This is a genomic window from Rhodococcus sp. BE178, assembly GCF_050433545.1.
Lineage (GTDB): Bacteria > Actinomycetota > Actinomycetes > Mycobacteriales > Mycobacteriaceae > Prescottella.
In genome coordinates this window covers 230,687-286,687 of the sequence record NZ_JBNPXA010000002.1, presented here as the reverse complement: position 1 = coordinate 286,687, position 56,001 = coordinate 230,687, and the positions used below count along the sequence as shown (strand labels likewise).

57 protein-coding genes and 4 pseudogenes (1 of these 61 running past the window's edge) are annotated in these 56,001 nt (G+C 68.2%); 32 read left to right on the top strand and 29 right to left on the bottom strand.

What is annotated here, in order from left to right; genetic code table 11:
• Window positions 1-172 precede the first annotated feature (172 nt).
• The gene (locus tag J2X34_RS05370; protein ID WP_429516318.1) at window positions 173-502 is read right to left on the bottom strand and encodes a glycosyltransferase 87 family protein; all 330 of its coding nucleotides are present in this window, start codon (window positions 500-502) and stop codon (window positions 173-175) included.
• A gap of 241 nt (window positions 503-743) precedes the next feature.
• Here J2X34_RS05370 and J2X34_RS05365 point away from each other — a divergent pair, with 241 nt between their 5' ends.
• A complete protein-coding gene (locus J2X34_RS05365; protein WP_429516317.1) occupies window positions 744-908 on the top strand; it encodes a hypothetical protein in 165 nt (54 codons plus the stop codon).
• Window positions 909-1,010: 102 nt separating this feature from the next.
• Here J2X34_RS05365 and J2X34_RS05360 read toward each other — a convergent pair whose 3' ends face one another.
• Window positions 1,011-1,376 carry a hypothetical protein gene (locus J2X34_RS05360; RefSeq protein WP_174910189.1) on the bottom strand — a complete coding sequence of 122 codons (366 nt, stop codon included), beginning with the start codon at window positions 1,374-1,376 and terminating at the stop codon, window positions 1,011-1,013.
• A gap of 536 nt (window positions 1,377-1,912) precedes the next feature.
• On the opposite strand from J2X34_RS05360, the gene J2X34_RS05355 reads away from it, so the two are divergent.
• From J2X34_RS05355 to J2X34_RS05330, 6 genes are all read left to right on the top strand, one after another.
• A complete protein-coding gene (locus J2X34_RS05355; protein WP_429516316.1) occupies window positions 1,913-2,482 on the top strand; it encodes an RNA polymerase sigma factor in 570 nt (189 codons plus the stop codon).
• On the top strand, window positions 2,479-3,249 hold the full coding sequence (locus J2X34_RS05350) for a hypothetical protein (RefSeq protein ID WP_429516315.1): 771 nt from the start codon (window positions 2,479-2,481) through the stop codon (window positions 3,247-3,249). Before J2X34_RS05355 ends, J2X34_RS05350 begins: the two co-directional genes overlap by 4 nt.
• 308 nt (window positions 3,250-3,557) lie before the next feature.
• Window positions 3,558-3,890 carry a hypothetical protein gene (locus J2X34_RS05345; protein ID WP_174910195.1) on the top strand — a complete coding sequence of 111 codons (333 nt, stop codon included), beginning with the start codon at window positions 3,558-3,560 and terminating at the stop codon, window positions 3,888-3,890.
• Window positions 3,891-4,161: 271 nt separating this feature from the next.
• Window positions 4,162-4,701: an RNA polymerase sigma factor gene (locus J2X34_RS05340; protein ID WP_429516314.1), complete on the top strand. Its 540-nt coding sequence runs from the start codon at window positions 4,162-4,164 to the stop codon at window positions 4,699-4,701.
• A 1,269-nt stretch (window positions 4,702-5,970) separates the two neighbouring features.
• On the top strand, window positions 5,971-6,660 hold the full coding sequence (locus J2X34_RS05335) for a hypothetical protein (protein WP_147283548.1): 690 nt from the start codon (window positions 5,971-5,973) through the stop codon (window positions 6,658-6,660).
• On the top strand, window positions 6,657-6,977 hold the full coding sequence (locus J2X34_RS05330; RefSeq protein WP_174910200.1) for a winged helix-turn-helix domain-containing protein: 321 nt from the start codon (window positions 6,657-6,659) through the stop codon (window positions 6,975-6,977). The genes J2X34_RS05335 and J2X34_RS05330 overlap by 4 nt, the downstream gene beginning before the upstream one ends.
• A gap of 209 nt (window positions 6,978-7,186) precedes the next feature.
• On the opposite strand, the gene J2X34_RS05325 is transcribed toward J2X34_RS05330, so the two are convergent.
• From J2X34_RS05325 to lepB, 4 genes and pseudogenes are all read right to left on the bottom strand, one after another.
• Entirely contained in the window at window positions 7,187-7,873 is a 687-nt protein-coding gene (locus tag J2X34_RS05325) for a hypothetical protein (RefSeq protein WP_174910201.1), read from the bottom strand.
• On the bottom strand, window positions 7,870-8,187 hold the full coding sequence (locus J2X34_RS05320; RefSeq protein WP_220181939.1) for a PadR family transcriptional regulator: 318 nt from the start codon (window positions 8,185-8,187) through the stop codon (window positions 7,870-7,872). Before J2X34_RS05320 ends, J2X34_RS05325 begins: the two co-directional genes overlap by 4 nt.
• Window positions 8,188-8,498: 311 nt before the next feature.
• Window positions 8,499-8,801, bottom strand: a complete 303-nt coding sequence (locus J2X34_RS05315) for a hypothetical protein (protein WP_429516313.1) — start codon at window positions 8,799-8,801, stop codon at window positions 8,499-8,501.
• 110 nt (window positions 8,802-8,911) lie between these two features.
• Window positions 8,912-9,598: pseudogene (lepB, locus tag J2X34_RS05310) on the bottom strand (signal peptidase I); the annotation flags it as partial.
• A 224-nt stretch (window positions 9,599-9,822) separates the two neighbouring features.
• On the opposite strand from lepB, the pseudogene J2X34_RS05305 reads away from it, so the two are divergent.
• The 5 genes and pseudogenes from J2X34_RS05305 to J2X34_RS05285 all read left to right on the top strand — a co-directional run.
• Window positions 9,823-10,353 (top strand): annotated as a pseudogene (locus J2X34_RS05305) (helix-turn-helix domain-containing protein); the annotation flags it as partial.
• Between the two features lie 247 nt (window positions 10,354-10,600).
• Window positions 10,601-11,149, top strand: coding sequence for an IS30 family transposase (locus J2X34_RS05300; protein WP_429516312.1), 549 nt, complete (start codon window positions 10,601-10,603; stop codon window positions 11,147-11,149).
• A 391-nt stretch (window positions 11,150-11,540) separates the two neighbouring features.
• Window positions 11,541-12,026 (top strand): MarR family winged helix-turn-helix transcriptional regulator, encoded by a 486-nt coding sequence (locus J2X34_RS05295; RefSeq protein WP_114722327.1) that lies wholly within the window; start codon window positions 11,541-11,543, stop codon window positions 12,024-12,026.
• Entirely contained in the window at window positions 12,023-12,784 is a 762-nt protein-coding gene (locus J2X34_RS05290; protein ID WP_114722328.1) for a HEAT repeat domain-containing protein, read from the top strand. Before J2X34_RS05295 ends, J2X34_RS05290 begins: the two co-directional genes overlap by 4 nt.
• Before the next feature lie 30 nt (window positions 12,785-12,814).
• The gene (locus J2X34_RS05285) at window positions 12,815-13,111 is read left to right on the top strand and encodes a hypothetical protein (protein WP_114722329.1); all 297 of its coding nucleotides are present in this window, start codon (window positions 12,815-12,817) and stop codon (window positions 13,109-13,111) included.
• Between the two features lie 109 nt (window positions 13,112-13,220).
• Here the strand turns inward: J2X34_RS05285 and J2X34_RS05280 are convergent, their stop codons facing one another.
• Entirely contained in the window at window positions 13,221-14,324 is a 1,104-nt protein-coding gene (locus tag J2X34_RS05280; RefSeq protein WP_429516311.1) for a DNA alkylation repair protein, read from the bottom strand.
• A gap of 32 nt (window positions 14,325-14,356) precedes the next feature.
• Window positions 14,357-14,650: a hypothetical protein gene (locus tag J2X34_RS05275; RefSeq protein ID WP_114722451.1), complete on the bottom strand. Its 294-nt coding sequence runs from the start codon at window positions 14,648-14,650 to the stop codon at window positions 14,357-14,359.
• Between the two features lie 116 nt (window positions 14,651-14,766).
• Here J2X34_RS05275 and J2X34_RS05270 point away from each other — a divergent pair, with 116 nt between their 5' ends.
• Window positions 14,767-15,300, top strand: coding sequence for an ABATE domain-containing protein (locus J2X34_RS05270; protein WP_429516427.1), 534 nt, complete (start codon window positions 14,767-14,769; stop codon window positions 15,298-15,300).
• Here J2X34_RS05270 and J2X34_RS05265 read toward each other — a convergent pair.
• The 5 genes and pseudogenes from J2X34_RS05265 to J2X34_RS05245 all read right to left on the bottom strand — a co-directional run.
• Window positions 15,253-15,603, bottom strand: a pseudogene (locus J2X34_RS05265) (integrase core domain-containing protein); the annotation flags it as partial. The gene J2X34_RS05270 and the pseudogene J2X34_RS05265 overlap by 48 nt on opposite strands.
• A gap of 237 nt (window positions 15,604-15,840) precedes the next feature.
• Window positions 15,841-16,671 carry a CPBP family intramembrane glutamic endopeptidase gene (locus tag J2X34_RS05260; protein WP_429516310.1) on the bottom strand — a complete coding sequence of 277 codons (831 nt, stop codon included), beginning with the start codon at window positions 16,669-16,671 and terminating at the stop codon, window positions 15,841-15,843.
• 58 nt (window positions 16,672-16,729) lie between these two features.
• On the bottom strand, window positions 16,730-17,416 hold the full coding sequence (locus tag J2X34_RS05255) for a sterol desaturase family protein (protein WP_429516309.1): 687 nt from the start codon (window positions 17,414-17,416) through the stop codon (window positions 16,730-16,732).
• Window positions 17,413-18,147 (bottom strand): FadR/GntR family transcriptional regulator, encoded by a 735-nt coding sequence (locus J2X34_RS05250; RefSeq protein WP_429516308.1) that lies wholly within the window; start codon window positions 18,145-18,147, stop codon window positions 17,413-17,415. The genes J2X34_RS05255 and J2X34_RS05250 overlap by 4 nt, the downstream gene beginning before the upstream one ends.
• Window positions 18,148-18,187: 40 nt before the next feature.
• The gene (locus tag J2X34_RS05245; protein ID WP_429516307.1) at window positions 18,188-18,772 is read right to left on the bottom strand and encodes an HD domain-containing protein; all 585 of its coding nucleotides are present in this window, start codon (window positions 18,770-18,772) and stop codon (window positions 18,188-18,190) included.
• Window positions 18,773-18,908: 136 nt separating this feature from the next.
• Here J2X34_RS05245 and J2X34_RS05240 point away from each other — a divergent pair.
• Together J2X34_RS05240 and J2X34_RS05235 are read left to right on the top strand one after the other, a co-directional pair.
• Window positions 18,909-19,403, top strand: a pseudogene (locus J2X34_RS05240) (DJ-1/PfpI family protein); the annotation flags it as partial.
• The gene (locus J2X34_RS05235; RefSeq protein WP_429516426.1) at window positions 19,372-19,848 is read left to right on the top strand and encodes a helix-turn-helix domain-containing protein; all 477 of its coding nucleotides are present in this window, start codon (window positions 19,372-19,374) and stop codon (window positions 19,846-19,848) included. The pseudogene J2X34_RS05240 and the gene J2X34_RS05235, both read left to right, overlap by 32 nt.
• Window positions 19,849-19,893: 45 nt before the next feature.
• On the opposite strand, the gene cobJ is transcribed toward J2X34_RS05235, so the two are convergent.
• From cobJ to cobG, 3 genes are read right to left on the bottom strand one after another with little or no spacing between them, the layout of a single operon-like run.
• Complete coding sequence (gene cobJ, locus J2X34_RS05230) at window positions 19,894-21,384, bottom strand: precorrin-3B C(17)-methyltransferase (RefSeq protein ID WP_114722336.1); 1,491 nt, start codon at window positions 21,382-21,384, stop codon at window positions 19,894-19,896.
• An 8-nt stretch (window positions 21,385-21,392) separates the two neighbouring features.
• Window positions 21,393-22,019, bottom strand: a complete 627-nt coding sequence (locus J2X34_RS05225; RefSeq protein WP_114722337.1) for a precorrin-8X methylmutase — start codon at window positions 22,017-22,019, stop codon at window positions 21,393-21,395.
• Between the two features lie 19 nt (window positions 22,020-22,038).
• Window positions 22,039-23,175 (bottom strand): precorrin-3B synthase, encoded by a 1,137-nt coding sequence (gene cobG / locus J2X34_RS05220; protein ID WP_429516306.1) that lies wholly within the window; start codon window positions 23,173-23,175, stop codon window positions 22,039-22,041.
• A gap of 210 nt (window positions 23,176-23,385) precedes the next feature.
• Here cobG and J2X34_RS05215 point away from each other — a divergent pair, with 210 nt between their 5' ends.
• Together J2X34_RS05215 and J2X34_RS05210 are read left to right on the top strand one after the other, a co-directional pair.
• Window positions 23,386-26,982, top strand: coding sequence for a cobaltochelatase subunit CobN (locus J2X34_RS05215; RefSeq protein WP_429516305.1), 3,597 nt, complete (start codon window positions 23,386-23,388; stop codon window positions 26,980-26,982).
• Between the two features lie 51 nt (window positions 26,983-27,033).
• A complete protein-coding gene (locus J2X34_RS05210; protein ID WP_429516304.1) occupies window positions 27,034-27,498 on the top strand; it encodes a hypothetical protein in 465 nt (154 codons plus the stop codon).
• 109 nt (window positions 27,499-27,607) lie between these two features.
• Here J2X34_RS05210 and J2X34_RS05205 read toward each other — a convergent pair whose 3' ends face one another.
• Window positions 27,608-28,684 carry a metallophosphoesterase gene (locus J2X34_RS05205; protein ID WP_429516303.1) on the bottom strand — a complete coding sequence of 359 codons (1,077 nt, stop codon included), beginning with the start codon at window positions 28,682-28,684 and terminating at the stop codon, window positions 27,608-27,610.
• Window positions 28,685-28,794: 110 nt separating this feature from the next.
• Between J2X34_RS05205 and J2X34_RS05200 the strand changes: the two genes are divergently transcribed.
• Both J2X34_RS05200 and J2X34_RS05195 read left to right on the top strand, forming a co-directional pair.
• Window positions 28,795-29,172 carry a PPOX class F420-dependent oxidoreductase gene (locus tag J2X34_RS05200; RefSeq protein ID WP_429516302.1) on the top strand — a complete coding sequence of 126 codons (378 nt, stop codon included), beginning with the start codon at window positions 28,795-28,797 and terminating at the stop codon, window positions 29,170-29,172.
• Between the two features lie 61 nt (window positions 29,173-29,233).
• Window positions 29,234-29,368 carry a hypothetical protein gene (locus J2X34_RS05195; protein ID WP_258557936.1) on the top strand — a complete coding sequence of 45 codons (135 nt, stop codon included), beginning with the start codon at window positions 29,234-29,236 and terminating at the stop codon, window positions 29,366-29,368.
• Between the two features lie 61 nt (window positions 29,369-29,429).
• Here the strand turns inward: J2X34_RS05195 and J2X34_RS05190 are convergent, their stop codons facing one another.
• From J2X34_RS05190 to J2X34_RS05160, 7 genes are all read right to left on the bottom strand, one after another.
• On the bottom strand, window positions 29,430-30,548 hold the full coding sequence (locus J2X34_RS05190) for a site-specific integrase (protein WP_174914699.1): 1,119 nt from the start codon (window positions 30,546-30,548) through the stop codon (window positions 29,430-29,432).
• 386 nt (window positions 30,549-30,934) lie between these two features.
• Window positions 30,935-32,368 (bottom strand): lipase maturation factor family protein, encoded by a 1,434-nt coding sequence (locus J2X34_RS05185; protein ID WP_429516301.1) that lies wholly within the window; start codon window positions 32,366-32,368, stop codon window positions 30,935-30,937.
• A gap of 31 nt (window positions 32,369-32,399) precedes the next feature.
• Window positions 32,400-33,386 carry an LLM class F420-dependent oxidoreductase gene (locus J2X34_RS05180; RefSeq protein ID WP_429516300.1) on the bottom strand — a complete coding sequence of 329 codons (987 nt, stop codon included), beginning with the start codon at window positions 33,384-33,386 and terminating at the stop codon, window positions 32,400-32,402.
• Window positions 33,387-33,427: 41 nt separating this feature from the next.
• Window positions 33,428-33,817: a YchJ family protein gene (locus J2X34_RS05175; RefSeq protein ID WP_114722345.1), complete on the bottom strand. Its 390-nt coding sequence runs from the start codon at window positions 33,815-33,817 to the stop codon at window positions 33,428-33,430.
• An 8-nt stretch (window positions 33,818-33,825) separates the two neighbouring features.
• Window positions 33,826-35,190, bottom strand: a complete 1,365-nt coding sequence (locus tag J2X34_RS05170; protein WP_429516425.1) for a metallopeptidase TldD-related protein — start codon at window positions 35,188-35,190, stop codon at window positions 33,826-33,828.
• Between the two features lie 17 nt (window positions 35,191-35,207).
• Window positions 35,208-36,764 (bottom strand): TldD/PmbA family protein, encoded by a 1,557-nt coding sequence (locus tag J2X34_RS05165; RefSeq protein WP_429516299.1) that lies wholly within the window; start codon window positions 36,762-36,764, stop codon window positions 35,208-35,210.
• 55 nt (window positions 36,765-36,819) lie between these two features.
• Complete coding sequence (locus J2X34_RS05160; RefSeq protein ID WP_429516298.1) at window positions 36,820-37,458, bottom strand: HD domain-containing protein; 639 nt, start codon at window positions 37,456-37,458, stop codon at window positions 36,820-36,822.
• Window positions 37,459-37,735: 277 nt separating this feature from the next.
• Here J2X34_RS05160 and J2X34_RS05155 point away from each other — a divergent pair, with 277 nt between their 5' ends.
• A complete protein-coding gene (locus J2X34_RS05155; RefSeq protein ID WP_429516297.1) occupies window positions 37,736-38,920 on the top strand; it encodes a sensor histidine kinase in 1,185 nt (394 codons plus the stop codon).
• Window positions 38,921-38,958: 38 nt separating this feature from the next.
• Window positions 38,959-39,618 carry a response regulator gene (locus tag J2X34_RS05150; RefSeq protein WP_114722347.1) on the top strand — a complete coding sequence of 220 codons (660 nt, stop codon included), beginning with the start codon at window positions 38,959-38,961 and terminating at the stop codon, window positions 39,616-39,618.
• Here J2X34_RS05150 and J2X34_RS05145 read toward each other — a convergent pair.
• Window positions 39,585-39,920, bottom strand: coding sequence for a hypothetical protein (locus J2X34_RS05145; RefSeq protein WP_114722348.1), 336 nt, complete (start codon window positions 39,918-39,920; stop codon window positions 39,585-39,587). The genes J2X34_RS05150 and J2X34_RS05145 overlap by 34 nt on opposite strands.
• 198 nt (window positions 39,921-40,118) lie before the next feature.
• On the opposite strand from J2X34_RS05145, the gene J2X34_RS05140 reads away from it, so the two are divergent.
• From J2X34_RS05140 to J2X34_RS05120, 5 genes are all read left to right on the top strand, one after another.
• Window positions 40,119-41,492, top strand: coding sequence for a hypothetical protein (locus J2X34_RS05140; protein WP_429516296.1), 1,374 nt, complete (start codon window positions 40,119-40,121; stop codon window positions 41,490-41,492).
• A gap of 84 nt (window positions 41,493-41,576) precedes the next feature.
• The gene (locus J2X34_RS05135; RefSeq protein ID WP_174910246.1) at window positions 41,577-42,815 is read left to right on the top strand and encodes an AAA family ATPase; all 1,239 of its coding nucleotides are present in this window, start codon (window positions 41,577-41,579) and stop codon (window positions 42,813-42,815) included.
• Window positions 42,812-44,050, top strand: coding sequence for a vWA domain-containing protein (locus J2X34_RS05130; protein WP_429516295.1), 1,239 nt, complete (start codon window positions 42,812-42,814; stop codon window positions 44,048-44,050). The genes J2X34_RS05135 and J2X34_RS05130 overlap by 4 nt, the downstream gene beginning before the upstream one ends.
• A 187-nt stretch (window positions 44,051-44,237) precedes the next feature.
• Window positions 44,238-45,578, top strand: coding sequence for a putative lipid II flippase FtsW (gene ftsW / locus J2X34_RS05125; protein ID WP_429516294.1), 1,341 nt, complete (start codon window positions 44,238-44,240; stop codon window positions 45,576-45,578).
• Between the two features lie 92 nt (window positions 45,579-45,670).
• A complete protein-coding gene (locus tag J2X34_RS05120) occupies window positions 45,671-46,345 on the top strand; it encodes a hypothetical protein (protein WP_429516293.1) in 675 nt (224 codons plus the stop codon).
• A gap of 56 nt (window positions 46,346-46,401) precedes the next feature.
• On the opposite strand, the gene J2X34_RS05115 is transcribed toward J2X34_RS05120, so the two are convergent.
• Window positions 46,402-46,683, bottom strand: a complete 282-nt coding sequence (locus J2X34_RS05115; protein WP_429516292.1) for a hypothetical protein — start codon at window positions 46,681-46,683, stop codon at window positions 46,402-46,404.
• Window positions 46,684-46,906: 223 nt separating this feature from the next.
• On the opposite strand from J2X34_RS05115, the gene J2X34_RS05110 reads away from it, so the two are divergent.
• Both J2X34_RS05110 and J2X34_RS05105 read left to right on the top strand, forming a co-directional pair.
• On the top strand, window positions 46,907-47,140 hold the full coding sequence (locus tag J2X34_RS05110) for a hypothetical protein (protein WP_429516291.1): 234 nt from the start codon (window positions 46,907-46,909) through the stop codon (window positions 47,138-47,140).
• A gap of 70 nt (window positions 47,141-47,210) precedes the next feature.
• Window positions 47,211-47,882 carry a DNA alkylation repair protein gene (locus J2X34_RS05105; RefSeq protein WP_429516290.1) on the top strand — a complete coding sequence of 224 codons (672 nt, stop codon included), beginning with the start codon at window positions 47,211-47,213 and terminating at the stop codon, window positions 47,880-47,882.
• Between the two features lie 45 nt (window positions 47,883-47,927).
• On the opposite strand, the gene J2X34_RS05100 is transcribed toward J2X34_RS05105, so the two are convergent.
• Window positions 47,928-49,751, bottom strand: coding sequence for a vWA domain-containing protein (locus tag J2X34_RS05100; RefSeq protein ID WP_429516289.1), 1,824 nt, complete (start codon window positions 49,749-49,751; stop codon window positions 47,928-47,930).
• 534 nt (window positions 49,752-50,285) lie between these two features.
• On the opposite strand from J2X34_RS05100, the gene J2X34_RS05095 reads away from it, so the two are divergent.
• The gene (locus tag J2X34_RS05095) at window positions 50,286-50,831 is read left to right on the top strand and encodes a hypothetical protein (protein WP_114722458.1); all 546 of its coding nucleotides are present in this window, start codon (window positions 50,286-50,288) and stop codon (window positions 50,829-50,831) included.
• Here J2X34_RS05095 and rox read toward each other — a convergent pair.
• Complete coding sequence (gene rox / locus J2X34_RS05090; protein ID WP_429516288.1) at window positions 50,808-52,289, bottom strand: rifampin monooxygenase; 1,482 nt, start codon at window positions 52,287-52,289, stop codon at window positions 50,808-50,810. The genes J2X34_RS05095 and rox overlap by 24 nt on opposite strands.
• A gap of 280 nt (window positions 52,290-52,569) precedes the next feature.
• Between rox and J2X34_RS05085 the strand changes: the two genes are divergently transcribed.
• Window positions 52,570-53,190: a hypothetical protein gene (locus J2X34_RS05085; RefSeq protein WP_258557942.1), complete on the top strand. Its 621-nt coding sequence runs from the start codon at window positions 52,570-52,572 to the stop codon at window positions 53,188-53,190.
• A 72-nt stretch (window positions 53,191-53,262) separates the two neighbouring features.
• On the opposite strand, the gene J2X34_RS05080 is transcribed toward J2X34_RS05085, so the two are convergent.
• Window positions 53,263-53,916 carry a hypothetical protein gene (locus J2X34_RS05080; RefSeq protein ID WP_429516287.1) on the bottom strand — a complete coding sequence of 218 codons (654 nt, stop codon included), beginning with the start codon at window positions 53,914-53,916 and terminating at the stop codon, window positions 53,263-53,265.
• A 201-nt stretch (window positions 53,917-54,117) separates the two neighbouring features.
• On the opposite strand from J2X34_RS05080, the gene J2X34_RS05075 reads away from it, so the two are divergent.
• A complete protein-coding gene (locus J2X34_RS05075; protein ID WP_429516286.1) occupies window positions 54,118-54,618 on the top strand; it encodes an FxsA family protein in 501 nt (166 codons plus the stop codon).
• 12 nt (window positions 54,619-54,630) lie between these two features.
• Window positions 54,631-56,001, top strand: the 5' portion of a protein-coding gene (locus tag J2X34_RS05070) for an amidohydrolase (protein WP_114722359.1). It continues 243 nt past the right edge of the window; the window shows 1,371 of its 1,614 coding nt (coding positions 1-1,371); it begins with the start codon at window positions 54,631-54,633; the stop codon falls past the right edge of the window.

The following is a 56,001-nucleotide window of genomic DNA, read 5'->3' as shown; positions in this document are numbered from 1 at the left end:
GCGCGTCAGTTCTCAGCATCATCGGCGACGACGGAGACGGACGCTTTCTGATCGAATCCGTCGAAGATGCGCCAGGGAAGTACCCCTTCCCGATGAAGCCTGAGGAACTGATCCCAGCGGAGTAGTCAATCACGCCCGGCCCGCGAAGCCGAGGAACAGCGCAGCGGAGTAGTCAATCACGCCCGGCCCGCGAAGCCGAGGAACAGCGCAGCGCCCACCACCGGACCGTCGTGGCCACGAGCGCGACCACGCCAAGCCCGGCCACGACCAGGCCGACACGGTTCGCATCGTCGCATCCCGACACGTAGACGAAGTCAACGACACCACCGTCGGGTAGTGACGCGTCAGGAGAATCCGAATAGCTACCGAAAGTGGTCATGGTCCCGTCCATGCACTCCGAATAGGCCCGCGTCTCCTGACGATCGAATACGAGTGCGCCGACAACCACGACGACAGCCACCGCCGCGAGGCCTGCGAGCAGGTTGCGCGTATTCGGAGTCACTGGGCGATTCTCACACGAGGTCAGTTCGCTGCTCGGCGCGCGGCTTCGTGGCGATGCCGGCGGCGCTAGTCTTCTCACCGTGATGGGGGAGAGGTCGACAGGAAATTGGTCATCGATGCTGGTCGGTATCACGACCGGGTCACTGACGGCGCTGCTGCTCAACCTGCTCGCCATCAGGGCGCTACGCGACGTGTGGGAGGTCGACCCGCACCCGTCGGCGGGCGCGATGTACTAGGTGTGCTTGTTCCTCCCACTCGTCTCGGGCATCGCGGTTGCCGCAGCGATCGGGCTTCTTCATCGGCCCGCTCGCCCCGCGGCCATGGCCTTCCTCACCACCTACGTGGTGGTCGGGGCAGGAATGGTCGCACTGCAGAACTTCCTGGACACCTTCGCTGACCACATGTGAGCCGGCCCCGCTGTCACGCCGTCGATCACCACCCGCATGTCCGCACGTGCGAGACGGAGAACCGTAACCCCGCATCCCACCCCTGACTGCGAAGAGTGCACGTCACGGGTGGGATGCAGGCAAGTCCACTTCGGATTCTTTGGCGCGGTAGCCGAGCCAGATCCACAGCGATGATGCGGCGACGATCAGGCCGGCGATGGCCAGTGCTGATGGGCCCCATTCGATGATGAGGTCGGAGGTGTGGGTGCCTGTGGCTGGGTAGGTCTGTTCACAGCGGGAAGCGACGAGGACGACCCAGGCTTTGCTGGAGATCGCGGGAGTTGCCACCACGCTGTCAGCGCCGGGCGGGATTGCTGACGGGGGGATCGGCTGCGAGATGCACACTTCGATCGGGGCGTTGATGAAGAACGCAGCAATATAGACGACGAGGCCGGCGGCGATGCCGAGCAGTGCGAGCGCCTTACGCATGTGATGACTCCCCCTTGGTGGTTCGTGCCGCGGTCCGACACGCTGCTGCTGACCGACGTGGTAGGTCGCTCCGTCACCCCGAGTTGTAGACACGACGTGTCCGGGCGCAGGGTGTGTCTAGTTGATGCGCAGGTTGATGTAGAACATCACGGCCACGAAGGTAAGGATGGGAACGCTCCAGGCCAGGCGCGCTCGCTGATAGCGGATCCAGGTTCGGATGGTCTCCGTGAAAGTCATTCCCCGCCAAGTCGGTTGCTGCATGTTTCCCCCTCGAGTGCGCCCGCTCGTCACCGTATCAAGCGCCGGGCGAACGATGTTCTGCCGTCAACCTCTGTGCCAGCTCCCGGATCGATCGACGTCGTCGTTGACATGTCGATTGTCTTCTCGGGCGGCGCGGGACTTGCCCGCGCGGACCACCCTTCGCCAAGTATCCGGACCTGTGGTCTTTGACCAATCGCCGAGTGTTGGTGAGCGCAGCCGGCAGCCGATGTCGGCGGCGGCCGTAAGAATCGGCACGCGGCCGGACACTACTTGGTATGGGAGAGGAACAGCCGGGTTCACCGGCACCGGGGGATGTCGTGCGGTTCACCGCACTGTGGGGCGACTATGTCGGGCGGGTGTCCGCGTATGCCTGCCGACACGTGGACCACCACACCGCACAGGAGGTGGTGTCCGAGACGTTCATGGTCGCGTGGCGACGGCTACCGGAGGTCCCTGAAAAGGCGCTGCCCTGGCTGCTAGGGGTCGCACGCAACATAGTGTCCAATCACCGCCGCGGTGACCGCCGACGCGACGCGTTGACCGAGAAGGTGGCCCGCATGGAACACGTCGCGATGTCGACGCCGGGCGCCGACATCGCCGTCACCGACCGAGCCGAAGTACTCGAGGCCCTGGCAACCCTGACCTCGACGGAGCGTGAGGCCCTGCTCCTGACCGCGTGGGACGGATTGAGCGCCACCGAGGCCGCCCACGTCATGGGCTGTTCCGTCCCGGCCATGCACGTGCGGCTGTTTCGCGCCCGACGACGTTTGCAGACCGGACCCGGCACCGAATCTGTCGCCCCGATCCCTCTGCGGGCCACCACCGAACCGAGGAGCATCCGATGACGAAGGACCTGTTGAAGACCCTCGAAGCCATGCGACCCGACACCGGAGCCGACCGACTGTGGCCGCAGCGTGTGCAGGCCGCCGAACAGGCCCGCATCATGGCGACCACCTCCGCGCCGACGGCTCCCGCGGTGCGGTCCAGGCGGGTCGGTGCGGTGGCTCTGACGGCGGCGCTGTTCGCGGTGGGCGCCCTCGGCGCGTGCGCGGCCGCCGCCACCGGGCTGATGCCGAAGGCGTTCACCGACCACTACTACTTCTGGAAAGAAGCGGCACCGGAGCCGGGGGCGACCGCGGTGGACCCGGCCACCGCCGAGCGGATCGCCTCCATCCCCGGACCGGACGGCACCGTATTCAGCGTTTTCGAGGCCCGCGGTGCCGGCAGCCAGCGGTGCGTGACCTCGGTGTTCGAGAGCGCCGCCGGGGCCGCGGACCCCGGACCGTCGGAGTTCACCGACCTCGGCAGCCGATGCAGGCACGACGGTGACGGCGCATTCGGCGACGGTGCCGGCACGATGGTCGCGTCATTCGGCGACGGTGCCGGCGGCGAGGTGCGTCCGAAGGAACTCGTCTACGACGCAGTAGCAGGAACTGCGGTGCGTGCCGAATTGCACACGAGCACCGGGCAAGTGCTGCCCACGATCCTCGCGGACGGCAGCTTCTTCGGCTGGTTCCCGATGCCGTCGCCCGGCAGCCCCCGCCCGGTCCTCACCGGATACGCGGCGGACGGGACCGTCGTCGGCAGCATCGAGATCGGACCGAACTTCTAGACCCGTACCGACGTGCGCCGCCATTAGCGATCGAGAACGATCTTCCGTCGTGAGGTCGAGGCGTTTCGCGTCGCCCCGAACTTCCCACCCAACCACCTGCGGTGGTCGATCCCAACTGGAGGCCACCACCGAAGCTACCCAGAGGATCACCGAGCCTGAAGACGGTCACGGACTACTGGTGTGACGCGCAGGCTGGCGCCCCCGCCTAGCGGACCGAAGCGTCCTCGACCGGCAAACGGGCTGGCCGGTAGGTACGGTGCGTGGGATTCACCAATCCATTGCAGCAGAGGGGAAGTTCTGTGATGTCAATGAAGAAGTCTCTCGGGGTGGTGGCTGCGGCCGCGATGCTGGCCATCGGGTTCGCTCCGGCGAACGCCGCATCGAGCGAGTCGGCGCCGGCCGCACCGGACACGAGTGCGGCCGCCATCGAGAAGGCGATGGCGAAGGCCAACGACCCGAACTCGGTTCTGCTGGAAAGGCTTTCGAATGAAGACCGCGAACTCTTGAAGTCGTCGAAAGTGAAGTCGGTGCTTATCGATGCGAACACTGGTGCGGTGCTCAGTGTTGGTGAGGGCGACTTCGTGCCTGAGGGAGCGGCGCCTGGATCGCTTGAAGCGAGGTCTGTGGTCCCGGGAGCGTGATGGGGACTGCCGCCGCGGCCAACTGAATGGCACAGATAGGTGAACCAGCCACGGCCAGGCACGGTTGTTCGCAGCCGCGGCCGGCACACCACAGCTTTGACCCAGGAAACGACTTGACCACCCGCGCCCGCCACGGAGACCGCGTCGTGCAGTCTGGCACGAGGGGCGAACGCTGCCAGATCAGGGTTGTTTTGATGAGTTTCGCCATGCTCGGTAATTTCCGCCGTTCCCGCGCCGTTACCTGGTGACGAGTGTCGGTGGAGGGGAATGGATGGGCACAGATGAGGCGCGATTCACTGAGTTATACAGGCAGTTGTATCGCCGGGTGTGGGCGTACGCCGCCAGGCGTGCGCCGGACCAGATTGCGCAGGAAGCGACCGACGAAGCATTCCTGATCGCGTGGAAGAAGCTGGACCAGCTTCCGACCGACCCCCTACCTTGGCTGTTGGTAGCCACCCGGCATGCGCTCTCCGAACATCGGCGGCGAGAAGACAAACAGCTCACGCTGATCGAATGGGCGGCTTCAGGGTCACTGTTGTCGCCACCGACCGCGCCCGGCGCCGATGATGCGGCGTTGGAACGTCTGAGTGTGCTCGCAGCACTTCAGACTCTGTCCGAGCAAGACCGCGAAACGTTGATGTTGACGGTATGGGACGGCCTGAGTTACCGGCAGTCCGCCGAAGCGGTTAGGTGCAGCACAACAGCGTTCGCCGTCCGTCACCACCGCGCACGCCGCCGCCTCTCTGCGGCGCTGGCAATTCAGGATTCTTCCGGCACACCTTCGATCCAGATGGAAAGGGATGCGACATGAGCGACAAACGATCAGCGATCGACAGAATGGAACGCCAGAATCCTGTTCCCCCAAGCTCGAATCTCGAGCCTCCGGTGGGTGGCGTGGAGCAGATACTCGCCCACAGCCGGGACCGATCGGAGTCGAATCATGATGCCCGACGGCTGTACCGCCCGATCCTGGCCGCGGCCAGCGTTGTCCTGGTTGTCGGGGCGATAGTAGGCGGAGTCCTGGTTGTCGGAGATCGGCCGGGAACAACCGCTCCGGGATCGCCGCCGGCTGCATCGTTCGCGCTTCCCCCCACCGACCCCGACCTGGCCGTGTTGCCCCCTCCGACCGCTCCGGAGAGGGCAACACCCACGGCGCCGTTGTTGCACTTCGTTGCCTACACCCAGCCGGTCTCAGCCAAGGACCTTCTACTTCATCTGGCCGACCAAGCACGTCAACAGCCACCTGCCAGAGGCACCGGACCCTACGAGTTCATACAGACTCGAACGTGGTTTCTGTCGAGCGATCAGACAACGGACGGAACCGTCCTCGGTTGGGGCACCGCGGTCATCGACCGCGAACAATGGGGTGCCGAAGATGGGTCGGGGCAGATCGTCGACACCGAGAACGGTGTAGCTCGATCCGCCAACATCGGTCCCGCCCGTTTGCCCGGTGATCAGATCGGCTCCGACGAATCCTCGGCCCAGGTGCTTCGAGAGCGACTTCTCCACGAGGGGGCCGGCCGAAGCGCGCCGCAGTGGTTCAACGCGTTCACCGACACCTGGACAACACGCATCGTTCCTCCGAACCTGCAAGCGGCCTTCCTCAGCATCCTTGCCGAGCAGCAGGACATCGCGGTACTCGGTGCGGTCACTGATCGCGTCGGCCGCCATGGCGTAGCCGTCAGCACCGAAACCCACGAACGTCGACTGGTCCTCGTCTTCGATGAGACGACCGGGGCATTGCTGGACTACGAGCAGATCGCACTGACTGCCACCACAGTGGACGTCCCGATCGCACTGCCCTCCACGGTGGGCTACACCGTCTGGCTCGACCACGGGTATGTCGACTCTGTGGGAAATCGTCCCTGACAATCCGCCCGGCGAACAGTTGCTCGACTCGACAACAAGATCATGTTTCCGCAGCAAATTTATTCTCATTCGTCTCGCTGCGCCAACCACGAGTGAGGAGGGCGCCCGCTCGCGCGTGCGATTACCGACGCCGCCGATTGACTTCCATGGTTTGTGATGCAAACCTAAACCGGGGTTTGCATCACAAACCGAAAGGAATCCGGGGATCGCCATGGACCGCTCAGCTGAGACGTCGCGTGAGGTATTAGCCGAGGTCAAGGCGGTTGGGCGTCGAACCAGAGCGGCTCGCCCGCACAACTGGGTGGCGCTGGCGGTCTTGGCGGTGGTCGTGGTCGCGGCGATGCCGCTCTACATACAGCGCCCCTTCGGCGCGCAGTGGTCGGGCTCCTCGCAGCTCAGCAGGCTCTCCGGGTTCGGGCAGCTGGAGCACCCCACCGCCGCTGCGGCCTATTGGCTGGTCGTACTACCGGTGGCGTATGCGGTGATCGCCGTCTACCTGGTCCGGCGCGGATCGTCTTCCGGAGTTCGGGTGCGGGCGTCATACGTCACCGTCTGCGGACTGGTCCTGTTCTTGGTGTTGGTGGCGGTAGTAGTGGTGGTGCCGCAGTTGCAGCTCCCATTGGGGAATCTGACGATCCGCGGGCTCACCCCGCTACTGGCGATCGCGGTGGGAGTCATGGTGTGGGGTGTACTCGGCCGGGATCTCACGATTCTCGGAATCGGCGCCCTCGCACTCGTCGTCAGCCTGGTGGCAAACCTGTACAACGTCGAGAACATGATCTTGGCACAGGGTGTCGACTTCGACTACCGGTACAACCTCCTGCTCAACCTGGCCTTGCCTGCCCTGGTTCTGTCGATCGGCGCAGTCGTTGTGGCCGTGCGGGATCGGGGCCCGCGATGACCCACCCCACCAACGACCTCGACGATGTTGTCCACCAACGAACCCGACTGGGTATTCTCGCCGTTCTCTCAGAAGCGGACTCGGTCGATTTCGTGTTCATTCGCCAGACCCTTGGACTGACTGCCGGCAATCTCTCTCGCCACCTCGCAGTCCTGTGCGATGCGCAGCTGATCGCGATCGACAAGAAGGAATCGTCAGGTAGGGCGCGGACGTGGGTGTCGATCACCAAACGTGGTCGGTCCGCATTCAAAGCTGAACTGGCGATCCTCAGGGGCCTTGTCGAGGCAGCGCAGCGGGGCACTACCGGAACTGCCTGACCCGACGTCGGCAGACCGATCGTGCGGAGGCCCTGGGGGGTTACGCCTCACCACCGGTTCGCGTCGCCACGACACATCTACTGTGACAGGCGCAGCCGTACCCGCCCTGAATCCGTCAACATGCCTTGGCGAGGCGCCTGTCGTCCTGCCCGACTCGACTGTGCACATGCCGTGCGCCCGATTGGATCGTCGCCGGTGTTGAGATGCAACTAGAGCGATTCAGGACCAGTGTCATTCATCGCTCGTACAGCTAGGTACCGGGCGAGCCCGACGGTGAGCACAAGTCCGACGATGACCAGTCCGGTAACCGCGACGAATACCGGGGTAGAGGTATTGAAGTCCCTCCACCAAGCGACAGCAACGCCTGCACCCGTACTGAGCGCGGCGCCGATTGGCAGGAGAGCAGCGAGCCAGCGCACGGTCGATGCAGCGCACGGGTCGCCGAAGTATCGAAGAGCGCCCCACACGCACAACAGCGCGCACAGAAAAGCCAGGGCAGCACCGGAGGCGTAGAAGGACAAGACGAAGCGCAAACGCCCCGGATCGAACGAGCCCGACCAGCCGCGGAAACTAGCAACGAGGACGAGTAGAACGGCGGCGAGGCCGACGACGATTCCTGCAAGGGCGGAGGGGACAACAAGCCCCAAACGCAGAGCGCGGCCGCACATTCCGCGCTCGTGCGCCCACGATCGGAGCATCTGGTCACTGTCTTCACCCAGGATCGAGGTCGGGCTGTGGCCATCTTGGTACGCGCCTCTGAGTTCGGTCTCGAGTTCGGTGAGCAGTAGCTGTCGATCGGTCCGGTGGACGCCGGCGCGTCGCCAGAGGCGGTTGGCCTGCCGGATGACGTCCGATCGTTCGGTGCTGTCGGCGCGCGCGGCGGTTGCGGAGGTCATGCGATTTCCGTTCTGTTGTCGGCCTGGGTCTCGGACTGTAAAAGGGAAGTGACACTGGAGGAGACGGCGAGCCACTCTGTGGTACCGCTGGCGAGCACATCGACACCGTCGTCACTGAGCGCGTAGTACTTTCGTGGCGGTCCGGACGCCGAGGGGCGCATCTTCGAGACGACGAGGCCGGCCTTCTCGAGTCGCGCCAGCAACGGATACGTGGAGCCGCCCGAGACAAGAAGATCCTGCTCGGCCAACCGCTCGGTGAGTTCGTATCCGTACACCGGCCGCTCTCGCAGCAATGCCAGCAGGCAGAGGTCCAAGACTCCTCGAAGTACCAGGCTTCGTCGTTCCACACTCATGTTGAGCACGGTAGCGGTAAGTATCTTGCTTAGCAAGGCTGCTGGGGTAGAGCTTGGCGATGGCGGTGTCGTGATCCGAGTCGATACCGAAGTGGTTGGCTTTCCGTTGCTTCGGGCGCTCTAGAAAGGTGTTACTCGACGGCGTGGCAACCGGCGTCAGGTGGGTCGTCCGGCTGCGGGGTCCCAGCCGCGGGCGCGGCGTCGGCGATCAGGGTGCATTCGGTGTCAGAGCTGATCCGGATGGAGGCCCGGCCCGAAGTCGCCGTGCCGGGCTAGTGCTCCTCGGGTGTTGTCGGTGTGAGGTCGGATTCGGTGGCGGGGGCTGCCGTGATGTCGAGGATGGGGCCGCGTAGCTCCGGGGGATTGCTCTTGGTGATCAGGTCTTCCCCGAGCATCCTGGCCCAGCGCTCCGTTTTGCTCGGGACGAAGAGGCGGACGCGGGTCCGGCCTTCCGGCCCCTCGGTGACGGAGGGCCGGAATCCGTCGTGCACGCCCTCCATGTAGTCGAGGTGGCCGGCGGTGACGCCGGTGTACGGGTAGGAGAGGTCAGCAGTGACCTTGTAGACGGGCGGCATGGGTCCCTCCGGGGATTCGTCGTGTTCGGGGTGATGAGCGTGTGCCCACTGAACTGGGGTGTTGGCATGTCCCGTGGGGGAAACGTCCAAGTTCCTGGCATTCGCAACTGCTACTGCGGGTCGACCGCGTGGACCACACCCCACCGGGACGGCGGCAGAACGATGAGGCGGACTTTGCCGATGATGTCGGAAAGCGGAATCGTTCCTTGCAGTTCGTCGTCCAGATGGAATCGTGAGTCCTTGGAGTTCGCACGGTTGTCGCCCATCACCCACACGTTTCCTTCCGGAACAGTGATGGGGCCGAAGAACTTTCCCTGGCATGCGCTGTTGTTGCCGGGCATTGCGCGGTCGATGTAGGGCTCGGTCAACGGTTTTCCGTCGACCATCACGGCCGAATCGTCGGGTAGGCACTGCACTGTCTGCCCGCCCACTGCGATCACGCGCTTGACCAGATCGTTCTCGTCGGGAGGGACCAGTCCGACTAAGGAGCCCAGGTTCTCCGCGCCGCGAAGAAGGACGTTGCTCGAGCGTGTCGATTGGTAGTCCTCGCTCCATGACGGCGGGCCTTTGAACACCACGACGTCACCGGACTCGGGATCACCGAACCGATAGGACACCTTGTCCACCACGATTCGGTCGCCCGTGCACCCGGTGCAGCCGTGCAGCGCTGGTTCCATCGACTCCGACGGAATCAGATACACCCTGGCGAGGAAAGTCTGGAGCAGAAAGCTCAGGACCAGTGCGACAACCAGGAGAATCGGTAGTTCCCGCAGGAAGGACCCTGCTTCTTCGGTGGGCGGTCCGGACCGGTCGAGGAGTTCGGGTCGGCCTGTGTGTCATCGAAATCCGAGATTCCCCCTCCGAGCGCCCCGTGTTCACGGTTCGACTCGGAATCATCGTTTCCTGTCATGGTCGGCCAGGCTATAGGAGATGTACTCGTCAGCCGTCCTGATCGGTCGCTTGCTCCCACTCGAAGTGGACGGTGTCACCTGCTGTCAGGGACAGGAATCCCGTGCCGGCGATGGCGTTGAAGAACACCCAGCACCCGCTCGATGAGTCGATGACTCCTCAGCCTTCCAGGTCGTTCCATCCTGCACCGTTCCTGTCGTGTTGCTCATGGATCCGAAGTTGTCATCTCGGCTCGCAGTCTGGCCATGGGGATCGACGTCCGGCCGGTCGTGGATGGTGCGTCGGCTCTGAGGTTCGATCCGGTCTGGGGTGGGGGAGGCCCGGCCCGATGGACCCGGGCCGGGCCTCCGATCGCGTTCGCGCGGTACCGCTCGGCCCTGCGCACCTCTCTGACCGAGGAGCGGCAGGTCTACTTCAGCTCATGCGGCAGGGTGTGAGCAACGCAGAGGCCTGCCGGATCGTCGGCATCAACCGCCGGACAGGTAAACGGTGGCGCAACGGGCGCGCGCCGTCAGGCAGGGCCAACGGGGCGCCACCGGTGACTGCGGTGGCGCCTCCACCCGGTCCTTCCCGCTACCTGTGTGAAGCCGACCGCATCCATATCGCGGATCGGTTGCGGGAGAAGGCCACTATCCGAGACATCGCGGCCGAGCTGGGGCGCAGCCCGTCGACGATCAGTCGGGAGATCCGCCGCAACAGGCATCCGATCAGCGGCCAGTACCGGCCGCACGCAGCCCAGGCCCGCGCTGATGCCCGCCGGCCCCGTCCCAAGATCGGCCGAACCCCCGAGCTGCGGAAGTTCATTCAAACCCATTTGGACCAGCGGTGGAGTCCGGGGCAGATCTGCCAAGCTCTCCAGGCAGCCTTCCCCCCGGCAACCGGAGATGCACGTGGTCCACGAGACGATCTACCAGGCCTTGTATGTCCAGGGGTGCGGCGAGCTACGCCGCGAACTGGACCAGGTTCTGCGTACTGGAGGCGCTCGCCGCAAACCTCGCCGCAAACCTCGCCGCCAGGCTCAGCAGCGTCAGCCTCGTTTCGCCACCCCGATGGTGATGATCAGCGACCGCCCCGCCGAGGTCGACGACCGGGCCGTGCCCGGCCATTGGGAAAGCGATTTGATCATCGGTAAGGACGGCGCGTCGGCCATCGGCACGCTGGCCGAACGGGCCACCCGCTACGTGATGCTGGTGCATCTTCCCCCACGGACGCAGCGCCGATCTCATGCGGGATGCCTTGGTGGAGAACGTCACAACTCTGCCCCGCATCTGACTCGGTCGCTGACCTGGGATCAGGGCAGCGAGATGGGCGCCCACCACTCGTTCACGATCGCCACCGACATCCCCGTCTACTTCTGTGATCCCGCCAGCCCCTGGCAGCGAGGATCGAACGAGAACACAAACGGCCTACTGCGGCAATACTTCCCGAAAGGGCACTGACCTGTCCGTCCACGGTCGAGAACACCTCGATACTATCGCCGCCGAACTCAACGACCGCCCCCGCAAAACGCTCGGCTGGGACACACCGGCTGAGCGCCTGCGCAGACTGCTCGTCGTGTGATTCAACCGACCCGGGTTGCGCCGACCGCTGGAATCCACCAGCCGGTTCGTGGGCGGCATGGCGGCGGGTTCCTTTCGGTCGAGGGGCCTCTCTCGACGAGTGGTCGATTTCCGAGACCCCCCAGCGTCCGTCGAGTGCCCGGCATGCGAATAGTCCTCCGAGGGGTGGTGATAGCCACCCTTCTTAACCAGTCGGAGCCGTGCGACGCCGCCAGCGAGCTGCCACGCCAGCTACAGGGGGGAAGTAAGCCACCTGATAGTATGGCGGCTAATGAATACTTGGGTGGGCGTGAAGGAAGAGCTGTTGCTGTCTCGGATCGGCGCGGACGAGTTGGCGCGGCTGGTGATGACGCTGCTGACGACGGCGCGTCGGATCGATGCGGCGTGCGCCGAGCTCCTCGCCGGCCATGATCTGTCGGAGGGGCGACTGGCCGCGCTGCTGGCGGTCGGCGCGGAGCCGGGGATCACCCCTGGCTTGCTCGCTGATCGTCTTGATGTCACACGGGCAACGGTCACCGGACTGCTCGACGGCCTTGAACGCCGAGGGCTGGTCGCGAGGGACGGAAAGGCGGGTGATCGGCGCTCGCTCGCGCTCCATGTCACCGCACCGGGCGAACAGCTCGTCGCCACCCTCACCCCGATCTATGCGGACTGGTTACGTCAGCTCGGCGGAGGGATCAGCGCCGAGAATCGTGAGGTTGCGGCCCGCACGATGATCGCGATCCAACGCAACCTCCGCAGCGGTGACGAAGGATGAACGGGCGCGGGGCGCGACGGCGCGCCGGTATCGACGCTGACCACCTGACTGCGCTGAGCCAGGGGCGGGTGGCATCGCGCACGCTCGCCGAGGCCTTGGCCGTCGATCATGTAACCCTGCTCCACAGCGTCATCCCCGACGCGGACGTTGAGCTGCGTGCCGCCGTCGCAGAGGCGCAGTCGTTGGGCATCCTCAAACGGATGCAGCGCATCGGTGCCGCGCTCGGCCACTACTTGGACGTCGAAGGCTGGGTAGTGCTCGCCACACACCAGTCGGACACGGTCCGCTGCTGGGTGTGCTTCATGATCGCCGGCACAACCGGTCCCGACGTCGAGGGTCTCTTGGCGGCGGTACGTCCGTTGGCCGACGACCCTCATTTCGCGGTACGCGAGTGGGCGTGGATGGCCGTGCGCCCGGCGCTGGCCGCCGAATTGAACACGAGCATTCAGCTCCTCTCCGGATGGGCCGGCGACGGGTCCGAGCGCATACGACGGTTCGCGAGCGAAGCGCTACGGCCTCGCGGGGTTTGGGCTACGCACATCCCCGAGCTGAAAGAAGATCCCGGCCGGGGCCTGCCCATCCTCGAGCGGCTCCGCGCCGACCCCTCCCGGTACGTGCAGGACTCGGTAGCGAACTGGATCAACGACGCCGCGAAGACCAACCCGGACTGGGCCCGGGCTCTCTGCGAGCAATGGCTCCACGCCGGAACGGGGGCCGCCACTGAACGCATCGCCACTCGAGCACTCCGATCCATCTAGATCCATACAAACGATTCAGAAAGGACGCTCATGTCCGTTATCGAGATCATCGAGTTCACCACCCACCCGAACGTCGAACGCCGGGACCTCGAGCACGCGCTGGAGGCGCTCGATCACGAGCTGCGCGCTATCGGCGGATTCCAGTCGCGCGACCTATACCGCGCGGCAGATGTCGATGACGGATGGATTCTCGACTACCGGTGGGACACGCTCACCACCGCGCAGACCTCGATGGGTATGGTCGCCGGCACAGATGCGTTCACCCATCTGATGACCCTCATCAACAAGCCCGAGACGATGAGAATGACCTACGGCACTCCCGAATAGATCACCGCCACAGCTTTCACAGATCAGATCAACTGAACCCGGGGCAGTCCCGGCAGTCGGTCCATCCGGTCCGCGTCGGCTGTTGTGTCACGTCGAGGCGGACCGCCGATCAGGTACGACGCGGCGAATCGGCGGCGGTGAGCTCGAACTGGGTCGCCGGGTGCGGCACACCGTTGACCTGCATCTGAAGGTAGTGCGTTCCTGGGTAGTAGCGCCTCGTCGTGATCGGCGCGAAGTTGTGGCGCCGGACGATCGACCACTCGGCTCCGGCCTCGAGGGTGCGCGACGAGAGTTTGAACACTTTCGCCACATGGGATCCGTTGGCCCGAAGGAGATGTACGGAATAGTCCACGAGGTACGCCGCCGGTCCGGGCCCTGTGTTCGTGATGGTGCAGCCGAACTCGAGGCTGTCGCCGATGGCCACGAACTCTGTGCGCACCACGGGTCCTGCGACGTGTACCGGTGTGTCGGCGGAGTACCCCAACAGCCCCAGAGCTCCTGGGTGCCCCTTCTTGACGAGCGTGCGCAGTCCGTGGCGGAGGACCCACGCGGTGGACGCGTCGGGAACGTGTGCCCATCGAGTGGCGACAGCGACGGCCAGGTCCGGGTGATCGTGGCTGATGTCGTTGAGGTGGTTGGCCACCGATCGCCGCACGTACTCGGAGTCGTCGCGATACAGGGCGTCGAGGATCGGCAGCGTCGGCCGGGGATCGGCGGTCAGGCCGGGAACCCGAACAGCCCACGGCAACCGGGGTCGAGTGGACTCGCTCGCGAGCCGTCGCACATGGGCATCTGGATGGCGGGTCCAGGATTCGACCACGGAGAGTGTGCGATCCTGGGCGACCCGCAGGAAGGGGCGAACGGCCGTCTCCGCGGTCAGTCGCGGCGTCAGGTCAGCCAGGAGCCCGAGTGCGGGTTCGACGAACTCGATGCCTCGCACAGCGACCGCCTCGGTAACCGGGAAGATCATCCAACCTTCGAATTCCTCGCCGTCGAGCGCCGTACGCAGTAGCGCAGCGAAAGAGCCGAAGTCCGCGGGTAGGTCGGCAAGAAGAGCGTCACGGATTGACTCGACACGCTCCGAGAATCGTCGACCGGACAGTTCGGTGCCGCACCCGCGCAGCCGCGGAACAGGACCCGCGTGCGCTCGTGTCAGACAGTCGGCCAGCTGCTCGACCGTCCGCGCGTTCAACAATTCGTCCGCTGTAGGCACGGCACCGAACTCCCCTCTTTCGTCTCCTGGACCTATGCGGTGTGCAGAACGGTCGCGTGCCGCATCTCGTGGACGTCACCGATCTCGCGGAAGAACTCCTGTGCGCGACCCTCCTCGGGCATCTCCCGCGCCGCGCGCTCGGCAGCTTCCGGCGAGGCCCAGATCAGAAAGTCCATCAGCGATCCGTCGTCGAATCGGGCGAGGTGGGCACCCAGGAAGTCGCTGCCGTAGCGCTCCTCGAGAACTGTCACCATCCGTCCGCGAGCCGCTACCAGGGCATCCGGGTCGGCGGCCTCGAATCGCACGTACTCGATTGTGTTGCTCACGCTCATCCTCCAAGCAGATTGTCACGGTTTTAGTGTCTCAAGACCGTGACAAAGTATCACGGTTTTGTAGAGCTGAATCCGTTAGGATTGGACGGGTGATTCGTGACGTGGATGAGATGCCGTGGATCGGGGAAGGTTGCGCGCTCGACCTGGCGAACACCGTGATCGTGGGGGCGAGCCGCGGCGAGGACCTCGACTTCTTCACCGATCCCGCGCTGACTGCCCGGTGGCGGCAGCAGGTGTCGGATGATCGACTGGCCCGAATGCCACTGGACCGACTGGTCGAGCTCCGCGCTGTCGTGCGAGAGGCTCTCGATGCTGCGCACAAATCGGAGCCGTTGTCGCCCCACCTGCGCGCACGGATCAATGGGCTAGCCGCCGATGCGCCGTTGGTGCTCGAGCTCGACGAGGCCGGCCTCCTCCGGCAAGTCGGACGTGGGGGCCCGGTCGACGCGGAAGTCGCGAGAGAGACGTTGCAGCTCATAGCCGCGCCCGATACGTTCACCATCCGCCGTTGCCCCGCACCCAGTTGCGGCATGTTCTTCGTTCCGCGCAGAAGGAACCAGGGCTGGTGCACCGAGCGATGCGGGTCCCGTGCCCGATCAACCCGTCGACATCACAGAGGCGGGCGTGCGTCCAATGTGACCTAGGTGTAGTTCCCAGGGACGTTGTGCGATGGGCGACTTGCCGTCGATCCCGGTGTGGGGTCGGCGGTGATTAGAGTGATGCACTCACTGTCGATAGGTCGCTGTGCGAGCAGCTTCGGAGGTGTAGGCGTCGCCGTAGGCCCATTCCGCGGCGAGGGTGCGGTTGAACCGTTCGACCTTGCCGTTGGTCTGCGGCCGGTACCGGCTGGTGCGCTTGTGGACGACTGGACCGAGCGCGACGGCGAAGTCCTTTGACCGGTAGCAGGATCTGTTGTCGGTGAGGACACGTTTGACGGTGATCTGGTGGGCGGCGGGCAGAAAGTGCTGGCGCGGTTCCCACCCGTTCGGGTGTGGGGGCTTTATGCGGGTTGAGCTGGGGTGATGGCATGCCCGGGTGGGGGCCGGCGTGTGGGGGTGGGCGTGGTGCTCGAGCTCGGTGGGGTGTGTGGTCCTGGGGTGGTTCGGGGCCGTCTGAGGTGGTTTTGAATTATGTTGTGGCACAACAATGGCCGGCCGCGGGGATTGACGCGGCCGGCCGGGAGGTCAAGCTGCGGGCGCAGACTGGGCTGCTTCGACCTTGCCTCGGACGAGGAGCGCTGCGACGAAACCGAACACGACGAGCACGATCGTGATCAGTGCCGCGATCGCACTGCCGCTGTTGGAGGTGCCGACGGTGGTGTCCACGCCACCCGAGGACAGGAACGTCGTCGGATCGGTGAGGGCGTGAAGAACGATCGCAGCCCAGATGGTGCCGGTCACGCGCATCGTGAGGTACATGCACATGCCGAAGGCGAAGGTGTAGATCACGGTGGCACCGACGGTGGTCAGTTCCATCCCGGAGATGAGGTTCACCGAGTGCATTAGCGCGAACATCAACGACGAGATCGCCGCGACGAACTTCTCGCTGTGGCGGGCGTCCCGCAGGATCTGGACCACCAGTCCTCGGGTGGCGAGCTCCTCGGCAATGCCGACGCAGCCTCCCAACACGAACATTGCCGCGATCTGGCCGCCGGTCCACGAACTCCAGTCCGTCCCCGTCAGGTGTGCGATGATCGCGGCCACAACCAGCACGGGGCCGATCCACATCCAGCCGCGTCCGCGAATGGGTTGGGGCCCGAAGATCTTCCCGAGCAGGCCGAGCCGGACAGTGACGATCAACAGCGCGATGGCGCCGATCGCGATCGGCAAGGCCATAGCGAACAGGATGCTGGGCGCCGAACTCAGGACGTTGTCCGTGTCGATCTCGCCGGCGAAGATCGTCGTGATCAGCCACCCAACCAACAGGTAGAACACGAGGTAGGCCACGATCAGCCCGATTGCCATCCACGCACTGGGGCGTCGCCAGCCGACTGCTTCAACACGCTGTTGCGTCACTGGCTGATCGTAGACACCGCGGCCACGGCGCGCCGACCGCGCCGCACCTCACACCTGGCTAGGAGCCCGCGCTGAATTCGATACCGTGCAGGTGCTTCGCGGTGGGCGATTTGGCGATGGAGTCGGGATCGGGTTCGGTGCCGAGCAGGCGGTCGGCGGTACCCGACGTGGTGACCGTGAACCAGTAGTGCTCGTTGCGGTAGTGGTGGTTGCGGTGGTGGCGCCATGTCGATTTGTACAGCGCTGTTTTCGGCCGGTAGTCGGTGTGGATGAGGAAGTGCGTCCACTCGTAGATCATTCCGAGTGCCGTGATGACGGTGAGGAACGTCAGCCCGAGCTCGATCCGGGACGCGACGAACACCGTGACCGCGAGCAGCAGCGGCACCAGCCACACGAACACCGGCGCGGGAATGAAGTCCAGCGGGACGTCGCGCGGATCGGTGTGGTGGGCCCGATGCTTGCGGGCGAGCAGCGGATCGACCGTGAGTCCGACGACACGACGTGGACGCCAGTGCAGTACGAAGACGTGGATGATCCACTCCAGCAACGGGAACAGCGCGAGCATCACCGCGGGTACGAGGGCGTCCGCCCAACTCCAGGCGCCGACGATCAGGCGGGCGGTGAGCGCACCGACAAACAGGACGCCGATGATCCACGGGCTCGGGTGGCGGACGAACTCACGGAAGGCGCCCCCGAGGGCGACGTTTCGCCCGAAGGCCGGCGAGTTCGTGCGGGTTGTGGTCACGAGTTCTCCTCGAAGTTGTCGCCGGCAAAGCCGAGAGCGCCAGCGATCAGCGCGGTGGCGGGTTCGAGCAGAGCGTGCGCGGCCGCGAAGGCCACGTCCGGTTCACGGCGACGGATCGCGTCGACGATGGCCCGGTAACGGTCGACCTCGTTCACCTCGGCCGCCATCACCACCGCGAGGGCGTCGAGCATCGGTTCGTACGACATGCGCAGTGTGTTGAACATCAGCCGGAAGGTGATCGAATCCGCGCCGTCGACCACCAGATCCCAGAAGTCCAGCGCCAGCCGCTGACGTCGCACCGGATCGGCGTCGGCCTCGAGCTCGTCGAGGACGGCGCCCAGCGAGGTCGCGAGATTGTCGCCGGCGCGTGTGGCCGCCAGCTCCGCGACCTTGGGGCCGTTCCACAACCGGGCCTCGAGGATGCTGCGCGCGACGGCGAGGTCGATCTCGCCGCCGCGGACCAGGAGCCGGGGGAGCAGATCCAGCCCGGCCCGTCGGCGCAGATCGGTGACGACGGTGGCCCCGCCCTGCCGGACGTCGACCAGTCCCATCGCGGCGATCCGGCTCACCGCCTCGCGGACCGCGGGACGCGAGACACCGAGCGCCTCCGCCATCCGCCGCTCGCTGAGCAGTTCCTCCCCGGGCGCCAACCGGCCGCCGACGACGCCGTCCAGCAACTGCTCGAAGACGTCGTCGGGGATCGACCGACGACGCACCGGGGTGAGATCCATGTCACAGACGCTAGGCGTCGGACATCAGGTGGTCAAGTGGTCAGACCAGCTCTTCGAGGTCGATCGGGTTGGTGGACAAGCGCTCGGAGAGTGTGACGGTGTTTTCCAGCTGTGCGAACACGCCGGCGGGGTGCCGGTGTGCCTCGTCGAGGAAGACCGTGCGCATTCGCGGTACGAAGTCGAGCCGCGGGTAGTGCTTCAGGACCGCCACGAGGTTCTCTCGATCGATGGATTCGGCACCGAATCCGGCCACGTCGATCTGCGCCCCCACCTGGACGACTCGGTGGGTCGGATCGTCCTCGGGAATCAGATTGGTGTGCCGCAGGATCGCCTGCTCGACGAGGAGGATGCGGTCCAGCTCCCATCCGTGCTCGGTCAGGATCTTTGCGGCGAGGTCGGCGCCGACGACAGCGAACTCGTCGGTGCCGCGATGGCGATCGGTGAGTCCGAGGTCGTGGATCATCGCCGCCACGAACGCGGCCTCCCGGTCGACGTCGTCGGTGACCGCCGACATCCCGAAGAGGTAGGTGCGGTAGCTGTGGTTGAGCAGGAACTGCGGCGCCGCGACGCGCGCGAAGTCGGCTGCGGCGAGCGCGGTGGGCGAGTCGGGAATGGTGACGGCCATGGGGTCTCCGTTTCGTTCGGGTACCCCACGATCGTCATCGCCCCACCTCGCGTCTGCAATGACTCCTTCATTGCATATACGGACATGAACGGTCGGGCTTGTTGTCCTGACGCGGAGGACTGCCAGACTCGCTGACATGAGTGAGCGGAAGGAAGCCGGTCCCGGCCTCCCACATCTGGTGGCGATCGCGGTGTTCGACGGTGTCGAGATGCTCGACGTCGCCGGCCCCATGCAGGTCTTCGGTACCGCCGAGCGGGTCGGTCGCGGTAGTGCCGACTACGAGGTGGTGCTCGTCGCGGCGCGGCGGGGTTTCGTGCGCACTTCCGTGGGTGTTCCGCTGGTCGCCGAACGCTCGTGGCACGATCTCGGGCCGGAGGTCGGCACCCTCCTCGTTCCCGGCGGACTCGTCGTCGGTGCCGGCGGCGTCCGTCCGCTGATCGATCCGGAGCTGGTGGAGTCCGGTGGCGTGGCCCGGAGAATCGCCTCGGTCTGCACCGGTGCGCACATCGCCGCTGCCGCAGGGCTGTTCGACGGACGCCGGGCGACGACGCACTGGTCCACCGCTGACGTTCTCGCGTCCGAGCATCCCGAGGTGGAGGTTGTCGCCGACGCGATCTTCGTCGAGGACGGCCCGGTGTGGAGCTCAGCGGGAGTATCTGCCGGAATCGACCTCGCGCTGGCCCTCGTGGCGGCCGATCACGGCGACGACCTCGCCCGGCGCGTCGCCCAGTGGATGGTCGTCTACCTGCGCCGCCCCGGCGGCCAGCAGCAGTTCAGCGCCTACCTGGGCCCGCCGCGTCAACGTCTCCCCACGTCACCTCGCCCGGCTGTTCCGCGACGAGGCGGGAAGCACACCGGGGGCCGTGGTCGAACGTATGCGCATCCAGGCCGCGGTCGAACAGCTGGTTCACACCGACGCTCCGCTGCCGACGGTGGCGGCGAGGTCGGGTTTCGGATCCGTGGCGGGGCTCCACCGCAGCTTCGTCCGCCATCACGGTCTGAGTCCGGGCGAGTACCGCCGTCGGTTCACGGTCCGCCCGCTCGGTCCGGGCGGCACAACGGATCGCAGCGCGTGAGCGGGACGGGTACCTACCGCGGTGGGCACCCGTCCCGACGTGGGCTCAGCCCGGGTAGTGCCGCGGCGTGAACACCGTTGTGCCGTGCGGGTTCTCCACGACCGTCGTCTGGGACGACCCGACGATCAGGAGGCACCGCATGTCGACGTCCGCGGGATCGAGATCGGCGAGTCGCACGATCTTGATCGACTCCTGCGGCCCGGCGATGTCCCGGCCGATGATCACCGGGGTGTCGGGGGAGCGGTGCTCGAGCACCAGATCGCGCATCGCCGCGACCTGCCACGTGCGACTCTTCGACGCCGGGTTGTAGACCGCGAACGCCATGTCGGCGCCCGCGACGGCGGAGATCCGCTTGGCGACCACGTCCCACGGCTTGAGTCGATCCGACAGCGAGAGCATCGCGTAGTCGTGGCCCAGCGGGGCGCCGACACGGCTGGCGACAGCGTTGGCGGCGGTCATGCCGGGCAGGATCCGGACCGGGACGTCCCTCCACTGGTCCTCGGCCGCCACCTCGAGCACTGCGGCGGCCATCGCGAACACGCCGGGATCGCCGGACGACACGACGACGACGCGTCCGCCGCGCTTGGCCATGTCCAGGGCCATCGCCGCGCGCTCGGCCTCGACTCGGTTGTCGCTCGCGTGCCGGCGCTGACCCGGGCGGACCGGGACCCGGTCGATGTAGGTGGTGTAGCCGACCAGGTCGGTGGCGCGGGCGAGTTCGCGGCGGACCTCCGGCGTCGTCCACTCCTGGTCGCCCGGGCCGAGTCCGACGACGACCACCTCGCCGGGCACCGGTGCGGTCTCTGCGCGGTTGTTCGACGGGCTCGGGACGATCGCGATCGAGAAGTAGGGGACGTCCGCGTCGGCGACCTCGTCGGCGGCGGCGACGCGCTGACGGTCGGTGCTCGCCCGCTCGACGTAGCGGGCCTCGTCGATCCGGCCGGAGTCCTTCAGTGCTTGGCGCACAGCGGGATATGTGCGGCCGAGCTTCATGATGGCGGCGGCGTCGGTCTCGCGGAGGCGTCGGGTCAGCTCCTCCTGCGGCAGCGTGCCGGGCAGGACGGTGAACACCTCCTCGCCCTCGACGAGCGGCTCGGCCAGGGCTGCGGACGCGGCGCTGAACGCGGTGACGCCCGGGATCACCTCGGCCTCGAACCGGTCGGCCAGACGCTTGTGCATGTGCATGTACGAGCTGTAGAACAGCGGGTCGCCGGCCGCGAGCAACGCAACGGTGCGTCCCGCCTCGAGGTGCCCGGCCAGGCGTGCGGCGGCCTGTTCGTAGAACTCGTCCATCGCACCCTGGTATCCGCCCGGGTGGTCGATCGTCTCGGTGGTGACCGGGTAGACGAGGTGCTCCTCGATCTGGCCGTCCCGCATGTACGGCGCCGCGACGCCGCGGGAGATGCTGCGGCCGTGCCGGGCGCTGTGGAACGCGATGACGTCGGCCTCACCGATCACCCGGGCGGCCTTGACCGTCACCAGTTCGGGGTCGCCGGGCCCGATGCCGACGCCCCACAGCTTGCCTGCCGCGCTCATGCTGTCCGTCACTCGATTTCGCTCGCAATCGCATTCAGCGCCGCGGCGGTGATCGCGCTGCCGCCGCGACGCCCGCGTACCACCAGGTACTCGAGGCCGGCGGGGTGCTCGATCAGCGCCTCCTTGGACTCGGCGGCCCCGATGAAGCCGACCGGTCCACCGACGATCGCGGCGGGACGCGGGGCGCCGGCCTCGATCATGTTCAGCAGGTGGAACAGCGCGGTCGGGGCGTTGCCGATCGCGACGACCGCACCTTCGAGCTTGGGTCCCCACAGTTCGAGCGCGGCGGCCGAGCGGGTGTTGTCGATTGCCTTGGCCAGCACCGGGACCCGCGGATCGTCGAGCATGCACAGCACGTCGTTGTCACGCGGCAGGCGCTTGCGGGTGACTCCGGCCGCGACCATCTTCGCGTCGCACAGGATCGGGGCGCCGCGGCGCAGGGCCTCGCGGGCGTCGGCGACCACGTTCGGGGTGAAGGCGACGTCGTCGACCAGATCGACCTGACCGCTCGCGTGGATCATCCGGACGACTGCCTGCGAGACGTCGGCGGGGAATCTGCCGAGGTCGGCTTCGGCCCGGATGGTGGCGAAGGACTGGCGGTAGATCTCCGCGCCGTCGCGAATGTAGTCGATCATGCGCCACACGATAGAGGCATCAGGAACACTCGTTTTCCACCCGGTAACCGTCGGGGCCGGAGACCACGTCTGTTACCTCGCCGCGCGGCCGCCCGCACTTGCGATCGCACCCGGACCAGTGCTGACGCCCGTCGGCGGGCAGGTCGTCGTTCTCGATCGCGGTGCGCGCGTCGGCCCGCACATCGGTGTGCGACTTGGCGCAGCCCGGCTGTCCCGCGCAGGCGCTGACCTGCAGATACGGCGAGTGCTCGTCGAAGATCAGGCCCATCGGCGCGAGCACCCGGACGACCTGTTCGGCGGCCCACTCGTCGAGGTCGGGCACCAGCAGCGAGCGCCACGGGGTGACGATGATCGGGCGCTCGACGGCCGCGAGGAACTCGGCGAGACGCGCGGGCAGCGTGCCGAACGCGAGACCGCCGCCGAGGGTGACGCGTCCGTCGGGCTGGTCGAGCCAGCCGATCGGCCCGCGCTCGACGGCTGCGGGCAGTTCGACCGGGTCGCCGTAACCCAGTCCGAGACGCTCCAGGATGCGCTCGGTGCCGCCGGGCACCTCGTTCAGCCGCCACGCGGAGTCGCGGATGTCGGCGAAGGTTCGTGCCGCCGCCAGCAGCACGCCGACCGCGTCGTCGCCCACCCGGGCGCCGGTGTCCTCGCCGGCCAGGATCAGCGCGAACCGTGCGTCGGGCAGTGCGTGGAGACCGAAGTCGCCGCGCAGGCTCGACACGTCGCCGCGGCCGTCGTCGATCGTGAACAGCGTCCGTCCCGGCAGGTCGGCCAGTGCCGGGTCGTCGCACAGCCCGCGGTCGAGGTCGGTGACCAGCCCGCGCACGTCGGCGAATCCGCCGATCCGCCCCGACAGCGGCGACGCGAGGATGTTGCGCACCCGCTCGTGCGTCGTGGACGGCAGCAGCCCGGCGTCGGCGATGCGCCGCGCGAACTCGTCCGGGTCGGTGACCGCGCGCAGCTGGACATTTCCGCGCGAGGTGAGCTCGATCTCGCCGTTGCCGATCTCCTGCGCGGCCGCGGCCAGGGCTTGGAGCTGCGGTGATGTGACGACGCCGCCGGGCAGCCGGACGCGGGCGAGGGCGCCGTCGGCGGCTTCGTGGACCTGCAGGGCGCCGGGGCAGCGGTCCGGGCCGGATCGTGGAGATGACACACGTCCAGGCTAGTGAAGTGCGGGCGGCGATCGGCAAACGCTCGACCGGTAGCATCAGGCCCGACCGCGGCAGGAGAGGAAACCGGTGAGAATCCGGTGCGGTCGCGCCACTGTGAAAGCCAGACCCTCTCCCGCCGCCCGAACCGCTTCCCGAGACCTCGTCTCGCCGGAACCCTGCCGTGGGGCGCGAAACCCCAGAAAGGCTGCACAGTGATCCTGCTGCTGTCGACCTCCGATACCGACCTGCTCAGCGCCCGCGCGAGCGGCGCCGACTACCGCTGGGCCAACCCGGCGCGTCTGCTCGTCTCGGAGGACCTGCCCGCGCTGCTCGACGGCGTCGACCTCGTCGTGGTCCGCATCCTCGGTGGCCGGCGCGCGTGGGAGGACGGCATCGACGCGGTACTCGCGTCCGGGCTGCCCGCCGTCGTGCTCGGCGGTGAGCAGGCCGCGGACGCCGAGCTGATGGAGTGCTCGACAGTTCCCGCCGGCATCGCCGCCGAGGCGCACACCTATCTCGCGGAGGGCGGCGCCGACAACCTGCGTCAGCTGCACAACTTCCTGTCCGACACGGTGCTGCTGACCGGTCACGGGTTCGCGCCGGCGGTGCATCTGCCGAACTGGGGCGTGCTCGAGCGCGAGGCCCGCTCGGTGGACGGTCCCACCGTCGCGGTGCTCTACTACCGCGCCCAGCACCTCGCCGGGAACATCACGTACGTCGAGGCGCTGTGCCGCGCGATCGAGGACGCCGGCGCGAATCCGCTGCCGATCTTCTGCGCATCGCTGCGCACCGCGCCCGCCGACCTGCTCGAGACGCTGGGTGGGGCCGACGCGATGGTCGTGACCGTCCTCGCGGCCGGCGGTACCAAGCCCGCGAACGCGCAGGCCGGTGGCGACGACGAGGCGTGGGACGTCGCCGAACTCGCCGCCCTCGACGTGCCGATCCTGCAGGGCCTGTGCCTGACCAGCAGCCGCGAGGCGTGGGAGGCCAATGACGACGGGATGTCCCCGCTGGACGTCGCCACCCAGGTCGCCGTCCCCGAGTTCGACGGCCGCCTCATCACCGTGCCGTTCTCGTTCAAGGAGATCGACGCCGACGGCCTCACCGCGTACGTGCCCGACGCCGAACGCGCCGCCCGGGTCGCGGGGATCGCCGTCCGGCACGCGAAGCTGCGCCGGATTCCGAACCCGGACAAGAAGATCGCGCTGATGCTCTCGGCGTACCCGACCAAGCACGCGCGCATCGGCAACGCCGTGGGCCTCGACACCCCCGCCAGCGCGATCGACCTGCTCACCGAGATGCGTGCGGCGGGTTACGACCTCGGACCGCTCGACGGCGACGACGCGCTGCCCGGCCTCGCGGCGAAGGACGGCGATGCGCTCATCCACGCGCTCATCGCCGCGGGCGGTCAGGATCCGGACTGGCTCACCGCCGAGCAGCTCGAGGGCAACCCGATCCGCATCTCCGCGGCCCGCTACCGCGAGTGGTTCGCGACGCTGCCGCAGGACTTCCGCGACGGCGTCGAGGAGCACTGGGGCTCCGCACCCGGCGAGCTGTACGTGGACCGGTCGTCCGACCCGGACGGTGAGATCGTCATCGCCGCGATCCGCGCCGGCAACGTCGTGCTGATGGTGCAGCCACCCCGCGGTTTCGGGGAGAACCCGGTCGCGATCTACCACGACCCTGACCTGCCGCCGAGCCACCACTACCTGGCGGCCTACCGCTGGATTTCAGCGGAGGTGGCTGCTGGAGGGTTTGGAGCGGACGCCGTCGTGCACCTCGGCAAGCACGGCAACCTGGAGTGGCTGCCCGGCAAGACGCTCGGTATGTCGGCGTCGTGCGGCACCGACGCCGCGCTCGGCGACCTGCCGCTGATCTACCCGTTCCTGGTGAACGATCCGGGCGAGGGCACGCAGGCCAAGCGCCGCGCGCACGCCACCCTGGTCGATCACCTGATCCCGCCGATGGCGCGCGCCGAGTCCTACGGCGACATCTCCCGCCTCGAGCAGCTCCTCGACGAACACTCCAACATCTCGGCGCTGGACCCGGCGAAGCTGCCCGCGATCCGCCAGCAGATCTGGACGCTGATGCGCGCGGCGAAGATGGACCACGACCTGGGCCTGACCGAGCGTCCCGACGAGGACGTGTTCGACGACATGCTCATGCACGTCGACGGCTGGCTGTGCGAGATCAAGGACGTCCAGATCCGCGACGGCCTGCACATTCTCGGTCGGGCGCCGGAGGGCGACGCCGAGGTGGAGCTGGTGCTCGCGATGCTGCGGGCCCGGCAGATGTGGGGCGGCGAGCAGTCGGTGCCCGGTCTGAGGGAGGCGTTGGGCCTGAGCGAGTCCGGCGACGAGGACCGCGGACGGGTTGACGAGGTCGAGGCGCAGGCGCATGCCCTGGTCTCCTCCATGGCCGACGCCGACTGGGATCCCGCCGCTGCCGATTCCCTGTCCGATGACGAGACGGTGCGCCAGATCCTGCGGTTCGCCGCGACCGAGGTGGTGCCGCGGCTGCGGCAGACGAACAACGAGATCGCGCAGGTGCTGCACGCCCTGGACGGCGGCTTCATCGCCGCCGGCCCGTCCGGGTCGCCGCTCCGCGGGCTGATCAACGTGCTGCCCACCGGCCGCAACTTCTACTCGGTCGACCCCAAGGCGGTGCCGTCGCGGCTGGCGTGGGAGACCGGTCAGGCGATGGCCGAGTCGCTGGCGCAGCGCTACCGCGCCGACCACGGCGAGTGGCCGACGTCGGTGGGCCTGTCGGTGTGGGGCACGTCTGCGATGCGCACCTCCGGCGACGACATCGCCGAGGTGTTCGCGCTGCTCGGTGTGCGCCCGGTGTGGGACGAGGCGTCCCGCCGTGTCACCAACCTCGAGGTGATCGACCTCGCCGAGCTCGGTCGCCCCCGGATCGACGTAACCGTCCGGATCAGCGGCTTCTTCCGCGACGCGTTCCCGCACGTGCTGGCGCTGCTCGACGACGCCGTCCGCCTGGTCGCCGGCCTGGACGAGTCCGACGAGGACAACTACGTGCGCGCCCACGCCCGAGCGGATCTGGCCGAGCACGGCGACGACCGCCGCGCCACCACCCGCATCTTCGGCTCCAAGCCCGGCACGTACGGCGCGGGCCTGCTGCAGCTCATCGACTCGAAGAACTGGCGGAACGACGCCGACCTGGCGCAGGTGTACACCACGTGGGGCGGCTACGCGTACGGCCGCGGACTCGACGGCGTTCCGGCGTCGGACGACATGCGAAGCGCATACAAGCGGATCGCGGTGGCGGCCAAGAACACCGACACCCGCGAGCACGACATCGCCGACTCGGACGACTACTTCCAGTACCACGGCGGCATGGTCGCCACGGTCCGCGCGCTGACCGGCAAGTCCCCGGAGGCGTACATCGGCGACAGCACCCGCCCCGACGCCGTGCGTACCCGGACGCTGTCGGAGGAGACCGCCCGCGTGTTCCGGGCCCGCGTGGTGAACCCGCGCTGGCTCGAGGCGATGCGCCGACACGGTTACAAGGGTGCCTTCGAGATGGCCGCGACCGTCGACTACCTGTTCGGCTACGACGCGACCACCAACGTCGTCGCCGACTGGATGTACGAGAAGCTCGCCGAGACGTACGTGCTGGACGAGCAGAACCGCAAGTTCATGTCGGAGTCGAATCCGTGGGCGCTGCACGGCATCTCCGAACGCCTGCTCGAAGCCGTGGAGCGGAACATGTGGGAGGAGCCGTCGCCCGAGGTGCTCGAGGGGCTGCGGCAGGTGTACCTCGAGACCGAGGGCGAACTGGAGGGGTAGTCGTACGACGGGTCAGGTCGAATTTCGCCGAGATTCGAGGAAGATGAGCGGGTGAACGTCACCGATCTCATTGCTCTCCTGGGGCACACCTCCGGCAGCACCGCATTCCGGGCCTTCCTGCGTGAGCACGGCATGAACCGGCTGCCCCGGGTCGACCCCACGACCCGAGTGCGAAGTTCGGACAAGCTCGTCTCCCTGGAGTTCGACCTGACCGAGTCCTATCGGGAGACACACGATCGCGGCCCCGTCGGGGATGGCTGGCTCACGTTTCGGTCCGTCGACGTTCACCAGGGTTTCGGCGGTGTACTCCCGCTGGGTCTGTCCCATGCCATGAGCAAGGACGACGTCGACGCCCTGCTGGGGAGTTCTCGTGACGTGGATCAGAGCGACCCCGTTCAGATCTACTACTCCGAACCGATTCTGGTGATCGTCTTCTACGGAGACGGAGGAACCACGATCGAAACCCTGAGATTCCAACACCCCAACCGATACGACATCGAGAACTACGGGCTGTAGCGAGTCGGCGGACTCGACGCGGTCGAGCCGCCCGGTATCGGGGCGCCTGCCCCGGCTGGGGCGAGCCGACGGGTTCCCCCTCCCACGGGGTGCGAGGGGGAACCGATCGTCAGGACAGGCGACGGTCGAACGCGAGTTTCGGTTCGGCGGTGGGGATGTCGACGGTGTAGGCCCGCAGCCGCACCGACTCCGCGGACAGGTCCATGACCATGAAGCCGACGTCGTCGAAGTTCTGGTACAGGTTCGCCCGGTCCGGACTGGTGGACTTGCCGTGGCTGTTCTTCCCGGCCGCACCGGAGACGATCTGACGAGTGCCCTTGGACTCGGCGGTGGGATCGAGGACCTGCAGCGAGTGATCGTGCCCGGCGAGGATGAACTGGCACCGCCCCACCACGTGGTCCTCGTAGAACCGCTTCGCGTGCGCGCCGTTCATCGGTTCGAGCGGGATCCCGTCGTACTCACCGGCGTCGCCGTGCGATCCGTTGCTCAGATACGGGTGGTGGGTGCAGGCGATCTTCCACTTGGCGGGGGAGGACGCGATCGCCGCGTCCAGCCACGCGCGCTGCTCGTTCATGAACTGCCCGTCCGCCGCCCAGTACGGCACGAACAGCGGGGGCAGGTACGCGGCGACGGGATTGAGGTCGAGGACGAAGAACTCGACGATCGGGTTCTGCTCCGGCACCCGGACGGAGTAGTAGCGGCTGGGCATCCACCACTTGCGCGAGGACCGGTGGTAGGCCACCTCGTCGTCGCCCCGCAGCAACCAGCCGCCGTCCCCGGGGAACACCGCGCTGTTGTCGTGATTGCCCAGGGCCATCACCCACGGGAAGTCGAGGCCGTGGTTCGGATCCTCGAACTTGGTCGCGAACTGGACGTCGCGGTCGCCGTTGGGTCCGGACTCGTAGATGTTGTCGCCGAGCCCGAGTGCCATCCCGAACGGCTCCGCCGCGTGCACGGCGCGGATCGCATCGGCGACGGCCCACTGCGCCGGGGTGCCGGTGCCGGCGTCACCGGTGACGAGCACCCGCACACTGTTTCCGGTGGGAAACGGGAACTTGGCGGTGTCCGCGACGGGGCTGGCAGCCGAGGCGGTGGGCGCCATGGCGACCATGGCGGCCGCACCGGCCCCGGTCGCGCCGGCAGCGGCGAGGAAACGGCGGCGGTTCATCGGATCGAGTTCGGTCACGAGGCACAGCAAACCCCAGAATGGACGTCCGTTCAACAGGAACCGCCGAGACCGGACACATGTTCACGCGACATTCATCCCGCGGCAGTGCTGCTGCGTACTCTGGGCCCATGACTACCACGCTCGACGAGATCGGCTCCGCGAAATACGTTCTGCTGACCACGTTCCGGAAGGACGGCACCCCCGTGCCGACGCCGTTGTGGGCGGCGATGGACGACGGGCGGCTGCTCATGTGGACGGTCACCGAGTCGTGGAAGGTCAAACGGATCCGCCGTTCCCCGCGCGTCACGATCGGGGTGTGCGACGCCCGTGGCAATCCCAAGGGTCCGCAGATCGACGCCACCGCGACGATCCTCGACGACGTCGGCACAGACCGGGCCCGCGCCGTGATCGCCCGCAAGTACGGGATCCTCGGCTGGATCGGCGTCAAGGGCAGTCTGATTCGACGCGGACGTAGTGGGACGGTGGGGGTGGCGGTAACGCAGTAGCGCTTCCGGGAGATGAACCAGAAGACAAGTATTCAGCGAAGAGTCCGAGGAAAGGCACACGATGGGTTCGAACGACATTGCAGCTCAGGTTGGTAATTGGCTCCGCGACGGCATGCTCGCCGGGAATCCGCTGGCGCTCGCGGCCGCCGCGATCCTCGTGCCGCTCGGCATGATTTTCGGATCGACAACGCTGTAGTTGCGCCAGGCGGGAGCATCGTCGACGCCGGGTCGGGGACAGCGTCTGCCGTACCGACACATCAGAGCTCGAACCCGGCGACGGCGTTCCCGGTCAGCGGATTATGTTCGCGGGCATAGATTTCCAGGGTGGCGGGGTTCTTGTGTCCGGTCTGCCGCATGACTTCGTGGGCTTGGGCGCCGTTGCGGAACGCCTGGGTGACAAACCCGGCGCGCAGGGAGTGCCCGCCCAGTTTCGCGATCTTGGCGGGAGTCAGACCGGCGTCGGTGGCAGCGCGGCGGATCACCCCGTGAATGCCCTGCCCGGTCAGTGCGGCCTCGCCGATGTTCCCGTTCACGCGCAGCGGCCGGAACACCGGGGAGGTCGCGACGTCGGGATCGAGATCCGGGTAGGGGACATGGCAGATGTGCGTGGCGAATCTGCCGGGGGCGTCGAGTAGCTGGGCGGTAGCGTCGCGGCCGCCCCGATGGTGGGCGAGGAGGACATCGAGCCAGCGCCGGTACACGCACGGTGGGCAGGAGCGGTGCCCGACGGCGAACGGCGTGGCCTTGACCATGCCGTCACCGACCTGGTCGGTCTTCGATCTGCGCACCAGGATGTGCAGGCCGTCCTGCGGGTGCAGGGTGATGTCCCGCAGCTGGAGACCCGACAACTCGGAGCGGCGGAACGCCCCCAGGAATCCGAGCAGAATGACCGCCGAGTCGCGGCGTTCGCGCAGCCGGTCCTGCCACGTGTCGGCGTTCTCACGCAGGGTGGTGAGGATGTAGCTGATCTCGTCTCCGAGGAGGGGCGCGACACGCTTGGTTGGGCGCTCCCCGGCCGCGGCGTAGGTACGGCGGATTCCCGCCAACGTGTCCTTGACGATCTGCGTGCCGCCGGGGGCGGGTCGCGAGCAGGCGCGGTGCCAGTAGTTGATCGACGCCACCCATCGGGTGAGCGTGTTCGTCGCGTAGACGCGGTCCCCGGTCCCGGTGCGCCGCTCGGCGTGCTCGGTGAGATAGTCGGCGACGGTGTGCGGGTGCGCCGGCATCGGCACGTGGCCGCGCTCGGCACACCAGGCGCGGAACTTGTCCCAGTCGCCCCGGTAGTTCCGGACCGTCGACGGCGCGTGCCGCTGCTCGAGTGCCGCGACGATCCGAGCCTCCGCCGAGGCAGACAGTGCCGGGACGGCAGGTTCCATCCCCGGCGCCGACCGGGGCGTCGGACGTTCCGGAACGGCGGGCAGTGCGGGTACGGACGTGGCGATGTCGCCCTGCTCGCTCACATCCGTGCTCCTCTCGTCCCCGACGGGATGAGCGTACCGAGCGGTTCCGACATTTCCGGATGCCCAGCGGCCGGGATCACCCCACCCCGTCACAGTGACGAAATGACGCCATGTCTCGGGAAGGATTCAACGCGGGTGTGCAGGCTTTTCTTGCGGGTCCGGCGCGCCCGGCCGCACGCGATGTCGACAGGCGACGCCCACCCGGAACTGCTCGATACATGATGGCGCTAACTGTCATTAGCGTGAGTAGGACGATTCCGACGGTCCGGCAATGCTGTTGGGGCCGTCCGGTCGCTGGTCCGTCACCCCGCGTGCCGCAGCGCCACCGGCGGCAGGAACTCGGCCTCGAAGGACCGGGACCACCAGTCGCCGGTGATGCGGCGCTCCTCGCGGGTGGTGAACCGGTAGCGGAACATCCGGGCCCGCACGAACGCGGGCGGGGCATCCGGGAACGGATTGTGGTGCAGCAGTTTCAGGACCGAGCTGTCGCCCGCGAGCAGCCGACCCACCAACCCGCCGAACCACGGCGTCGCGTAGCCGGGGGAGATCGCGGCGAACCACATGAGCCAGTCCAGCCGCAGGTGATAGGGAGCGAATTGGCGCGGCCGCCGCCCCAGGTCGCCCGGTTTGCCCTTGAACTCGTATGCGCGCCACTCGCTGTCGGCGGTCACGTCCTCGTCGGCGGTGCCCTCGATGACGATCTCGTGCCGGGTCTTCGTGACGTGGCCGAACGCGCCGTAGGTGTTCACCAGGTGCCACGGATCGAACGATGCGTTCATCATCTGGTGGCTGGAGAACATGTTCCGCACAGGGCGGTAGCTCAGGGCGACGACGGCCACCGTCACCGCGAGGACCGGTACCGCGAACCACACCGGCACCACCCCGACGCCGCCCGGCACCGTCACCGGCAGGACGAACTGCCAGAAACCGTCGGGCAGCACCGACAGCCCCAGCACGATCGCGAGCCAGTTGAGCCACGAGAAGTTGCCGCTCGCCACCAACCACAACTGGGTCACGACCATGATCGCGGCGGCGCCACCGGCGACCGGCTGCGGGGCGAACAGGAAGAACGGCACGATCAGCTGCGTGAAGTGGTTGCCGGCGACCTCGACCTTGTGCAGGCGCCGGGGCAGGTGGTGGAAGTACCAGCTCAGCGGGCCGGGCATCGGCTGCGTCTCGTGGTGGTAGTACAGGCACGTCAGATCCCGCCAACACCGGTCGCCACGGATCTTGATCAGGCCGGCGCCGAACTCGAGCCGGAACAGCAGCCAGCGCAGCAGCAGCAATGTCGACACCGGCGGGGCGGTATGCCAGTTCCCGACGAACACCGCGAGCAGTCCCACCTCGAGCAGCAGCGACTCCCACCCGAAGCTGTACCAGAGTTGCCCGACGTTGACGATCGACAGATACATCCCCCACAGCAGCAGCCACCCCAGCATCGACACCGGCAGCGGGAGCCGGTCGATCAACCCGAGCAGTGCGAGCCCGGACAGCCCCGCGCCCGACCATGCGACGGCCGCGAAGAAGCGGTCCGAGTAGTGCACGTGGAAGATGCTCGGTGACCGTTGCCAGCGCGTCGCGTCGACGAAACGCCTGGCCGGCAGCATGCCGTGGTCGCCGATGAGCGGTTTGAACTGATTGGCCGCCACCAGGAACGCAGCCAGGTAGATCGCGGCCAGCCCCTCCTTGAAGAACAGCCGCGACAGCCAGTAGCCGTCCGCGTCCAACCAGTCCACAGCAGACCTTTCTGCTGTGGACGCTACTCGCTCACACCAGGTGCGGCAGGACCTCCTGCTCGAGCAACTCGAGACCGGACGTGTCGTATGCCGCCTCGGGCACGTAGAAGATCGCGTACTCCAGGCCCTGCTTCTTCAGCGCGGTCAGGTTCTCCACGATCTGCTCCGGGGTGCCGACGGCGGGCATGCCGCGGAATGCGTTCAGCGACGCGTCCGCCTTCTCTGCGCCGACGATCGGCGCCAGACGGGCCCGGAGCGCCTCGAGCCGATCCTGCACCTCGGCCTCGGTGCGGCCGATCGCGACGTTGTAGTTCGCGGACCGGGTGATGGCGTCGAAATCGGTGCCCACCTCCGCACAATGCCGGCGCAGGACCTCGGACTTGTGCGCGAACACCTCGGGGGTGCCGTCGAAGTTGGTGTACTGCGCGTACTTCGCCGCGATCTTCAATGTCACCTTCTCGCCGCCGCCGGCGATCCACAGCGGGATGCCGCCGTCCTGCAGCGGTAACGGCCGGACGATCGCGCCGTCGACCTGGTAGTGCTTGCCGTCCAGCGTCGCGGTGCCCGTGGTCCACGCCTGCCGGAAGATCTGCACGCCCTCGTCGAGTCGCGCCAGCCGCTCACCGGCGGACGGGAATCCGTAGCCGTAGGCCCGCCACTCGTCCTCGTACCAGCCGCCGCCGATGCCCATCTCGACGCGTCCGCCGGAGATGAGGTCGGTGGTCGCGGCGACCTTCGCGAGATAGGCGGGGTTGCGGTAGCTCATCGCGGTGCACATCTGCCCCAGGCGCACCCGGTCGGTGACCGCGGCGAACGCCGCCATCAGCGACCACGCCTCGTGCGTCGCCTCCTCGGTGGGTTCGGGGACGGTGTGGAAGTGGTCGTAGACCCAGATCGACTCCCACAGCCCGGCGTCGGCGCGCAGCGCGAGGTCGCGCATCACCCGCCACTGATCGGCCGGGTCGATCCCGACCAGGTCCAGTCGCCAGCCCTGGGGCACGAAGAGTCCGAATCGCATCTGCGGGTCCTTTTCTCGCGAGGGATCTGCGGGGCCGCCAGTTACACGGCGTCCACGTACAGCCATCTTCCGTCCTCGCGGACGAACGTGCTGTGTTCGCGCATCGAGCCGCGTTCGCCGTGGTCGACGTAGTACGCGACGAATTCGACGGAGCCGGTGGTGTCCAGCAGGCCGCCCCCGCCGGTGCTCAGCACGTCCAGTCGGCGCCACACCTGCTCGGGGTCGAGATCCAACCGCTTCGGCCGGGTGCTCGGGTGCCAGGTCCGCAGCAGGTACGCCTCGTCGCCGACGGCGAACGCCGCATAGCGCGACCGCATCAACTGCTCGGCGGTCGGTGCCTCGGCGTCGCCGCGGTGGAAGCGGCCGCAGCACTGTCCGTACTGCTCGCCGGACAGGCACGGGCAGCGGTCGTCGTTCGAGATCGTGGTCATCGGGACCCTCACTGTGCCTGGCTGACGGAGGACATGTGGAAGTCCGGAATGCGCATGGGCGGCATGGCGGTTCGGGTGAACCAGTCCTTCCACTCGCGGGGCAGGGTCGCCTCGGTGGCGCCCACCTCGGTGGTCCGGCGCAGCAGGTCCAGCGGGCTCTCGTTGAAGCGGAAGTTGTTGACCGACGCGGTGACCGCGCCGTCCTCGACCAGGTACACCCCGTCCCGTGTCAGCCCGGTGACCAGCGCCGTGGCCGGCTCGACCTCGCGGATGTACCACAGCGTCGTCAGCAACAGCCCGCGTTCGGTGCGCGCGACCATGTCGTCGAGGGACGCGTCCCCGCCGCCGGTGAGGAGCAGATTGTCGCCCGGCACGGCGACGGGCGCGCCGAACTCGGCGGCCGCCGCGCGCGGGTACGCGAGTGCGTTGATCACGCCGTCGCGGATCCAGTCCACCCGCGCGGCGTCCATGCCGTTGTCGAACACCGACAGGGTGTCGCTCGACGAGGTGGCCGCGACGAACGGGGCGTACCCGAGCCGGTCGGCGTGCGGATCGGAGAACAGGGTCAGCGGGATGTCGGTGAGACGCTCGCCGACGCGGGTGCCGCCGCGCCGGGACAGCGCGGTGTGGCCCTCCTGCGCGCCGCGCCCCTCCATCGCCCACATCAGCGGAATCATCAGGTCCGACACCGCCGACGGCGGCAGCACCGTCTCGTAACGTCCCGCCGGCAGGGCGACCGTGCGGGCCGACCAGTCCAGTCGGGTGCCGAGGTCGGCGAGCAGTCGGGGGATCGACACGTCCGTGAAGTCGAGGCTCGAGGTGCCCACCCACGCGCTGGCGTCGCCGCGCTTGCCGTTGACCTCGATCGACCCGGTTGGCTGCATGAAGCGGCGTCGGATCCCGGTCGAGGTTCCCAGCCACGTGGTGTGCACCTGGTGGTGCGCGAACCCGTACAGCCGGTCGGCGCCGTCGAAGCCGTCCGCGAGCCCGGGGACCAGGCCCTCGAACACCCCGACCCCGGTGGTCGCGGGACCCTCGGCCCAGCCCGGGCCGGGAGGGCCGTCCGCCGTCAGGAGATCCATCGCGTCCTCGGCGGGCTGCGCGGCGCGGGCGGCCGCCTCCGCGGCCCGCACGACCTCGGCGACCGACCCGGCATCGACGGTGGACGACGTCACCGCACCCACCCGGGCGGACGTGCCGTCCCGGACGATCGCGATCGCCGTCCAGGACCGGGACGTCGAGACCCCGTTCGTGGTCATCGAATTGCCGGCCCAGCGCAGCGACGCCTCGCCCGCGTCGGTGACCAGCACCATCGCCTCGTCGACGGTCGAGAGCGCGAGCGCGCGCTCGACGAGTTCCTGCGCCGCGATCACCGCGGAGCCTTCGCTCGTCATCGCTGTCCGCCCTCCGTCCGGGTGTTGAGCACGTTGACGCCGCGGAACAGCGCGGACGGGCAGCCGTGGCTCACGGCCGCGACCTGGCCGGGCTGTGCCTTGCCGCAGTTGAAAGCACCGCCGAGCCGCCACGTCGAGGGCCCGCCGACCACCTCCATCGATCCCCAGAAGTCGGTGGTGGTGGCCTGGTAGGCGACGTCACGGAGCTGACCGTCCAACTCGCCGTTGCGGATCCGGAAGAAACGCTGGCCGGTGAACTGGAAGTTGTAGCGCTGCATGTCGATCGACCAGCTCTTGTCGCCGACGACGTAGATGCCGTCCTCGACCCGCGCGATGAGGTCGGCGGTGCTGGTGTCGGCGTCCGGATCGGGCTGGAGCGACACGTTCGCCATTCGCTGGATCGGCACGTGGTGGGCCGAATCCGCGTACGAACAGCCGTTGGAGCGCTCCAGGCCGAGCCGCGGCGCGAACACCCGGTCCAGCTGGTAGCCGACGAGCGTGCCGTCGCGCACCAGATCCCAGCGCTGCGCGGCGACCGCGTCGTCGTCGAAGCCGACGCTCGCCAAACCGTGGGTCTCGGTGCGGTCGGCCGTCACGTGCATGATCGGGGTCCCGTAGCGCAACGTGCCGAGCAGATCCGGGGTGGCGAACGACGTGCCCGCATACGCCGCCTCGTAGCCGATGGCCCGGTCGTACTCGGTCGCGTGCCCGATGGATTCGTGGATCGTCAGCCACAGGTTGGTGGGGTCGATCACCAGATCCGTGACGCCTGCGCGCACGCTGGGTGCGGCGATCTTCGCCGCGAGCAGCGTCGGGATCTCGGCGAGTTCGGTGTCCCACTCCCAGCCGGCGTCGCCGCCGAGGTATTCCCAGCCGCGGGCGACCGGTGGTGCGAGGGTGCGCATCGTCTCGAACGTCCCGGCGTCGGCGTCCACCGCGGTGGCCTCGAGTTCGGGATGCAGGCGCACCCGCTGCTGCGTGATGGTCGACCCGGCGAGGTCGGCGTAGAACGTCTGCTCCTTGACCTGCAGGCAGTTCGCGGTCACGTGGTCCACGCCGGGAGCCGTGAGCAGCCGGTGCGAGTAGTCGGCGAGCAGCGCGACCTTGTCCGCGGTGGCGACGCCGAACGGATCGGTCCGGTAGTCCGAGACCCACGTCGCGTCCGAATACACCGGCTCCGGGGCCAGTTCGACGCGTTCCCGGTTGAGGGACCGCAGCGTTCGCGCCACCTGGACCGCCTCGATCGCGGTCGCCGCGGCGGTGGCCGGGGTCAGTTCGGCGTGCGAGGCGAACCCCCACGTCCCGTCGACCACGACGCGGACCGCGAAGCCCGTCTCCACGCCGTCGTCGACGGACTGGACCTTGCCGTCGCGCAACCGCAGCGACTGCGTGACGAGACGGTGCACCCGCAGATCGGCGTGCTCGGCGCCCGCGGCACGGGCGACGGCCAGCGCGGCGTCCGCCAGCGCATGCAAAGGCAGGTTCGTGAACTCTGGGTCGACCGGATGGTCGGACGCGACTGCGCGCGGGACGGCGCCGTGGGTGACGATCACCGGCCCAGCCTAGTCGGCCCCCGGGCCACACCCTCGTGGCAAGCGTCGCGTTCGATCACTCCGGCCAGGCATTGTTCTGGATGATCTCGACGAAGTCCTTCCGCTGGAACGAGGGGTCGAAATGCGCCAGGACGTCGTCGTTCATGGTCCCGAACGTGGTGTCGGGACGATCGGCCATGCCGTGGTAGAACGCCTGCAGGATCCGGTTCTTGAAATCCGGGCGCGGATGCGCCGCCACGACTTCGGTGCGCTGCTGCTCGGTGATCTCGCCGAGATCGAGGCCGAGGACGTCGGTCTCCACACCCAGGGTCACCACCGCGACCTCCGGCGCGAGGTGCAGCGGCACCTCCGGAGTGGTGTGCAGCGCGATCGCCAACCAGACATTGCGGGAATCCTGCTCGGACCGGCCGTGCTCGAGCAGGAACGTTCGGGCAGCCTCGGCGCCGTCGAGCTCGAAGCGTCGATCTTTGGTGGCATAGGCCGATGTCAGGCCCAGATCGTGAAAGAGGCCACCCACGTAGGCCAGCTCGAGATCGACTTCGCGCCCGCGCGCCGCGGACTTCAACGCTCCCCAGAGGAACACTCGACGTGAGTGGTTGAAGATCGTGTCATCGGCCACGTCCCGGACCAGCGAAGTGGCCTCTCGAACCAGGTCGGTGTCGGGAATGGCGATACCTGCAATGACTTCAGGCATTGGTTGCCTCCAGAGTCGCGGATCACTTTGACGGATTCCACTGTTCCGAACTGTCCGGTCCGAACTGTCCGGCGCGCACGTGTCGGCCTCGGCGAACACCTCCGCCGGCCCCGCCACGTCGAGCATCTTCACGTCGTCGAACACGATGAAGACGGCTGCTCGACCATGCGCCATGGTCTCTGCCTCTCGTGTTTGTCGCTGCGATGAGTATGTCAGGAACGGTCGATGGCGAGCCGGTGTTCGTCCCGGCAGGCGCCGACCTCCTACGCTGCTCGCCATGTGGAGGTTCAGTCTGTGGCTGCGTGAACGGCCCATGGTGGCGGACTCGATGCTCGCCGGGTTGCTGTTCGCCCTCGAGATCGCGTCCGCGTTCGGCCGGACGGCGCCGGTGCTGTACGTGATCACCGGTGCGGGGCTGTGTCTGCCGCTCGTGTGCCGGCGCCGGCATCCTCGTGCGGCCGCGACCGTCGTGCTCGTCATGTCGATCGTGTGCACGATCACGCTCTACGCCACCGACGATCTCAACGCCGGCGAGAACTCGCACCCGGGCGTGTTCGCCCTCGCGATCTCGCTGTACACGCTCGTCGCCTACGTGGGCCGGCGGGCGGCCGCGTACTACGCCGTCGGTCTGGTGGTCGACACCACGGTGTCGATCCTGTTGCTGGACCAGGACGCGCTCCTGATCGGGATCTTCTCGGCGCTCGCGTACACGCTGTCCTGGATCCTCGCCGAGTTCCTCGGCGCCCGCCGCGCCTACGACGAGGAGGTCGCCGCGCGCCTGACGATCGCGGAGTTCGACCGGGACCGGCGCGCCGAGGACGCCGTCTACGCCGAACGCACCCGCATCGCCCGCGAGTTGCACGACGTCGTCGCGCACGCGGTGAGCGTGATGATCGTGCAGGCGGACGGTGCGTCGTACGCACTGCACCGGGACCCGGAGAAGGCGGAGCGGGCGCTGTCGAACATCGCGAGCACCGGCAGGCAGGCGCTGTCCGAACTGCGCCGCACCGTCGCGTTGCTGCGCTCGCCCGCGACCCCCGACGAGATGCCGCAGCACGGCACCGCCGGCCTCGCCCGGGTGGTGGAGACGATGCGTGAGGCCGGGCTCGCCGTCGAACTCGTGCAGTCCGGCGCCATCGACGACGTCAGCCCGTCGGTCAGCCTGGGCGTGCACCGACTGGTGCAGGAGTCCCTGACGAACGTGCTCCGGCACTCGGGGGCGAACCCGAAGGCGTGGGTGCACGTCGCGCGCCGCGACTGCGACGTCCTCGTGGAGGTCGTCGACAACGGCAGTTCCCGGTACGGCAGCGCCGCGGCCCGCAAGCGGATCGTCGGCTCCGGCAACGGGCTGGTGGGCATGCGCGAACGCGTCGCGGTGCTCGGTGGCACCCTCGAGGCCGGACGCCGACCCGACGGCGGCTGGACCGTGCGCGCCGAGATCCCACTGGACCCCGACGAATGAGGATGCGACCGGGCACCGACACCCACTAGATTCGTCGGGTGCCCATCTCCGTGCTGCTCGTCGACGACCAGGAACTCATGCGCATGGGCTTGACGATGGTCCTCGACGCCCACGACGACATCGTCGTGGTGGGGGAGGCGGCCGACGGTGCCGGAGCCATCCAGGCCGCCGCGGATCTGCGGCCGGACGTGGTGTTGATGGACGTGCGGATGCCCGTGGTCGACGGGGTGACCGCCACCGCGCGGATCCTCGAGTCCGGCGGTCCCAGCCGGGTGCTGGTCATGACCACGTTCGACCTCGACGAGCACGCCCTGAGCGCGCTGCGCGCCGGGGCCAGCGGATTCCTCCTCAAGGACACCCCACCAGAGGACCTCGTCTCGGCGATCCGCAGCGTCGCCGCCGGCGACGCCGTCGTCTCGCCGCGCGTCACCCGGCGGTTGATCTCCCGGTTCCTGAACGACGACATCACGCCGTCCCGCGACCCGGCGGTGCTCGACGGGCTCACCGACCGCGAACGCGAGGTGCTGTGCCTCGTCGCCGGAGGCCTGTCGAACTCTGAGATCGCCGACAAGCTCTACCTGTCCGAGGCCACGATCAAGTCCCACATCGGCCGCGTGTTCGCCAAGCTCGGAGTGCGCGATCGCGTCCAGGCCGTCGTCCTGTCCTACGAGACCGGGCTGGTGCGGCCGGGTATGTGACAACGGGCACGGACGTCCTCATGGATGTTGCTGGTGGCGTGGCAGAGGGTGGTTGCGGGGTAGATCAGTGGTGGTCCTCCGGTGAGGCATTGGACGTTGTCGACGGAGGCTTGGATGCCGTCTGTCGCGAGGTCTGTTGCGGCTTGGCTGCGGACGGCGTTCTCGATGTCCTTGGGGGCGAGTGCCCCTGTGTCGGCACTGCTGATCGCGCGGTCGCGGGAACCGGGCGCCCGGTAGCACGCAACGTCGACCCGGAGGGCCGCGACCACATCGGGCGCGTCGTCGACCCCGGCGCGCAGCACTCGGCGCCGCAGACCGGTCCGAGATCGTCAGTGACAGTGCGGCATTCGACAGTGGGAAGCTCCGGCCGACGCTAGCAACGACATCGCGAGCACCGTCGCACCGACGCCGCACTGGCCGAGATCGCCGCGCCGCGCTACGATTGCGCCGATGACGACTCACTCTGATCCAAGATTGGGGGCCCAATTCGCACACGGTGAGTGCTGATGCACCATCCGACCGCGAACGGGACCAATCCCCGACTTTCCTTCTGGCTGCGCGTGCGCGAGTTCGCCGTGCCGCCGTCCATGATCGAGACCGCGACCAACCGACGCCTCGCAGATGACTGGTCCGGGGCCTGTGCCGCAGCGGGTTTCGACGACGACATCGACCTGCGGGCACTGACCCGCAGGCATGGCCGGGATATCGCGACACAGGTCCTGGCCGACCTGCGACACCTGGCACCTGACCTGCTGCGATGGCATCTGCCGCGGGTGGCACCCGACGGACTGTTGCGCCCCGGACTGACTGTCGCGCTGGCGCGATATGGTCCGCCGGAACGCCGAAACAGTTGCAGCGAGCCCGGTTCGGTACAACTGGTGGCCCGCACCGCGCCTTCCTGGGCGGATGCCGGACAGCGGATCGTACTGACCCTGTGGGACGGCACGGACTCCACCCACCACCCCCATCCCCGCCCCAACCGGCGGTACCGACTCGACCTCCATCGGCACCTGTGGGACGTGCGATGGGTCGGTGATCTACGAATACGCTGCGGGACAGGGATATCACCGACCCTCGCCGCGGCCGATCCCGCCCTGGCCGAGTCGGTACCCGAGGGCTGCGCCGTGGAGCGCTGGGCGGCTGAAGCCGGAATCCTGCTCCGCGCGGACGGCCAGCGGGACGGACCCGTGCGGGTGCGGTGCGGGGGTCGGTACGACGTGGTGGTGGAGCCGATCGGCGGCGGCGCTGATCCCGCCGCGGTGCGGCTCGTGGACGACTACCCGCGAGGTCGGCTCGCCGCGCTCCCGGTGCTGCCCGATGCCGCGACCTGGGTGCTGCCCGATCTCGAGCTCCTTCGGTCGGGAGCGATCACCGCCGACCGGTTGCACCCGCTGGTTGCCGCCGCGCTGGAGCCGGGCTGGTCTCCGCCGGCTCCGTCCCCGACGCCGAATCGGGAGAACCGGATCAACTTGGTGGACTGCCGCGGTGAACGACACCGGATCGGACTGGCCGACGGTGCACTGATCGCACTCGATCACGACCCCGCCGAGGTCCGACGCGAGGAACTGCTCGTCGCACTGGGTGGCACCCCGCTACCGTGCCTGCAGGCCATCGACCAGGCCCATCGCCGTCCGGACTGCCTGCCCGGCGTTCGTGAACGTCTGGAGCACGGAGACGCCGCCGGGGCGCTGGCCGTCGTCGAAGGACTGCTCGGCCCCGACGCAGTCCTTCGTGACGGCCCCCTGTTGGACGAACTCCGGGCGTCCGCGGATCGCCGGAGCACGTACGACAGGTTTCGCACCGAACCGGTGGAGACGCCGCCCGTATCGCGATCGCGGCGCTCCAGGCGGTCGCGTCGCGCCCGCTCACGCTGAGCCCTCCCTCCACATCCCCGAAATCCGCTGTCCCGCAATGCGGCCGGATGGCCGCCGTCTGCGACTCCCTCGACAACACAGGTGATGCACATGTCTTCCACGCTCCTTCCGAACCGGTCCGGGACCGAACTCGACAGTGCCGCAGCACTGTCGGCGATGCTCGGCGCGGTCACCACCGAACCCCGTCCCGACGACCAACTCGAGGCCCTCACCCTGGCGGTGTCCGCGGACCTGCCGGTACTGCTGTGGGGTGAACCGGGAATCGGCAAGACCGCCGCCCTGACCCAGCTCGCCGAGGCCGTGGACCTTCCGCTGACCACCGTCATCGCGAGCGTCCACGAGCCGTCGGACTTCTCGGGTCTGCCCGTCCTCGGGGACGACCCGGCAACACACGGTGTCCCGATGGCCCCGCCCGACTGGGCCGTCCGGCTCGTGCAGGCCGGGCGGGGGCTGCTGTTCCTGGACGAACTGTCGACGGCACCGCCCGCCGTGCAGGCGGCCCTGCTCCGGCTCGTCCTGGAAAGACGAATCGGGGCACTGCAACTCCCGCCCGGTGTCCGCATCGTGGCCGCCGCCAACCCACCGTCCTCGGCGGCGGACGGCTGGGAACTGAGCCCACCGTTGGCGAACCGCTTCGTGCACCTGCACTGGACCCACGACCACGAGGTGGTCGTCCGGGGCCTGGGCGGGACCTGGCCGCGCGCGACGTTGCCCCGTCTCGACCCGGCCAAGTTCTCCGACGCGGTGACCTTCGCCCGCCGCGCGGTCTGCGAGCTCCTCACCGCTCGCCCCGCTCTCGTGCATCAACTCCCCAACAGTCAGACCCGCCGCGGCGGCGCCTGGCCGTCCCCGCGGAGCTGGGACATGACCGTGCGGCTGATCGCCTTCGCCACCGCCGCCTCGTCGTCGACGGACGTGCTGTCCCTGCTGGTCCGGGGCAGCGTCGGCGACGGGCCCGGTTTCGAGCTGCTGGCCGCCATCGACCGCATGGACCTCCCGGACCCCGAGAGTCTGCTCGCCGATCCGACGGCCGCCGACCTCCCCGATCGCGGCGATCTGCGCCAGGCCGTGCTCGACGCGGTGGTCGCCGCAGTCCGCCGACGGCCGGAGAAATCCCGCTGGGACGCAGCGTGGATGCTCCTGGTCGCCGCGGTGCAGACCGGGCCACCGGACCTCGTGGTCGTCCCGGCGACCACACTGGCCGCCCTGCGCCGGGAGGACTGGGAGGTGCCGGCGGAGATCGACCAGCTCGCCGGGGTCGTGTCGGTGTCCCTGGCGGCGGACCGCGCCGCCGACCGCGCCTCGGCGCAGGCCCGTCGATGACGGCGGCGCAGGCGCTCGATCCGGACAAGATCTACGCCGCCCGGCTGCACGCCGCGCGCGCCCGGCCTTACCTGGCGACCGCCCTGTATGCGCTGCACATTGTCGCGTCGCCCCGGGTGCCGACAATGGGTGTGGACCGGCACTGGCGCTGCTACGCCTCGCCCGTCTTCGTCGCCCAGCGGCCGGCGGAGGAGCTGGCCTCGCACCTGGTCCACGGGGTGTCGCATCTGCTGCGCGATCACCACGGCCGCAGCGACCGCTACGCCCGCGCACACGACCTGACCGGTCGCGCGGAGCGGCTACGGATGAACCTGGCCGCCGACGCAGAGATCAACGACGACGCGTTCGGCGACGGATTGCTGGTACCCGACGATGCCGTTCTGCCGTCGACCCTGGACTTGCCCGGCGGGCAGCTCATGGAGGACTACCTGCGCCAGTTCCGCCTCGGTCCCCGCACCGACGGTCTGACGTGGCTCGACTGCGGCAGCGGAGCCGACGGGCTGTGTCGGGAGTGGGAGCTCGGTCCAGACGGGGCGAACGGGCTCAGCGACCAGCAGCGGGACGCTGTCCGATTCCGGGTGGCACACAGCATCGTCGGTCGGCCCGGAAATGCGCCCCGCGGATGGCAGCGGTGGGCGGAGGAAGCCCTGCACCCGACACAGCCGTGGCGAGCCCTGCTGGGCGCGGCGATCCGCACGGCCACCTCCTCCTCCGGCACCGGAGAGAACTACACCTACCGTCGCCCGGCGCGGCGCTCCGCCGCCGTGCCCGGCGCGGTGCTGCCGAGCTTGCGGCGCACCCCACCCCGGGTGAGCGTGATCGTCGACACGTCGGGATCGGTCAGCGACGCGGACCTGGGCAGCGCACTGCTCGAGGTGGCCGCCATCACGCGGGCCGTGGGCGGGCGTCGCGACCTGGTCACGGTGCTGTCGTGTGACGCGGCGGCCCGGGTCGTGCACCCGCTGTGCCGGGCTGAGGACATTCCGCTGTTCGGCGGCGGTGGCACGGATCTGCGCGCCGGATTCACCAGAGCGCTGCGCAGTCGGCCCCGCCCCGACGTGGTGGTCGTCCTCACCGACGGCCAGACCCCTTGGCCGAGCAGCCGGCCAGGGTGTCGAACGGTGGTCGGTCTGTTCCCTCCGGTGGGTCCTCGAGGCCGGCCGGTCCTCGACTCCGTTCCGGACCGGCCACCGGGATGGGCGCAGGTGGTGGAGATCGGCACACCACGGGCCTGAGTGGCTCTGTGGTGCGTGTGACCCATGGGACCATGGTGGCGTGAGAGCACAGTCGGAGAGGGATCTGGCAGGGGACCGAGCCCGGACCCGCTCGGGAGGCGGGCATCCCGAGTCGTCCCGCAACGCGGAGACGGGACGATTGTCGCGCGGCGGCAGGGCGACAGGGTCGCCGCGGACTCGATTCAGGGTGTGGTCCGAGCGGCCGCTGTTCGACTTCCATGTGATCCTGAGCGTGACGGCGTTGCTCGTGACCGTCGGTCTGACGATGGTGTTGTCGTCGTCCAGCGTCGAGTCCTTCGTCTCGTCCGGCTCGCCGTATGCGCGATTCATCCCGCAGGCCATCTACGCCGCGATCGGTCTCGTCGCCTTCGTCGCCATCGTTCGGGTGAGCACCCGGACGATCCGCGCGCTGGCCCCGTGGTTGCTCGGGATCGCCGGTGTCCTCCTGGTCCTCGTGCTCATCCCCGGCATCGGTGTCGAGCAGATGGGTGCCCGCAGCTGGTTCGTGGTCGGCGGAATCTCGTTCCAGCCATCGGAGTTCGCGAAGGTCGCGCTGGCCATCTGGTGCGCGCATCTGCTCGCGACATACGTGTCGGCCGGTGTCGACGTCAACAAGGCGCTCAAACCGCTGGCCCTGGTGAGCGTTCTCGTCATGGCGCTGGTCGTCCTCCAGCGCGACCTCGGCACGATGATCACCATCGGCATCATCTTGATGGCCATGCTCTGGTTCGGTGGATTCCGCACCAGCACCGTCGCCGCGATCACGATCTCCGGTGGCGTGGCGTCCCTTGTCCTCGGCCTGACCGCGGGATACCGGTCCGATCGGATCAGGGCGTTCATGAATCCGACCATGGACCCGCAGGGCTTGAACTACCAGACCATCCAGGCCAAGTACGCCCTCGCGAGTGGCGGAGTGTTCGGCAAGGGGCTCGGCCAGTCGGACGCGAAGTGGAGCTACCTACCGCAGTCGCACAACGACTTCATCTTCGCGGTCATCGGGGAAGAACTCGGCTTCCTCGGAGCGTTCCTGATCATCGTGCTCTTCGCGATCGTCCTCCTGATCGGGATGCGTATCTCGCAGCGCTCGAGCGACCCGTTCCTGCGGATCCTCGCGGCCGCATCGACGACGTGGATCGTGCTCCAGGCGTTCATCAACATCGCCTACGTCGTCGGTCTGGTGCCGGTCACCGGTCTCCAGCTCCCGCTCATCTCCGCGGGCGGGACCTCGATGATCACCACGATGATGATGTTCGGTTTCATCGCGCACGCCGCGCTGCGCGAACCGGAAGCACTCGTCTCCCTGAACGGCGGCGGTAGCCGCTGGATGCGAACCGTGTTCGGTCGCCCCGTCGAACCGCCGAAGGCGCGGCCCGCGCGACGTGCCCGCGCCCCACGGACGCCCACCGACTCCGGCCGGACCACACGCCGGCCGTCCCAGGCACAGGCCCAGTCCGGGGCCCGGGCGCGGGACCGTGCCGACGACCAGCGACCCCGCGAACGATCGACGGCCCGCCGATCACGCAGGTAGAACCGCAACCGGATACCCCGACGCGCCGTTCGGGATCGGGAACTCGGTCCGCCTACGATCCGCGGAGGTCGGTACCCACGCAGGAGGTTGCTGTGATCAAGGTGAACCAGGTCGTCTCGCTCGCAGAGGCGGCGAAACTACGCGACGTCGACCTCGTGGGGATCTGCCTGGGCGATCCGGGGACGACCGACCGGCGGGTGGTCGACGCGGGCACGTTCGTAGCCCTGCAGGAGACGGTCGGTCCCCGAACGTCGCTGTACGTCGACGCGTCGGCGGGCTACGCCCCGGACAGCGTCGTCGATGCCGTCGATTCGCTGCGGCCCACCTACTTCGAGTTCAATGCGGTGGATTCGGCCAAGATCTCGAAAGTCGACGAGCAACTGGATCTGTTGCAGCGGCTGACGGTGCCGAAGATCGCGAACGGCTTCTTCATCCTGAAGGACGACGTGTCCCTGCTCGACGGTCTCGAGCATCTGGACCGGCTCGTCGACGCGGGCGTCGCCTACTTCCAGCTGGAGATCAACTCCTTGGTCGATGCCGGGTTCCGGATCTCGGCGTCGAACCGCAAACGGATGGTCACGATGTTCGCCCGATACCCGTGCATCGTCAGCGACGTCTGTGCCGCGGCTCCGGTGCCCCCGGAATTCGGTCATGCCGGGGTCTACTTCAATCTGGGGAACGGTCGGGTGCCCAGCTACGACTTCTCGGACAGGCAGAGCACTCTTCCGGGTGTCATCCGGGCACTCCGCTCGAGGTCGGGCGGCTGACCCGAAGGGCATCCGATCCGGTCCCGCCACATCGACCCATCGACATACGGCGGCCGTTACCGGGGCCAGGCTCCGTCAGCGTTGAAGGCTGGTTTGGCGAAGCGTTCCCCGATGAGGCGGTGGGTGGCGGCATCCGGGTGGAGTTGATCGGGCAGCGGCAGCTCCGCGTAGTCGGCGTCACCGTAGAGCTCGCACCCATCGAGGTAGTGCAGATGGGGGTCGTCCTCGGACCGCTGCGCAACGATGCGAACCAACTCGCTCCGAATGGCGCCGAGTGTCAGCTTCCCGGCCGCCCGTTCGGCTACACCAGCTTGGAGTTGAGCGGAGGGTTCAGTCACAGCGCTCCCGACTCTCAGGAGTCCTGGTCACGAATCCTGGACGCCCTGGACTCCCTGCTGGCCAACTGGCCCACGAACGACTCGGCTCGCTGATCTCGGGGGTGCCCCGCCGTCGGGAACGCGGTCGGTTGTGAACCGTGTTGACGGCATGTCCCGGCCGGCGGATCGGAAGTTCAGGGTGTTCCCCGATGCGTCCGCCTGCTGTGGGCGCGATGATCGGGCGATGAACATTGCCGGGTGGTGGACGCAGCTGAGCGGTGAGACGCGGGACTGGTTGGTCGAGCACAACGGGGAGCCGCTGACGCCGTCGGTCAGAGCCGAAGTGGTCGCCGTGAACGACGGCGACCTCGATCCGAGCTGGTGGTCGGGGGAGTCCGTCGACGGGCAGTCGGAGCTGACCGATGAGGCAATCGACTGGATCGAGGCGCGGGCGAACGACGAAGTCCCCGGACCCTGACGATCGCCGACCACCGGATCGCGACTTCCGTCGTAGGTTGAACCTCGCACATGACGGACAGGAGGCTGAGGTGGCAGAGACGACGGTGGCCGAGGTGATGGCCGAGCTGGCCGCGCTCGAGGACCCGAAGATCCGCAAGGTGAACGAGAAGCACGGTGACGATCACGGGGTGAACCTCGGCAAACTACGCGCGCTCGCCAAGCGGCTGAAGACGCAGCAGGAACTCGCGCGCCGGCTCTGGGGGACCGATGACACCGCGGCGAGGTTGCTGGCGATCCTGATCTGCCGCCCGAAGGCCTTCGAGCGTGACGAGTTGGACGTCATGCTCCGCGAGGCGCGCACCCCCAAGGTGCACGACTGGCTCGTGAACTATGTCGTCAAGAAGAATCCGCACGCCGAGGAGCTACGCGCGACCTGGTCGGCCGACCCCGATCCCGTGGTCGCGAGTGCCGGCTGGGCGCTGACCACCGAACGCGTGGCGAAGAAGCCGGAGGGCCTGGACCTCGCCGGACTGCTCGACGTCATCGAGGCGGAGATGAAGGACGCCCCGGACCGTCTGCAGTGGGCAATGAACCACTGTCTCGCTCAGATCGGGATCGAGCACGCCGAGTACCGCGACCGCGCCATCGACATCGGCGAGCGCCTGCGGGTGCTCGAGGACTACCCGACGCCGCCGAACTGCACATCTCCGTTCGCGCCCATCTGGATCACCGAGATGGTGCGGCGTCAGGGCGCGAAGTAGCTGGGCCCGACCGTGATCGGGCCCAGCTCGCGTTCGCCGTGCGAACTACTTTCGGCGTGATCGCACAGCGAGCCAGCCGCCGATACCGCCGACGGCGACCACAGCGGCAGCGACTGCGATCCAGACTCCGGAGAACGCGAGTCCGCTGGTCGTCGAATCCGAGTCGGCCGCGGCTGCCTCTGCCGCGGCATCGCCGTCCGCGGTGGCTTCCTCGGCGACCGTGCCACCGGCCGACGCGCTGGTGGCGGCCGAGCCCTCCCCGAAGATCCCGTCCGTGATCGCGGTCGAGTACGACGGGCCGGTCTCGGTGTCCCCACTGACGGTCAGGTCGAGTCGAATCGGCACCGGAAGGCCTGCGTCGCCGGACGGCGTCGAACCCACTTTCACCGCGATGTAGTACCAGCCCGGCACAGCCTCCTTGCGGATGGCGAGGTCCTCGGATGTGCGATTGCCGTATCGGATCGGCACCGTCGCGAACGCTGAGTCATTCGCCGGCAGTACGTACTCGGTGCCGGTGTAGGACCCGAAGTCCGAGTCGATCTCCTCGCGGGTGGGGGAGTACATGGTGGTCCGGACATTGGAGACGTTCTCCACACCGCGGCCACCGTTCGCGTCGTAGTGCACGCGGTACGCCAGCCCCTGGCCCCAGTCCAGCTTCACCCGGTAGAACACGAACTCGCCCGGCTGCAGAGTGTCGGTGTACCAGCCGCTGCCGTCGAGTTCGGTCGCGACGTTGAAGGATCCGCCTCCGGCCGCCGGGGTGCCCGATCCGACGGGTTCGACGAACGTGGTCGGCGACCCTACCGCCGCTGGGTCGGAGTCGGTTGCGGCGGGCTCGATCCCGACGAGCAGTTCGATCGGCAGCCGTTCCGGCGCCCCCTTGGAGGTCTTGTCCCAGCTGAGCGCGAAGTAGTAGCGCCCACCACCTCGGCACTTGTCGGCACCGGTGCCGTCGCCCGCGCGCTTCTCGGTTGCGCCGTCGAACGTCTCGGTAACCGTCAGCGCCGCACCGTCACTGGAGTAGACGAGCTGTTCGAATTCGTACTTGTTGCAGTCGCGGCCGTCCTCGCCGTACACGCGCATGCTCAGGACGTTCGTGTCCTCGACTCCTGGGATGCCGGGTACGCGGGGATACGACATGGTTCCGCTGACGTAGGCGGTGGCACCGTCCGGGATATCGACGGCGTAGTAGCGCGATTCCTTCTGCCCGAGGGTGTCCAGGTACTGGCCCGGTTCCGCGAGCGGCGCGGTCTCGTAGGTGGGCGCGCCAGTGATCGACGTGCCGGCGGCCTTGTAGTTGCGCAGTGCTGCGGCAGTGACCCGTGGCAAGGTCCGCTCCAGCGCCGGCCCGTCCGCGACATCGGTGTAGGTGCCGCCGGTGGCCTGTGCCATGCATGTCAGCTGAGCACGGGCCTTGTCATCGACTCCGAAGCCGATCGCGTGCATCACCAGATCGACACCCTGTGTCTTCAACTCCCTGGCGACCTCGCATGGTTCGGGCGGCGCACAGGTGTCCTCGCCGTCGGAAACCAGCACGATCGAACGCGGACCCGAGTTCGGCAGTTCCGCGGCGGCCTGGCGCAATGCGTTACCCATCGGCGTCCAACCGCTCGCTGCGATACCGTCGACCGCACTGTTCAGAGCGGCCCTGTCGAGAGTCTCCGGCTGGTGCAACACTCGGACGTCACGACAGCCGGCAGCCCTCTCAGCGTCATCACTTCCCGTGCCGGTGCCGTACACCGTGAGTCCCACCTTCGAATCTGTGGGCGCGCCGTCGACGAAGGCGTGGACGGCGTTCTTGGCGGCATCCATCATCGTGCCCGCCGGATCGGGCCGCTGCATGGAGCCGGACGCATCCAGAACGAGCATGGTCGGCGCGTATTGCGGGGCGAATTCCCCGCTCTCCTGCGCCTGAGCGGGCACTCCCGCCAAGGTCAGGCTGACAAGCCCGGCCGCAAGCCCCGCAGTAAAAGTGGTCAGTCGAACTGCAATCCTCGGCATTGTCCCCCGCCTGATTTGTGACCTCTGCTTCGATTTCGGTGCCCGACACTACAGAACCTTCGACATTGCTGACGGCCGTTGTCGCAGAACCGGTCCGACGTCGCGCCGTCCACCGCAGTCCGTTCCGGCACCCGCTCACACTCCCGACGTGGGCTCCGCTCACAGGATGCGAACGGCTTACGGCCTGAGGCGTAGACGCCCGAATCGCAGAATGAATCCATTCTGGAGAATGCTCGGGACGTTCGTGGCAGTCTGCACATCCCGGCGAGCTGCACGGCTCCGAATGTGATTGTGTGAGCACAGTTCAGGTCGTACGTCCGGTAACGAAGGGAGACGGTTCGCGATATGTCCAGAGCGCGGCGACGTCTCGGTTCCCGCGGTCTCGGATCCAGGGGAGTGATCATGAGCAGACATTTGATTCGTCGCGGCGGTGCAGCGGCGCTCGCAGCAGCCGGACTCAGCACTGCGGTGGCGGCCGGCGGAGGCGCAGTCGCGAACGCCCAGCCTGCCCCGCCCACATCGACGACCATGACGTGCGGAAGCGCGAATCCTCTCTTTTGGGCCCCGGCGTTCACGTGGACCATCAATGCCGCGTCGGGAGAGTCGCTCCGTCCCGGTGGGGCCGCGCTGGAGCCGTCGATCCTGCTCAGCGGCGGCAACGAACTGCCCGCGCCTCCCGCCGGCCTGCTGCCGAGCTTCGGCGTCAACTGGTACGGCACACGGGTGTTGGTCGACTGGCACAACACCACGACCGGAGAGTCCGGCCGCAGCGTCAGCGACGAGGCCGCCTGGCAGCAGAAGCCCGGAATCCCGGTCAACCGAACCTGGACCGGGACTGGGACGGTGGACTTCACCGTCACCGTCGAGACCGGCGCGGGATGGCGGTTCATCAATCCGCAGAACGCCGTCTGCCAGGGAACGATCTCAGTGGTACCCGGGCGGCCGTAAAGGCCCGGGCGATGGTCGTGACCCCGATGTCGCTCCCGCGGCGGCGCCGAACCACGTGGGCAGCTGACTGACCAGATCCTGCTGATCCTCACCGACCCACGCGACGTGGCCGTCCGGCCGCAGCAGTGCGGCGGGCACGTCCAGTTCCTCGCTGACGTCGACGACGTGGTCGATCCGATCCGCCCATCCCGACACCGAGAGCCGGCCGGTCTGGTCCAGCAGCAGTCCACGACCGGCGTGCATCTGCCCGTAGAGGTGCCCCCGCTCGAGCCTGACGTCCCGCAGCCGCCGGCCGAGCAGTTCGTGCCCCGCGCCGAAGTCGTAGCGGATCCCGATGGCGGTGATCTTCTCGATCAGGTACCGGTTCACGTCCTCGAAGTCCATCAGTTCCGCCACCAGCCGGCGCACTGCCTGGGCGCCGGGCTCGAGGGACATCAGCTCCATCAGCACGCGGGTGGTGTCCAGCACGTCGGCGGCCACCGGGTGCCGTTCGGTGTGATAGCTGTCCAGAAGACCCTCCGGCGCCCAGCCCCCCACCTCGGCAGCCAGTTTCCAGCCCAGGTTGAACGCGTCCTGGATGCCCAGGTTGAGTCCCTGCCCGCCGCTCGGTGGGTGGATGTGCGCCGCGTCGCCGGCCAGCACCACCCGTCCGGTCCGGTAGCGCTCGGCCAGCCGGGTCGCGTCGCCGAAGCGGGACAGCCAACGCGGTGAGTGCACACCGAAGTCGGTGCCGGCGATGGCGCGCAGTTGCTGCTTCAGCTCATCCAGGGTGGGCGGGACCGTGCGGTCCTCGGCCACTCCCGCCGCGGGAACGATGACGCGGTACATCCCGTCCCCGAGGGGCATGGCGCCGAACCGCAACTGGGTCTTGCGGACCTGGGCCATCACGGCGTCGAGGGTCGCGGTCGATGCCGTCAGAGCTACCTCCCCGAGCAGCGTCTCCACCCGGCTCGGCTCGCCGGGAAAGCCGATGCCGAGCAGTTTGCGCACCGTGCTGCGGCCGCCGTCGCAGCCGACGAGGTAGTTCGAATGCAACCGGGTGCCGTCGGCCAGCAGGGCGGTCACCGAGTGGTCGTCCTGACTCAGCCCTACCAGTTCGCAGCCGCGCCGGATCTCGACTCCGAGTTCGGCGGCATGCTCGGCCAGGAGACGGTCGGTCACAGGCTGCGGGATGCCGAGGACGTACGGGTGCGCGGTGTCGAGCCGTTCGGGTTGCGGCTTGGGAATGCCGGCGAAGAAGCCGTTGACCGGGTGCCGCCGTCCGTGCGCGAGGAACCTGTCGAGGAGACCACGCTGGTCCATCACCTCGATGCTGCGCGCGTGCAGGCCGAGGGAGCGGACCACTTCGGTGGGCTTCGTCTCCTTCTCCAGTACGAGCACGTGCACCCCGTGCAGCCGCAACTCGGCGGCGAGCATCAGGCCGGTCGGTCCGCCGCCGGCAACGATCACGTCGATCATCGAGACCCCCGTTCGAGAAGGTTGCATTTCGGCCAGCTGCTCCGCGTGGGCCGGAGGTGCGCACACCGGCACCGCGTGTCCCTGATTTCCGCAGGTTCTGGCCTCGGCCGGAGATTCTGCAGCACTACCGGGGTCTTGCCGCAAGGCCCCGGGTGCGCGGTATGTCGAGAGTGGCGAGGAGCGGGTAATCCCCTCGTCTTCGTCTTTCATGGAGCGATACATCCGTTCGATCCGCACGGCACGACGCCTTGTGCTCGCGCCCGCGGCTAGGGTGGCGGGCATGATGGGGGAGAGGCGCTGGGGAGCGTCGTTGTTGCCGGCGGCCGTGGCGATCGGTGCCCTGCTCGGGTGCACAGTGAACGACGAACAGCCAACGGCCGCTGACAGGTTCACCCCTGCCGAGGGTGGCCGCGCCCTTCACCTGCCGGACGTCGGCGCGGCGGAGGACTCGTGGCTGGAGCTGGGGGTGTCGTGGACCGGCCGGGTGTCGTTGCCGCAGAACGGATTCACGGCCTGCCACCACTACACGGACCCGCTGGCGGGCGGCGAGAGCTGGGGGTACGAGGTGACCACCAGCGACTTCACCGACTACGACGGTGGCGGCGAGTCGCCGGGCCAGGACTTCTCGATCCAGGCGAGTCTGAACATCCTGTTCGGGGACGGCGACGAGCGGACGAACGCGGTGTCGATCGCCTTCTCCGGCCCGGACGGCGAGCACTACCGACTCGGCGGCACCACCGGCGAGGGCCTGCGGGTCGCGGCCGGCGAGGACCATACGGCCCTGACGTTCACGATCAACGGCCTGGCCACCAGTATCGATCGCGATCCGGTCTGGACCGCGGCCGCCGGATCGATTCGGTGCGACTCGATCGAGGAGATCGCGAACGGTCGCACCTCGTGAGATCCGCTTCACCGATCGTGAAGGGTCTCCGGCGGCGACCGCCGGAGACCCTTCACGATCGATCCGTCCGGGCTACGCCGTGAACTGCCCGACGGTGCCGAGTGCGGTGCAGGTGGTGCCGGAGTCGTACTTCACCTGACCGAACAGCGCCGCGAGGACCGTGCCCTCGCCGGTCTCCACCGTCTTCGACAGCGTCGGCACGTTCAGGAGCGTGTCGTCGAGCGGCACGACCCCACCCTCGAGCGTCGTCACGTTGAACCACGCCACCTGCAGGCCCGATTCCTTGGGAATGGCGAGATGTGCCGGCACCGCCTGGAAGCGCAGGTTGCCGCGCTCGATCCACGGCGGCAGCGGGAAGTTCGGCCCGGCCTGCGCGCTCGCGACGGTCACCGTCATCGGATTGCCCGCGACCCCGCATCCGAATGTGGGCGCCGGGAACATGAAGTCCTTCGCCGTGGTGGCGCCGACCTCCTGGCCGGTCGCGCCTTCGATGAGCTCGGTGACCCCGGGCGTGCCGAGCAGGCCACCGAGGAAATCGGATGCCTGGGGAGCGTTCTTGGTGAACTGCTCGAGCAGGCCCTGCAGCGGCGGGGGCGCGGGTGCCACCGGGGCCGCGGTCGCGACGCCCGAGAACACGATCGCACCGGCGGCCGCACCCGCGACCGCGACGGACAGGCGGGTCAACAATCGGCGTGTGGTGGTGCTGCGGCCGAAGCGACGAGACATGTGAACTCCTCCCTGGGGACCGGCCCTCCCAGCCGATCGATACCGGTACTCGACCACGCGAGAAGTCTCTACGTCAACTTTAGGGTTAGACCGTTACGGGATCGAATCCGGGCGCGTGGGAGCATTTCGGTGCCCCCGATCGTTGAGCAGGCAGAGCATCCCGCCACACACCCGGCGGGCGACCCACCGAGAGGATCCACCATGATCGCGCCCCTGTTCCTCCTCTACGCCCTGGTGGAGGTCGGTGTCCTGATCTGGGTCGGCAGCACGATCGGCGTGCTGTGGACGGTGCTGTTGCTGATCGCCGGATCCGCGGTGGGCATGGTGCTGATCAGGTCGCAGTGGCGCGTGGTGATGGACGGTTTCCGCCGGGCGACCCGCGGCGAGGCATCCCCGACCGGCGCGGTCGCCGACGGCGCGATGGTCGCCGCCGGTTCGGTGCTGATGTTCGTGCCGGGACTGGTGACGTCGGTCCTCGGCCTGCTGATGCTGCTGCCGCCGACGCGGTGGGCACTGCGACCGGCGGCGGTCCTGCTGGCGGGCAAGCGGGCCAACGTGACACTGGCGGGCGTCGAGTTCGCGTCCCGCGCCCGGGGAGGCCGCGGAAGTGGTGGGGGAACGGTGATCGACGGCGAAGTGGTCGACGTGTACCCGGACGTGTACCCCGACACCCCGACCCAGGGGCCCCGCGCGCTGCCGTAACAGGCAGACTGGATGCCCGTGAGTACCCAACTGTTGGTCGACGGCCGCATCTACAGTCCCAGCGCCCCCGACGCGACCGCGATGGCGGTCACCGACGGCATCGTCGTCTGGATCGGCGAGGACCGTCCGGGCCGCGCCCTGCATCCCGACGCCGAAGTGATCGAACTCGACGGCGCCTTCGTCACCCCCGGATTCGTCGACACCCACGTCCACGTCACCGCCCTCGGTCTGCAGCTGACGGGCCTCGATCTCGGCGGGGCCCGCAGCAAGGCCGAATGCCTCGACCTGGTGCGCCGGTTCGCGCAGACGCACGACGGCGCGGTGATCTGGGGACACGGCTGGGACGACAGCCGCTGGGCCGACGCCGCGCCCACGACCGCCGAACTCGACGCCGCCGCCCCGGGCCGGTCGGTGTATCTCACCCGGATCGACGCGCACTCCGCGCTGTGTTCGACCGCGTTGTGCGCCGCGGTGCCCGACCTCGCGTCGGCCGCCGGCTTCACCCCCGACGCCGCCGTCAGCGGCGATGCGCACCACCTGGTCCGCGCCCGGGCCCGCACCCTGCTCACCGCGGCGCAGCGGGTAGCCGCGCGCGTCGCGGCGCTCGACCACTTCGCGGCGCAGGGCGTCGTCGCCGTCCACGAGTGCGGCGGCCCCGACGTCGGTGGTCTCGACGACTTCCGGGAACTGCTCGCGCTGTCGCACGGGGTGGAGGTGCGCGGCTACTGGGGCGAGGCGGTCGATTCCCCCGAGGCCGCGGCCGACCTGCTCGCTCGCACCGGCGCGCACGCGCTCGGCGGCGACCTGTTCATCGACGGCGCGCTGGGTTCCCGCACCGCGGCCCTGCTCGAGCCGTACCACGACTGCGCGGGCCACACGACGAACCCGCGGGGCAACAGCTATCTCGACGTCGACGCGGTGGCCGCGCACGTCCGGGCCTGCACGCTCGCCGGCATCCAGGCCGGCTTCCACGTGATCGGGGACGGTGCCGTCGCCACCGCGGTCGCGGCGTTCGAGAACGTCGCCACCGAACTGGGCGGGCCCGCGCTCGCCGCCCGCGGACATCGCCTCGAGCACCTCGAGATGGTCGCCCCCGAGCAGGCGGCCCTGTTGGGTGGGTGGGGTGTGATCGCCAGCATGCAGCCGATGTTCGACGCCCTCTGGGGCGGCGCCGACGGCATGTACGCGCAGCGGCTCGGCGCCGAGCGCGCGCTGCGGATGAACCCGTTCGCGCCCATCGCCTCGACCGGGATGTCGCTGGCGTTCGGCTCGGATGCCCCGGTGACCCCTGTCGATCCGTGGGCGATGCTCCGGGCGGCGGTCCACCACCGCACGCCGGGCAGCGGGGTGTCGCCGCGCGCGGCCTTCTCCGCGGCGACGCGG

Excerpts from the sequence above, each read along its gene's own strand:
- J2X34_RS05360 (WP_174910189.1), bottom strand. The coding sequence starts at position 1,376 with ATGCGTAAGGCGCTCGCACTGCTCGGCATCGCCGCCGGCCTCGTCGTC.
- J2X34_RS05355 (WP_429516316.1), top strand. The coding sequence starts at position 1,913 with ATGGGAGAGGAACAGCCGGGTTCACCGGCACCGGGGGATGTCGTGCGG.
- J2X34_RS05350 (WP_429516315.1), top strand. The coding sequence starts at position 2,479 with ATGACGAAGGACCTGTTGAAGACCCTCGAAGCCATGCGACCCGACACC.
- J2X34_RS05345 (WP_174910195.1), top strand. The coding sequence starts at position 3,558 with ATGAAGAAGTCTCTCGGGGTGGTGGCTGCGGCCGCGATGCTGGCCATC.
- J2X34_RS05340 (WP_429516314.1), top strand. The coding sequence starts at position 4,162 with ATGGGCACAGATGAGGCGCGATTCACTGAGTTATACAGGCAGTTGTAT.
- J2X34_RS05335 (WP_147283548.1), top strand. The coding sequence starts at position 5,971 with ATGGACCGCTCAGCTGAGACGTCGCGTGAGGTATTAGCCGAGGTCAAG.
- J2X34_RS05330 (WP_174910200.1), top strand. The coding sequence starts at position 6,657 with ATGACCCACCCCACCAACGACCTCGACGATGTTGTCCACCAACGAACC.
- J2X34_RS05325 (WP_174910201.1), bottom strand. The coding sequence starts at position 7,873 with ATGACCTCCGCAACCGCCGCGCGCGCCGACAGCACCGAACGATCGGAC.
- J2X34_RS05315 (WP_429516313.1), bottom strand. The coding sequence starts at position 8,801 with ATGCCGCCCGTCTACAAGGTCACTGCTGACCTCTCCTACCCGTACACC.
- J2X34_RS05295 (WP_114722327.1), top strand. The coding sequence starts at position 11,541 with ATGAATACTTGGGTGGGCGTGAAGGAAGAGCTGTTGCTGTCTCGGATC.
- J2X34_RS05290 (WP_114722328.1), top strand. The coding sequence starts at position 12,023 with ATGAACGGGCGCGGGGCGCGACGGCGCGCCGGTATCGACGCTGACCAC.
- J2X34_RS05285 (WP_114722329.1), top strand. The coding sequence starts at position 12,815 with ATGTCCGTTATCGAGATCATCGAGTTCACCACCCACCCGAACGTCGAA.
- J2X34_RS05270 (WP_429516427.1), top strand. The coding sequence starts at position 14,767 with ATGCCGTGGATCGGGGAAGGTTGCGCGCTCGACCTGGCGAACACCGTG.
- J2X34_RS05250 (WP_429516308.1), bottom strand. The coding sequence starts at position 18,147 with ATGGATCTCACCCCGGTGCGTCGTCGGTCGATCCCCGACGACGTCTTC.
- J2X34_RS05245 (WP_429516307.1), bottom strand. The coding sequence starts at position 18,772 with ATGGCCGTCACCATTCCCGACTCGCCCACCGCGCTCGCCGCAGCCGAC.
- cobJ (WP_114722336.1), bottom strand. The coding sequence starts at position 21,384 with ATGAGCGCGGCAGGCAAGCTGTGGGGCGTCGGCATCGGGCCCGGCGAC.
- J2X34_RS05225 (WP_114722337.1), bottom strand. The coding sequence starts at position 22,019 with ATGATCGACTACATTCGCGACGGCGCGGAGATCTACCGCCAGTCCTTC.
- J2X34_RS05200 (WP_429516302.1), top strand. The coding sequence starts at position 28,795 with ATGACTACCACGCTCGACGAGATCGGCTCCGCGAAATACGTTCTGCTG.
- J2X34_RS05195 (WP_258557936.1), top strand. The coding sequence starts at position 29,234 with ATGGGTTCGAACGACATTGCAGCTCAGGTTGGTAATTGGCTCCGCGAC.
- J2X34_RS05190 (WP_174914699.1), bottom strand. The coding sequence starts at position 30,548 with ATGGAACCTGCCGTCCCGGCACTGTCTGCCTCGGCGGAGGCTCGGATC.
- J2X34_RS05180 (WP_429516300.1), bottom strand. The coding sequence starts at position 33,386 with ATGCGATTCGGACTCTTCGTGCCCCAGGGCTGGCGACTGGACCTGGTC.
- J2X34_RS05175 (WP_114722345.1), bottom strand. The coding sequence starts at position 33,817 with ATGACCACGATCTCGAACGACGACCGCTGCCCGTGCCTGTCCGGCGAG.
- J2X34_RS05160 (WP_429516298.1), bottom strand. The coding sequence starts at position 37,458 with ATGCCTGAAGTCATTGCAGGTATCGCCATTCCCGACACCGACCTGGTT.
- J2X34_RS05155 (WP_429516297.1), top strand. The coding sequence starts at position 37,736 with ATGTGGAGGTTCAGTCTGTGGCTGCGTGAACGGCCCATGGTGGCGGAC.
- J2X34_RS05135 (WP_174910246.1), top strand. The coding sequence starts at position 41,577 with ATGCACATGTCTTCCACGCTCCTTCCGAACCGGTCCGGGACCGAACTC.
- J2X34_RS05130 (WP_429516295.1), top strand. The coding sequence starts at position 42,812 with ATGACGGCGGCGCAGGCGCTCGATCCGGACAAGATCTACGCCGCCCGG.
- J2X34_RS05110 (WP_429516291.1), top strand. The coding sequence starts at position 46,907 with ATGAACATTGCCGGGTGGTGGACGCAGCTGAGCGGTGAGACGCGGGAC.
- J2X34_RS05100 (WP_429516289.1), bottom strand. The coding sequence starts at position 49,751 with ATGCTCGTTCTGGATGCGTCCGGCTCCATGCAGCGGCCCGATCCGGCG.
- J2X34_RS05095 (WP_114722458.1), top strand. The coding sequence starts at position 50,286 with ATGAGCAGACATTTGATTCGTCGCGGCGGTGCAGCGGCGCTCGCAGCA.
- rox (WP_429516288.1), bottom strand. The coding sequence starts at position 52,289 with ATGATCGACGTGATCGTTGCCGGCGGCGGACCGACCGGCCTGATGCTC.
- J2X34_RS05085 (WP_258557942.1), top strand. The coding sequence starts at position 52,570 with ATGATGGGGGAGAGGCGCTGGGGAGCGTCGTTGTTGCCGGCGGCCGTG.
- J2X34_RS05080 (WP_429516287.1), bottom strand. The coding sequence starts at position 53,916 with ATGTCTCGTCGCTTCGGCCGCAGCACCACCACACGCCGATTGTTGACC.
- J2X34_RS05075 (WP_429516286.1), top strand. The coding sequence starts at position 54,118 with ATGATCGCGCCCCTGTTCCTCCTCTACGCCCTGGTGGAGGTCGGTGTC.